This is a genomic window from Thermonema sp. (genome assembly GCF_026003375.1).
In the GTDB taxonomy this organism is placed as follows: domain Bacteria; phylum Bacteroidota; class Bacteroidia; order Cytophagales; family Thermonemataceae; genus Thermonema; species Thermonema rossianum.
Genome location: NZ_BPHD01000003.1, coordinates 75,172 through 132,842, shown reverse-complemented (window position 1 = coordinate 132,842; position 57,671 = coordinate 75,172). Strand labels below are relative to the sequence as shown.

Genomic DNA, 57,671 nt, shown 5'->3' with positions numbered 1-57,671 from the left:
AATCTATTAGAACCTCTACCTGGTGGTCATTAGATGAAGTTTGTGATATTATGCAGTCCATCCGTCCAAGTATATCAAAAAGTTCTGTTTACAGACCTTTGTTAGAGAAGGCATCAATAAAATTCCTGAAAAGGAAAAAGAAAAAGCCAAAAAGTTCAAAGCATACGAACCTGGTTATTTACATATAGATGTTACCTATCTGCCCCAATTGGATGGTAAAAAATGGTATTTGTTTGTGGCTATTGATAGGGCAACACGAGTATTATTTTATGATATTTATCCTGCCAAAACCGCTGATAATGCTGTAGATTTCATCAATAAATGCAAGGCATTTTTCCCCTTCAAAATCACACACATACTTACAGATAATGGATTAGAATTTACCAATGCCCTGTTAATGTCCAAAAAGGGAGAAGTTTGCACAAAACCTTCCAAAGTAGACGAACTCTGTAAAAAAGAAAACATTGAACATCGTCTTACAAAACCCAATACTCCGAAAACCAATGGGATGGTTGAAAGGGTCAATGGAATTATTAAATCCAATACTATTCTCAAAGAAACATATTCATCTAAACAAGAAATGACAATAAATTTGTTCAAATTTCTTGTCTTTTACTTGCTTTATAGAAAACACGGCAGTTTAAGGCGAGAGTTAGGAGTAAGGACACCATTTGGAGCAGTAGAAAAATGGTTTGAATTAAGACCTGAAATTTTTAGAGAAAATCCTTGTCAATTTAAGTATAAAATACTAACTTTGCAGCAGAACTTTAAGCCAAGTTTTCATCAACAACCTGGTGGCTTTTCATGAGGCAGTATCTACATTTGGTGTTCACAAGGGGAAGCCTTGTGCCACAGATATAGAAGTCTTAGACAAAGCTTCTTTTGACCGTTATCAGCGGACAGTAGGGACAGTTACCGAATGGCATCACGACTCCTATGGATACTTGCAAAGTTCACAGCTCGATAAAAGAGTATTTTTATACAAAACGCGCATCATAAAAAGCAAAGCCGACTTCAACTATACCCAAGCATAAACTCAGGTGCGACTACATTTTCTAAATCATATGGCTTTAAAGTAGCTTTTGTAGAAATAAGAAATAAAATGTATGGATATCAGTACTCTAAGGTTATTACGCTTGATTCAATTGCAGACATTTTTCCAGCAGAAATCAAACTTGTAAAAATTGATATAGAAGGTTTTGAGTTTGAAGCATTAAAAGGGGCTCAACGACTTTTGGAAAAAAAACGCATAAATCACTTATTGGTTGAGATTCACCATTCAGTATTACAAAAGATAAACCAGAGCGAAGAATTGATTGATACATTCATGCAGAATTTTGGCTATATTAAGACAAAAGTTTGCTCCAATCTTAATCTTTATTCAAATATTCAAAAATAACAACGAAATATGAAAACCTATGTGATTAGCCTAGAAAGATCAAGAGAAAGACGAAAATACATTATTGACCATTGTAAAAGTTTAAATATTGATTATCAAATCATCGATGCAATTGATGGCAATCTTCTAACACAACAAGATTTAGAAAACATCTGCGATATTGAGACCGTCACTAAATTTAGATATTGGCTAACAAACGGAGCAATCGGCTGCGCCTTATCACATCTAAAAGCGTATCAGAAAACGCAATTGATGACTTACCCGCAGAAGTAGCCTACCGGCTCATCGAAGAACGCTTGCAGCAAGAAGTTAAAATACGAAACAAATCAACAGATATTGCAGAGTCGTACGCTCAAGCAATTGTTAAAGGCATCTCTGCTAACACCTTTGTCGAGGTTGTCAAACTTCAAATGCAAAAGTGGCAGTCTCTTTGGGAAATCGGACAAGAAGATGTTGACTTCGCCAAGTGTTTCCTCAATCTGCTCAACGAAAACCATGAAAAACTTCCACAAAGTCTATATGAGGAAGTAACGCTCTTTGCATTTGACAACATTAAAAATAAAATGCTTAATCATTTTGAACTCATAAATGAAAAATCTCCTATTGACAAGAAATAAATTAATAAAGCATGCAGATTAGTGGGGTAGAAACCCAGACAGCCAACCCCTATACGCAACTTATTATTACCCACAAATATTTGGGAATATTAAAATATAGATAGATTTGTTATAAGTTCATTAAATTTGCGCAAAAAAATATGGAACACATTACTTGTAAAAAATGCGGAAGTGCGAATTATGTCAAAAATGGTATTGTTCGTAATAAACAACGTTATCGTTGCAAAGATTGTAAATGTAATTTTACACAAGGAGATAACCGTGGAAAAATAAGTGTTCAGGCAAAAGCATTAGCGGTATTATTGTATGGAAGTGCTAAGGCAAGTTATGGTATGATTGCTAGAATATTTAATGTAAGTCGTCCTACTGTGTTATATTGGATAAAATCCATAGGTGCCAAACTTCCTGAACCAAATATTGATAATTGTCAAGTTTCACCAGGTTGTTGATGAAAACTTGGCTTAAAGTTCTGCTGCAAAGTTAGTATTTTATACTTAAATTGACAAGGATTTTCTCTAAAAATTTCAGGTCTTAATTCAAACCATTTTTCTACTGCTCCAAATGGTGTCCTTACTCCTAACTCTCGCCTTAAACTGCCGTGTTTTCTATAAAGCAAGTAAAAGACAAGAAATTTGAACAAATTTATTGTCATTTCTTGTTTAGATGAATATGTTTCTTTGAGAATAGTATTGGATTTAATAATTCCATTGACCCTTTCAACCATCCCATTGGTTTTCGGAGTATTGGGTTTTGTAAGACGATGTTCAATGTTTTCTTTTTTACAGAGTTCGTCTACTTTGGAAGGTTTTGTGCAAACTTCTCCCTTTTTGGACATTAACAGGGCATTGGTAAATTCTAATCCATTATCTGTAAGTATGTGTGTGATTTTGAAGGGGAAAAATGCCTTGCATTTATTGATGAAATCTACAGCATTATCAGCGGTTTTGGCAGGATAAATATCATAAAATAATACTCGTGTTGCCCTATCAATAGCCACAAACAAATACCATTTTTTACCATCCAATTGGGGCAGATAGGTAACATCTATATGTAAATAACCAGGTTCGTATGCTTTGAACTTTTTGGCTTTTTCTTTTTCCTTTTCAGGAATTTTATTGATGCCTTCTCTAACAAAGGTTCTGTAAACAGAACTTTTTGATATACTTGGACGGATGGACTGCATAATATCACAAACTTCATCTAATGACCACCAGGTAGAGGTTCTAATAGATTTAATCAGCGTTTGCTCCAAAGAAGTAAGAGCATAATGAATGGTATGGGGTCTTGAACTTTTGTCTTGAAAACAAGTACGATGACGCCATTTACTCACTGTTGTTGTTGAAATGTTGTAAATGTCTGCCAGTTCTCTGTTTGTCTGATGGCTTTGGTGTATTTGAGAACGAATGCGTATATTTGTGGTCGCATTAGTATGATATACTTGCTTCATATTTGTATGAATTTTATGTTTCATCAAAATGCAAATATAAGCAAGTTATGGGGGATTAGTTCTCCTGTATAGAGTTAATTATATTTTCTCTTGTGCAGGAGAACTATCTCTTAATTGAGGTATCCCCCATCAACAACCTGGTGAAACTTGACAGATAAGGATACTTATGAAGCGATAAAAGCATCCATTACGCAGGAAGCGGTATATACCTTCGTGCAAACATATCCTTGGCAAAGCCCCAAGATTTACGACTATCCATTGGATGCAATCGATTTTCTAAGCCTTTTGCAGAAAGAATGCGGCTACACCGGGGTTCAGTTGCGCGAATTAGCTGAATTCATATACAATGTCATTCCTGCATACACAGTGCAGCACGTACGCCTGTGGTTATACGGCTGGGTCGATATCGGCTATTTCAACCGTGCAGGTTTCAGCCTGCCGTACAAATCACTCACTTCAAAAGAACAAACCCGCTTTAAGCAACTCAGCGAAGAATATGAGCTCAAGCAAACAATAGAAAAAATTAAAAAAAGCACCTTGGAGCTAAGCAGACCGGCAGCGCTTTCTACAGGCACTACCTCCATCTATCAAGCTGATATCAGGTATTTGTATTTCGAATACAAGCAAGTGAGCGTAATTTATCAAAACAACAAACTGAGCTTTCCTCACCTGGGTAGCACCGATGCTTACAATCACCTACGGGAAGTAAGTGAGTTACAACAAATACCCTTGCGGGTTCACATATCCGAAGATAAAATAGAGTCGATAGATAACTTAGACCGCTTGTTGAAGCTCATTCATCAACACAAAGAATACGCAGCTTTTGACGACACCTCAAACTCACCTACCTACCGGGTAGCCGCACAAGAAAGTGTAGAACTATTTTACGACCTTGCAAGTGACGATTTCCAAATAGCAGCTTTCTCAACATACCAATACAAATCTGCCACAGCCGCCAACAATAGTGCCTACACTGAAAACTGGGCACTGCGCGCGAAGATTAGCGAATACCTTTCCGGATTGCAAGCCCCCGGCATCATGCCCGTACTGATAAAAAGAACAATAGTTAAAAATGATGAGGATGATAAAGAAGAAACTGCGCTTTTCAGCATTCCTACTTATGATGGTTACGCCATTGTATGGCATAACTTAGACTACACTAAAAATAAAGCCGACTACATATTCAAAACCGACAAAGAGCACTACCCACAAACCCTTCTCAACATCATCAAGGCTATCAAAAGCATAAAAAATATTCGCAGTACCCTAAGCGCTAATCTGGACAGTGACAGCTACATCATATTCGTGAATGACAGAGCTATAGAAGGAATACCTTATGAGTACGAGAAAAAGCTGACTATATTCAGAAGAAGCTTGGGATATGTAGGTAGAATCTTAAAAAACAGAAGAAGCGTTGCTGCCTTTGGAGGTTGGCAAGAGCGTTTTCAAGAGCTCTTGGAGAGAGACATTCCCCCACTGCCCACAGCAGAAGAACTGGACTTTATCAAAGATATTGAAAACTTAGAAATCAAAAGAGCCCCCAGTTCTAACCCAATTGTCAAACACAAACCAAGCATCACTTTCATCAGCAATCGACTGGTATGGACCAAAGAATATAAAGAAACTTGGGAAAGCAAAAAAACAGAAGTCAAAAAGATAGATGACAAGCTCAAAACAGTGAGTGACGATTTGCTGATGGCAGAAAAGCTTTCTTCATCGAGGAAAAGCGAAGACAACCCCCCAACACCTGCACAAAGCAAAAGTCAAAGGCTTAAGAAAGTGTTATCATTATTGAATGAGGTCAACAAACTTCTTGATATTGAATAAACCAACATTGCAATGGAAGAAAACATCCAAATGCTGGAAGCAGAGCTACTCAAGGTAGTTGAAAAGCTCAAAAAGGGCATCGCAAAAATAGAGCAGGCATCGCAAGCCTACGAGGAAGCCAAGACGCTCATTGAAGACACTCCTTTGATAAAAGAAAGGCTGAATGTCTTAGAAAAGCGTCTTGAAACACTACAAAGCATAGAACACACAACAAGCAGAGAGAATGACCAAACGATAGCCTGCGAACAAACAGCCCAACTTGAAAAGCTCAGTCAAGAGCTGGACCAAGCCATTACAGCACAACATCAATTGATTGTCCAATACGAACAGGTGGCAAAGCAGCTCTCGCAAAACATGGGAGCAGAAATAGAAGACCTGAAGCAAAACATCGACTTATTGAGCGAACAACTCACCCAAAGCAACAATTTCGCACAAGCTTTTTACTCCAAAACCGCGCAAGCAAACCAGAACATCCAAGAAAAGATCAAGTACCTCATGGCAAAGGAAGTAGAACTATCAAACCAGATTACCCGCTTGAAGATGTTCTTAGTCATTAGTGTCGTTGCGTCTTCCGTAGCCATGCTTATAGCCATCTTTTTTTAGAAGATGATAAAAACAAAAAGCCCACTCTTTCGAGTGGGCTTTTTTGCGTTGGCCGACCAGGGCTCGAACCTGGACTCTTCTCAGCCAAAGTGAGACGTGTTGCCAATTACACCATCGGCCAATTCCCTTGCGATGACGATGCAAATATAGAAAGGCTTTTTTTATCTACCAAATTTTTCTTGCAATTTTTTTTCACCCGAAACATGCTCAGGCGTCCGTTCGCCCAACATTTTCTTGATTTCCAAGCGTATAGATTCCACATCATATCCGCATTCTTTGTACTGTTCTTGTTGCGTTCCGTGCTCCACTACTTTGTCGGGCACACCCAAGCGGCGTATACGTGCATGATAGCCATGGTCTGCCATGAACTCGAGCACCGCACTGCCAAAGCCCCCCATCAAGCAACCATCTTCTATGGTCAGTATATTGTCGAACTTTTGGAATATCTCATGCAACAGTTCTTCATCCAGCGGCTTCACAAAGCGCATATCATAATGCGCCGGGTTGTAGCCTTCGGCAAGCAAACTGCTGTATGCTTCCACAGCCAAGTTGCCCACGTGCCCTATGGTGAGAATAGCCAAGTCTTCACCCTCACGTATGACACGCCCTTTGCCTATAGGAATGCGTTCAAAAGGCGTACGCCATTCAACCATCACCCCTTGCCCCCGCGGATAACGTATGCTGAATGCCCGCTTGCCATATTCTTCGGCATCCAGCATAGCCGTGTACATCAAATTGCGCAGTTCTTGCTCATTCATAGGCGCAGACACCACCAAGTTCGGAATACAACGGAAGTAAGCAAGGTCGTAAGTCCCTTGGTGTGTGGCACCGTCGGCGCCCACCATGCCGGCGCGATCCAGGCAGAAAATCACGGGCAGCTCTTGTATGCACACGTCGTGAATTACCTGGTCATAAGCCCGCTGCATGAAAGTAGAGTAAATATTGCAAAACGGAATGAAGCCTTGTGTAGCCAAGCCTGCCGAAAAAGTAACGGCGTGTTGTTCGCAAATGCCCACATCAAAAGCACGTTCCGGTATTTCGCGCATCATGATATTGAGCGAAGAGCCGGAAGGCATGGCCGGCGTGATGCCCACCACTTTCGGATTCATGCGCGCCAGTTCCACAATCGTATGCCCAAACACATCCTGATATTTGGGCGGTTGTGGCTTCTCCACAGGCTTCTTGTGTATTTTACCGGTGAGTTTATCGAAGGTGCCGGGCGCATGCCAGATGGTTTGTTCTTTTTCGGCAGGGGCATAGCCTTTGCCTTTCACGGTCACGCAGTGCAGCAGTTTCGGACCCGGTATTTTTTTCAGGTCTTCCAACACATGCACCAAGTGCTCCACGTCGTGCCCATCTACCGGTCCGAAATAGCGCAAGTTCAGCGACTCAAAGAAGTTACTGTGTTTCAACAAGAAGCTCTTAAACGTATGCTCTATTTTCGATGCCAGTTCTTGTGCATGAATGCCCAACTTATTGAGCACGCCCAACATCTTCCATATTTCATCTTTCAGCTTGTTGTAGGTGGTAGAAGTGGTGATATCGGTCAAATATTCTTTCAATGCCCCCACATTGGGATCAATGGACATGCAGTTGTCATTCAACACTATCAACAAGTTGGCATCCGAAGCACCGGCGTTGTTCATGCCTTCGAAAGCCAGGCCGCCGGTGAGTGCCCCATCGCCGATGACGGCTACATGATGACGATGCTCTTCGCCCTTGAGCTTGGAAGCAATGGCCATGCCCAGCGCTGCCGATATGGAAGTGGAAGAGTGCCCCACACCAAAATGGTCATAGGGGCTTTCTTTGATTTTCGGAAAGCCCGAGATACCACCATATCGGCGGTTGGTGTGGAATAAATCGCGCCGCCCGGTGATGATTTTATGCCCATAGGCTTGGTGCCCTACGTCCCATACCAATTTATCGTCCGGTGTATTGAACACATAGTGCAAAGCTACGGTAAGCTCTACCACGCCCAAGCTTGCCCCAAAATGCCCGCCATATACCGACACCACATCTATGATATAGTCGCGCAACTCGAAGCAAAGCTGTTGCAGCTGCTCGATAGGCAATTGACGCAAATCTTCGGGGTAATTCACTTTTTCCAATAGCGGACCGGGCTTGAGTATATTGGGTGCACTCATGTTTCGATATTTTAAATCATCAATACTTTCAGGATAATACAACTACTTTTTCAGCAAATAGTTACCTATGGGTCTAACAAACATACACATTTTTCTAAATTTACCAACGTATTTTGCTAATTTTGAAGAGCGTAGGAAAGTATCTCTTTTTCAAGAGACTAAAAAAAGCTCAACTTCAACCTCTAATAAGTCAAGAAAGTTGTGAGCTTCGAAGTAAAATTGCCTTTGTTTGAAGGTCCGTTTGACCTGCTGCTCTTCTTTATAGAAAGAGATGAGCTGGACATTTATGACATTCCTATAGCCAAGATTACCCACGACTTTCTTGATTATATCCATCAGCTCGAGAAACTGAACATAGAAGTAGCCGGCGAGTTCATGGTAGTGGCGGCTACCCTCATGCGTATTAAATCAAGAATGCTACTGCCCCGCCCCGAGCTGGATGAAGCAGGCAACGAAATAGACCCGCGCGAAGAGCTTATCAAGCATCTGCTTGAATACAAAAAATACAAGTCGGTCATTGATGAGTTTGCCAAGCTCGAAGATGAGCGCCTGAAAAAAGAAGCCCGCGGCAACCTGCACAAAGAGCTGCAAAAGCTGGCAGCCGTCAACAATGTAGAAGCCGAGCTCCAAGGTATTGACCTGTACAAGCTGCTGAAAGTATATGAACAGGTAATGGAACGCTACCGGCTGGAAAACAAGCGCCTTTCCCATACCATCGAGCAGTATCCGTTCACCATCGAAGGGCAAAAACAGATGATTCAACGGCTGGTTGCTCAAAAACGCCGGGTGGCATTTTCCGAAATCATTGAAACCAACCCGCGCCGGGTAGCCGTCATTTTCAACTTTTTAGCCATTTTAGAGATGGCACACTATGGGGAAGTGCGACTGATTATTGGCGAAGGTGCCAATAATTTTTGGTTGGAAGCCATGCCGGCCAAAGCCGAAGAAGCTGCCGTATAACATGCTCCGGTGTATATCCATCCGTCCGTGTTTCGAAATGCCCAATAGGTCCTGCCTTTGAAGAGCCAATATTGAAAAAGGCTGCCTTTCACATTCCAGGAAGGCAACCTTTTTTGTCAAACAACAACTACAGCTTTTTTTACTCCTCAATAATATCGTCAGGAATGGGCAGGGCACGCTTCTGCTTAAATACCGACAGCACCACCATTGATTGCATGTGCTCAATTTCTTCGATTTCGCTCACTTGTTCGAGCATCAATTTTTGATAGGAAGCAATGTCTTCGGCTACGATTTTCAACAGGAAGTCAGCGGCTCCCGTCATATAGTAGCACTCAATAATGTTGTCTATTTTATTGATTTTATCGACAAAGCTTTCTATCACACTTTTCTTATGGCTGATAAGCGACACCTGCACGAAGGTCATCACGCCCAAGCCCACTTTTTCTTTGTCCACCACCGCATGGTAGCTTTGAATGATACCGGCTTGTTCCAACTTTTTCACGCGTTCCAAAGTAGGCGCCGGTGACAATCCAATGTCTTTTGATAACTGCGCATTGGTGATTCGCCCGTCTTCTTGTAAGATTTGTAGTATCTTACGGTCTATTTCATCGAGTTTCAATCTTCTGCGTTGTCCCATAGGTGATTATATTTTTTACACACAAATTTATTTTGGCAAAAATACAATTTATCATAATATATTTTTGAAAACATAAGTTTTTTTCTTGATTTTTAAAAACTTAAGTTGCACGAAGCATGGAAAAAATACAACAATACCTCGAACACACCTTGCTATCCCCAACTGCAGGGTATGGCGATTACGACCGCCTGGTGGCAGAAGCAAGGCAATATGCCTTTCTGGGGGTGTGTGTGCCTCCTTATTGGGTGAAGAAGGTAAAGCGGGACCTACGCGATACAGCCATTCAGGTGGTTACGGTCATAGGGTTTCCGTTGGGTTATCAACGCACCGAAACCAAACTCGATGAAGTAAAGTATGCACTTCGCGACGGTGCCGACGAGCTGGACGTGGTGCTCAATCTTTCTGCCGTTAAAAGTGGGGCTTGGGATTGGGTGAAAATAGAGCTTGTGCGCCTTGCCGAAAGTATTCATCAGGCAGAAAAAATTTTCAAATTGATTTTAGAAACAGCCTATCTAAACGATGACGAGCTTCAAAGGCTGTGCGAAATGTGCGGCGCCTATGGGGTAGATTACGCCAAAACCTCTACAGGCTTTGCTCTCAAAGGGGCAGAAATAGAGTGCGTGCGCAAAATGCGAAGCTGGTTGCCTGCCCATGTAGGCATCAAAGCATCGGGGGGGATACGCACCTTTACACAAGCCAAGGCTTTTATTGAAGCCGGGGCTGAGCGCATTGGCACCTCTTCGGGGGTTGCCATCGTAGAAGAAAGTCTTAAACAAACCAACACATAATCGAATAAACAACTTAAACTTTACGCTGACTTATGATTAACTACGCAGCATTGGTGCATCAAGTAGCCGGTTTATGCCGGGAAACGGGCGAATGGATTGCCGACCAAGCGATGCTCTTCAACCGTGAGCAAGTCGAATACAAAGGACGCAACGACCTGGTGTCTTATGTGGACAAGGAAGCCGAAAGGCGCCTGTTGCATGGGCTAAGCCGCCTGTTGCCACAAGCCCGCTTTCTAAGCGAGGAAAGCAATGCGCAAACCCAAGTGGCACAAGGTGCTTACTGGATAGTGGACCCACTCGACGGCACCACCAACTTTGTGCATGCCGTGCCCGTGTATGCCATCAGTGTGGCATTGATGGTAGATGGCGAACTAAAGCTTGGCGTAGTCTATGAAATCAACAGAAAAGAGTGCTTTTGTGCATACGAAGGTGGTGGCGCCTACCTCAACGATACCCCTTTGCGCTGTCATACGCATACCCCGCTGAGTGCTTCTTTGATAGCCACCGGGTTTCCTTATTACGACTTTGGTCTTACCGCCTATTATTTGCGTATCCTCGAGCGCTTCATGAAGAATACACATGGGGTGCGCCGTTTGGGGGCTGCGGCCGTCGATTTGGCCTATGTAGCCGCCGGGCGCTTCGAAGGCTTTTTTGAGTACAACCTGCAAGCATGGGACGTGGCCGCCGGCTCTTTGATTGTAAAAGAAGCGGGCGGATGCCTCTGCGAGTTTACGGGCGGCAACAATTATATCTTCGGACGCTCCATCATTGCAGCAGCCCACCCCTCTTTGCTTAATGAAATGCTTGAGCAAATACAACCTGTTTGGGAAGAAGCGCTGGCAAGTCAAAATAAGGCTTAGTCCCGGGCATTCACTATCTTCAACAAGCACTCTTGTAGAGTAGAAAAAGCAGCCGGGGGCGGCTCCGCCAAAGGGCTACTCCGATAAACCACCTTTTTGGTACGGAAACGAACGCCGCCCTTATCTTTTCCTCTTTCTTCCCATTGTACCTGTATGGTATAAGGGTAAAAACGCTGAGATGCCTCTACTCCATAAGCATCTTCCGACAACTCCAAGAATCCGGACGTAAGCAAGCAATCCTGTAGGCTCTGTTTGTCCTCCTCTGTGAGCCATTTTGTGCTTCGTTGCAATCTCACGCCGGCAGGGGTAGCTGTGGGCTCTGCCCCATGCTCATAAACATACTTGGTTATATACAAGCTGTCGCCTTGGAAGTGAGCCTCCAACCAAGCCGACTTATAAAAGAAATCATAATCTTGGGCTTGCACGCTCCATGCCAAAAGCATAAGCGCCAAACAACCAACTGTTTTTTTCAATTGAAGGATAACGCACCTCATAAGGTTGATTTTTTTAGCCGCCATATTACATCAAACGCTCAAATTTAATACCATCCCCTCATGTCCTTTAAAAAGAGTTATTTCCTTTTCTTTTATTATCTTTTACATTGAGCTTTTCAAGAGTCCCACATCTTATGCGCTTTCATTGTATTGTATACATCACTATCACTTTCCTGTTTGCCTTTCAGACGGCTGCCATTGCACAGAATCTGGTGCCTGACGGCTCTTTTGAGCAACATTTAGACTGCCCGCATGACTACGGCACACTGCGTTTGGGTATTTTGCGCTACTGGAAAGCAAGCCCGAATGATTGCACTCCCGACTATTTCCACTACTGTGGAAAAAACGACTTTTCTGCTGAAAAAAATACATGCGGCGGCCTCCCACCGCAACATGGCAAAGGCTACGCGGGATTAATCATACGTACCGGTGAAGGCAAAAATCAAGCCGACCTTTACTACCGGGAAGCCATACAAACGGAGTTGTCCGAGACTCTTCGCCCCAATGCTCGCTACATTGTCCGCTTTTATGTGGCGCGCTCAGAATACTCCGCCTATGCAGCGGGCAATATAAGCGCCTTATTGACCCCTCACCCGGTTGAAGTATCTGCTTTAAAAGATTACCCCGCCCAAGTAAAACACCCGGAGCTCATCACTTCCACTGATTGGGTAAAGATAGAAGACACCATTATAGCACGTGGGGGCGAGCGTTATTTAACCATTGGTGAGTTTGAACGGTATGAACATCGTAAAGTATTGGCAATACCCACTCCTTCAAAATATAAAAAACGCTTCAGCTACACGCGTGCTTACTATTTTATAGACAATGTATCAGTGGAGTTTCTCGATGAAGTAAGCGCCTCCCGCGAAGTACTACTTACCCGCGAAGCTCCCAGCAGCTATATTGTCAGTCACGATTTTGGCGACATTCAAGTAGGCAAACCGGTGGTACTTGAGGGGGTGAAATTTGAATATAACCGGGCTGATTTACTACCTCAGTCGGAAGTTACCCTTAAAAAACTATATCGCCTGCTGCTGCTACATCCTCAAATCAAAATACTTATCATAGGGCATACCGACGAGAAAGGTACTGCCGAGTACAATCAACTTCTTTCGGAAGAAAGAGCCCGGCGGGTAGCTATGTACCTCATGAACAAAGGCATCAGTCCTGAGCGCATCCGGTTCAAAGGAAAAGGAGCAAGCGAACCGCTCAATACCGCAGACACCCCCGAAGCACACGAAGAAAACCGGCGTGTGGAGTTTATCATTGAACCCTGAAAGAATTCTTCCTTTTGCTTTGGTGTGACAACACCGGCAATGTGCATCATTGCATATAAAGTAAAGCGTAAGTTGTTATTCCAAACGAAACACAAGAAAAACTTGCCACTTCTCACCTCACGTAGTCTATCATTCGAACGGTACGTAAGCGTAGCTTGTCATCTCGAACAAGCGAAGCGAGTGAGAGATCTCATCAAGCCAAACAACAAAAAACCAAAACGATTTCTCGCTATCGCTCGAAATGACAAAGGAGGGAGAACGAAATGACAAAAGAGAGGATATTCGAAAGAAAAAAGGGTAAAAGTCCGGAACGGTAAAAGGGGCGAGAAATAACAAACTAAAAAAACAAAAGAGGCAACTATTACGCTCTACCTCTTTTGCTTATACCTAAAAGCATAAGGCTTTCATTACAAACGAAGCGTAAGCAAAGATAAAGCCTCAGTTATACCAAACATCAAAAGGTGCCCCTACTCAAAGAAGAAATAAAGTGACACTCTTTGGTTATAAAGGGCTTTCAACTGTCCCGAATAGGCATTGCCATCCTGCTCAAGCACATTCATGATGCCCTGCGAGAAACGCAGCTCGGGGGCAAATTTGAACATGGGAAAGAATTTTTCCATACCAAAACCAAACTCTATTGCCACATCGAACGGCTTGACCCGCACCAAGTCTTGCTCCTCTACTTTCTTTGCCAAAGCAAAAGAAGCACCGGCACCAATCAGCATAAACATACGGGCATTGCCCCGGCGCGAAGACTTGAAACGAAACAGCAAAGGCACATCTATGTAGGTGGCTTCCACCAGCTTATCCACGGTGTTGCCGTCGCTCAGGCTGGTGTATTCCAAGGTGCGCTCGTTAAAACTTGCCATAGGCGCCAAGCGCATCTCCCACCAAGGGTTTAAATGAAGCACGCCCAACAAACCCAATGAAAAACCGGGCGATATTTTGGCTTGCACCACTGTATCGGAAGCGGCATAGCGGTCTTGAGTCTGGAAATGAAAGCGTGAAAAATTCAGTCCCAAAACAAAGCCATAGTGCAGCTTCTGTTCATCATAGTTGCGCAGGTTGATGTCGTTGCCCCGCAAATGCTGCGCATGTGCCGGTGCATAAGCCAACAAAACAATCAAAGCGGCTTGACACCCCAGTAAATAGAGCTGATTCCGAATGTTAAAGGATACCATTTTGTTTCTTTAAATCCTGTTTGGTTCAATATATCCACAAATTGCATACCATCGGGGAAAGCATCTACCGACTCGGGCAGGTAGCTATAAGCCGCCCGGTCTTTAGAAATTAATCTTCCCACCCATGGTACCCAACGCGTAAAGTAAAAACGGTAGAGTTGTTTTATTGGAAAACGCTTGGGCTTGGAAAATTCCAGCACCAACAGTACTCCGCCCGGTTTCAATACCCGGAAAATCTCTTTTAAACCTTGTTCCAGGTGGGCAAAGTTGCGCACGCCGAAAGCCACGGTAACCGCATCGAAGGTATTGTCTTCGTACTTCAAGTTTTCGGAATCGCCATATTCCAAAATTACTTTTTCACTTAATCCTTTTTGATGCACCTTCTCTCTGCCATATTCCAACATTTTTTCGGAAATATCGACCCCTATCACTTTCTGTATGGAAGGTATTTTACTTAGCTGAATGGCAAAATCAGCCGTGCCGGTGGCCACATCCAACAAGTATTGCGGCCGGCGGCGCGCCAGCATCTTGGTAGCTTTTTTACGCCAAAGCACATCAATGCCCAGGCTTAGCACATGATTCAGCAAATCATAAGTAGCCGCTATGTTATTGAACATGCGCGCTACCTGCGATTTTTTGTCTGACGGCTCTTCTTTGTAAGGTAATACAGTCATAATTGCTTCTTTCGAAATGATAATTCACGCTCCAACAACCAAGCTACACTTCTTTTGGTTTGGTCTGCCGGCTTTGTTCATACAAATAGGTTAATACTTGCTTCTCTGCTTCACTCAGCTGCTTGCCACGTCTTTGCATCATACGCCCGGCTGTGCGAAAAAGTTCTTCGAGGCGGTACAACTGCCAGCCATAGTGCGCCCCACCCCAGCTGAAAGATGGAATGTGTTTGGGCGGAAAATCACCACCAAAAATATTGGCAGCAACCCCCACCACCGTGCCGGTGTTAAACATCGTGTTGATGCCGGCTTTTGCGTGATCGCCCATGGTCAATCCACAAAACTGCAAGCCGGTGTCTATGTAGTCGTTGAGAAGATAGCTCCACACACGTACCGTACTGTAGTTGTTTTTCAAGTTGGATGTGTTGGTATCGGCACCTAAATTACACCAAGCCCCAATGACACTATTGCCTACAAAGCCATCGTGCGCTTTATTGCTGTATCCCCAGAAAACACTGTTACTTACTTCCCCGCCCACCTTGCAATAAGGTCCAATGGTAGTATCGCCGCGCATCTTGCCGCCTATGTTTACTACCGCCCCTTCGCAAAGGGCAAAAGCGCCGTGAATGACACTCATTTCTTGTACTTGTGCCCCCCTGCCGATATACACCGGTCCGTCTTCGGCATTGATCACACAGGCACGCAAGCGTGCCCCCTCTTCCACCAGCACATTGTCTTTGCCGTAAATGACGGTATGGGGGTCGGTCACGGCTATGGGCTTTGCCGTGCGAGCCAGCAAATCGAAATCAAAGCGGATTTGTTCGCCATTGAAGCGGAACACGTCGGCAGGCATTTGCAAAAACATACAAGTGCCGGTCCATTCCGTAGCGTGGCTTGGCTCGAGAGGCTGGTCGTGTAAAAAAGTAGTTGCCCGCATGGCCAGCAGCTTATTGTTCTGCACCAGCCCCTCGCCGGGTGCCAATGCTTCGATGGCTTGTATTAAAGCGGCATCCGGCAACAGGTTTCCCGCAATATACAGCGTTTCTTCTGCCGTTCCGGGTACTTCGTAAAGCGGCTGCATATAAGCCGGCGTACGGCGGTAAACCTTTTGCACGCGCAAGAGGCGCTGCCATTTTTCGGCAATGGTGAGTGCCCCAACCCGCAAATCAGCCGTGGCACGGGTAAAGGTTAAGGGCAAAAGGGCGCGATGCGCTTCCGGGGTATCAAATAAAACAATATGCACAATTCAGCATGTTTTGAGAGCGTTCGCACAAATCTAATAAAAAAACGGTGTGCATGCCCCGGGGTATGCACACCGCGCACGGTGTATCCTGCTCACATGCCCTTCTTATTTCTGGTTGCGCATTTCTTTGCTCTTGGCTACGCGGCGGTTGAATTTCTCCACACGGCCGGTGGTGTCTAACACCAGCTTCTTACCGGTAAAGAAAGGATGCGACTTGGCACTTACGTCCAACTTAATAACAGGATAAGTGTTGCCGTCTTCCCACTCTATAGTTTCGTTCGAAGTCATGGTTGACTTGCTCAGAAACTTATAGTCGCTGGTAATGTCCCAGAATACAACCGGTTGATAGTTCGGATGAATATCTTTTTTCATGAGTTTAAATATTTAAGTTCCCTGCTATCCAAATCAAAGGACTGCAAATTTAAGAACATTTATTTATTCGTACAAACTACAGCACACTGATTTTCAAAAAGCTTTTTCGTGGTATCAAGCATTTTTTTAGAAATGACCGCTTCAAGTGCTAACTATAGCCCCCGGGCAGATACTAAGTAAAAAAAGGAACACTTTTTGCCGTTCATTCTTTTGAAAAAAAAGAACTTCTTTTTAAGTTAGAAAAAAACAAAAAACACAACTATGGGTATTTTCAAACGTATCGCCGACATTTTCAAAGCCAATGTAAATGATGCCTTGGACAAGGCAGAGGACCCGGCCAAAATGATTAAGCTGATGGTCATCGAGATGCAGGAATCGCTGACCAAAGCCACCGCCAGCTTGGCTAAAGCCATGGCACAAGAGCGCAAATTGAAAAACGAATATGAAAAGTATTTGAACCTGTCCGAGCAATGGAAGCAAAAAGCAGCGGCTGCCTTGCAACAAGGACGCGAAGACTTGGCGCGCCAAGCGCTGCAAAAAAAGGCGCTCTGCGACCAAAACGTAGCTCAATATAAGCAAATGTACGAAGCAGCCGCCCAACAGACCGCCCAGCTCAAAGAAACCGTTGACAAACTGAAAGCCAAGCTGGATGAAGCACGCGCCAAAGAGTCCATGCTTCTTGCCCGCAGCGAAACGGCTAAAGCACAAAAAGAAATTGTCAAACAAATTGGCGGCGTAGATACCTCCAGCATCTTTGCCAAGTTCGATAAGTTCGAAGAAAAAATACTTGAGCAGGAAGCCGAAGCGCAAGCCTATTCCGAGCTTGCCAGCGATAACATGAATTCACTTGAAGATGAATTCAAACAGTTGAATGCCGGCAGCCAAGTAGATGACGAACTGGCTAAACTAAAGGCAGAGCTCAACGCCGGCAATGACAACAACCCGACCCCCTAAGCTACTTCACTTCTATTTTTTCAAACCCTAAAACACTTAAACAACAAAGCCATGCCGAAATTTAAAGTTTTAAAAGAAGGAGTCAACGAAGCTCTCATAGAAAAAACACACCAAAAGATACAGTCTTTCATACAAAAGTTGTTTCACGAAGATGAGGTGATTACACTCGACGGCACCTACTCTTTCACCTTTGGCACGGTCAGTGTCAATGTGCGGGTGTTGCCCTGGCACACCGAAGACGTCCTGGTAGAAGTATTTTCATATGTAGCCGAAGAAATAGAGCTCACGCCTTCGGTGATGGAAGAACTCCTTCGCCTGAATGCCACCACTCATTTTGGTGCTTTCGGCCTGACCTTCGACAACTCAGTCATATTCAGCTACTCACTGGCAGGTGCCAACTTGGACCTCAATGAGTTTACCGCCGCTGTTCAAACCGTGGCTACCGTAGCAGACAGCTACGACGAGCTGCTCAAAGAGTTTAACGTATGATATATATCATCATTGGGGTGATACTGCTTGCTGTCGGTGGCTTTCTGGAATACAACCGCCGCCGGCAGCTGCGGCGTGTGCTCAATATTAAGTATCACCAAACAAGCAGCATTGCCGATATCATAGCTACCTACAAGGACATTAGTCAGTCGTTGGGTGCCGGCAATTACTCGCAAATTGTGGAAGTCAAGGGCAAAGCAAAAGCCAAATCACCTTTGCAAAGTGAGTTCAGCAAGAAAGCCGTGGTTTACTGCGCCACCACGGTTACGCGCGAATATGAGACCAAGGTGCAAAAACAAGACCAGGAAGGTAAGACCTACTGGGCAACCGAACGCCGCTCGGAAGTGGTAAGCCGGCAAGAAACCAAACTCCCCTTTCTGATAGAAGATGGCAGCGGTGAAATAGAAGTAAACCCTGAGGGGGCAGAATTGCATTCGATTCAGAGCGTCGATCGTTTTGAGCGCGAAGGGGAAGGTGAGTTTTTCAGCTATATCGCTCAAAACATAGGTGGCAGTGGCAACAACAAGACTTTGGGTTTTCGCTACCGGGAATGGATTATTCCGGTAGGTGCTCCTTTGTATGTGCTTGGTGAAGCGCATGACCGCGACGGCTACCTGCGCATAGGAAAACCGAAGGAGGAAAACGAAAGCTTCATCATTTCTACCAAAACGGAAGAGCAATTGGTGAAGGAGTCGGAAGGCAGTGCAAAAATGTCGTTGGCAGGTGCTTTTGTCTTAGGCATCATCGGTATAGGGCTTATTATCTACGGCATAGTAAGCTAACATAAGAAGCTGCCTTACGGGCCTTTTTGCTTTCATGCAAAGCATATCATTTCGAATAAAACAAAAGTAAGACGGCTTGCCGCATGACAAGGTGATGCATAAAAAAGGCTTTGCCTGTTGCCGGGCGACTTGCCTTCCTTCCACCTGTTTTGTTATTGAAAAAAAAAGCAAAAGAGAGCCCGCAAAGGACTCTCTTTTTCCTCTTATAGTACTCTACCTCTTAGCGAATTTCACGGTTTTTCAACCATGCTTCACGCAAACGAAGCTGCGCCTCAGTGGGCTGTTCCATCGGAACGAAGGTAGGCACCGGTGAAGCACTGTCGCCTGTTTTGTAGTCGATACCTATTTTATTGAAATATTCTTTCAAAGGCAGCGGTTCGGCATTCTTCACATAGCGTTCGAAGAAATCGGCAATCTCCGGGTAAGTCATTTCCACAAAGATGTCAAAAAACTTATCTTCGGGGAAAGGCTTCGATGCGCCGTATTTATCAATCAACTCAAGAATCACCTCTCTCAAACCGCGCTCGCCATTTGATAGCTCCAGCAAGCGGATATCGAGCAAGGAAGCTACCAAAGCCCCACGATAGTAAATGTTGCTGTACTGCTTCTGTCCTTCTTCTGTGTAGGAATTCAAGCTGAGCTGCACCAGGCTATAATTAGGGTCAAAATAGCGGCTATCTACATACACTTTTCTGCCCCATCGTTGCAAGAACTCATCGAGTGTAATCAATCCACCGCGCAACTGCATCATGTGGGCAGCCCACTCGGTAGTGCCCTCGTACAACCATAAGTGTTGCGAGGGGGTGGGCTTCACGAAGTTAAAATGCTCAATGATTTCACTATGGATATTCAGCGGGGTTACAATATGGAAAAATTCATGTGCGGCAATGCTTACCACAGAGTTTTTCATTTGGTCGCTCCACTCGCCCTCTTTTAAGATGTATTCCGAGCTATAGGAATGCTCCCATGCGCCGGCGCTTTTGTCCGAAAAGTGGAAAAGGAAAGTATAGCGCTCTACGGGCAAGCCGTTCAGGAAATTGCTGGCTGCCGTCAGCATATCTTTCATAGCAGTAAGCAAGGTGGTAGAGTTGATTTTACCGGTGGCCGAATAGGTGTACACGTCGATTTGGGCGCCCCCTACCTCATCTTTGGCATAGGTAAGGTTGCCCAGCAAAATAGGTGAGTCCACTGCATGGTCATAATTTTTGGCAAGCCAGTATCCCTGCTCGTTGCGGTTCAAAGCGGTGCCTACTTTCCAATCCTCGGGGTAAATCAGCTGAATGGTAAAAGGCTCTTGTTGCCAACCATGAAAATACCCAAAGACCGTTTGCCCGTTGATAAGCACATGATCATCTTCAATAGAAGAACCGCACATCAAATAAATAGGATGTTCTTTCACCGGCGTATCCCATGTTTCCGCTATTTCATAGCGGATGGTTCGCACCTTGGCAGGTTTCTTTATTTCCCACTGGTTTATGGATATTTGCTTCACTTCTACCGGGCGTCCTTTTTTATCGAAGGCTTCGAATTTGCGCACAAAGCGGCCCATGTCCATCACTTGATAGGTGCCGGGCGCGGTAGAAGCAAATTGATAAATAACCGGCTGCTTGCCTAATTTACCATTTACTTGCAGGGTTACTTTAAAAGTGTCGCCGGAGCGATCGTTCAGATTGACCACATAATGCAGTTGTTGAGCCCATGCCGCCACGCTCAGACTTACAGTCAACCAAAGAGTTAAAATAATTTTTGTGTTTTTCATACGGCTATTTTTTTAACTACGTTTTTGATGTGTAAATAAAACGCCCCACAGGGGGCGCATATTTTGATGCGTTAATATAAAGTTTTTCTGTGGGCTTCGCTTTATTCCTGCACTACCACGTCAAAAACCACCTCTCTGCCGGCATTGCCCTGCCCGTCCAAATCACCAATTTGACGCACCCGGATAAATCCTTTTTTGCCTTGCGCATTCACAAAGGCGTAAGTGGTATTGGTGCGCAGCACAATGACTTTCACCGCATCGTTGCCATTGATGGCTGCTACCTCTGCTGCCGATACTTTACTCAGGTCAGCCGGTCCGCCGGGCACTTCTTTAAAAACGGTACGCGTAGCATATGCGCCCATCGGGTTGTTCAGGGCACTGCCATCGTAGCCGCTTGTTTGCTCGCGGGCATCCGGTGAAACAAAAGCGGGTTCACGCTCGGTGTAAATGCTGGCGAAGGTAATGTCTATCCGGTTCTTTTCGGTAGGTGTCAAAGCCGCAATCTCCACAGCGGGCAAGGCTTCATCGGCAGATGAGCTATAAAAGCTGCCTACGGCTGACCCTTGGTCGCCCAGCATGATATTGCGGGCTACCGGCTTGAGCTTGGGCACTGCCGGGGCGGGCGCCTCACTATTGAGCTGGCAGGCATACAATCCTGCAAGCAGAAAAACGGCTACGACTAAACGCTTCAATGATGTGTAAAGTAGTTTCATGATTTGGTGTTTTTCTTCAAAAGAACGAAAAAAAACACCAAAGGTTTATGAAGCAGGCGCGTGTTGTTGCAGTAATTGCAAAAGTTGTGCTGCCGAAAGCATGCCCGAATGACGCCACAACAGCTCCCCGTTTTTGAACAACATAAAAGTAGGCACGCCACGAATTTGATATTTCGCAGCCAAATGGGGGTTCTTGTCCACGTCTATTTTGATAATTTTAGCCTGACCGCCTACTTTTTCCGCCACTTCTTTCAATATGGGCTTCATGGCCTGGCAGGGTCCACACCACTCCGCCGAAAAGTCTATCAGTACCGGTATGTCTTGGTTAATCAACTCTTCAAATTTTCCTTTCATGATAATTCCTCCTTTTTGTTTTTTCATATAAACAAAAGTTCATATAAAAAATGTTCAAAAAACAAGGCTGATTGCCTATCTTTGTCATACTTCCCGGATGCGGCTAAGCCGTTGAATTGTGTTACCTTCACTTAGTAAAAAAACAAGCCATGCAATCGCTTTTATTACCTACCTACTTTATAGACAGCGACCACCCCGCTGTAATTGCCTACACACGTGAAGTGTGTGACGGTGAACAGGACCTTCGACGCTGCGCCATCAAGTTATTTTATGCCATTCGTGACGGCTGGCGCTATGATCCCGGTGTAGTCAGTCTAAAAAAAGAAGAGCTCAAAGCCAGTCATTTGCTTAGCAAAGACAGCGGCTATTGTGTAGAGAAAGCTGTGCTTTTAGCTGCTTGTGCCCGGGCAGCGGGCATTCCCTCGCGCCTGCACTTCGCAAATGTAACCAACCACATTGGCACCGAGCGCATAGAAAAAATACTGGGGACACGTGTGCTTGTTTTTCATGGCTACACAGAGCTGTATTTGCAAGGGCAATGGGTAGCTGCCACACCGGCTTTCAACCGCTCTCTTTGCGAAAAACTGGGGGTGAGTGTCCTGGAATTCGACGGGGTGCATGATGCTGTCTTTCAGGAATACGACCCGGATGCAGGCAAGTTCATGGAATATCTGCACGACTATGGCAGCTTTGATGACCTGCCCTATGAGTTGATGATTGCCGAATGGCGGCGCCATTATGCTCATTTGTTCCGCAGGCTGGGCAACAAAGAAGTGATGGTGCTTACAGACAAGCCACACACGGCAGAATAGTTTTTGCTTGCTTTAACGGTTGAGCAGCAGAAACTTGTCTATATCGGGTTTTCTGCCCATTAAAATCAAAATATCGCCTTCATAAATCATGGTGGTGGGCGTAGGCACGCCAATGATATGCTCTACCCGGCGGGGTTGTTCTTCACCCTCCACGGTTTCTTCATAATAACGTTTGATGGTAATAAGGTTCAAATCGTATTTTTCGCGCAAGCCAATATCCGCCAACTTACGGTTGACAATCTTGGGGGGCGGGGGCACCTCTGCAATTTCATAGCCGTCGGGTAAAGGCAGGCGCACCAGTACATCGGGGTTGAGCAGCCCCTCCGACACGGTTTTGGCTACCTCGCGCTCGGGTGACAGTATTTTGGATACTCCCAGTTGCCGTAAAATCTTCTCTTGCTGGTCGCTGGCCGAGCGTACAATGATTTCTTTTACCTGTAGCTCAAGCAAGTTGACCGTGCACAGCAAAAGGGCCTCGAAGTCTTCGCCTATGGCTACCACCACGGCATCCATTTCAGAAATATTTTGCGCTTGCAAGGCACGCTTATCGGTGGCGTCGATTTGCACGGCATAGGCCACTTCGTCTTTGATGGCTTCGATGTGCCCCATGTCATTATCCAAGGCAAGGACTTCTGCGCCACGGGCTGCCAAGGTGCGGGCAATCTCCATGCCGAACTGCCCCAAACCTATTACGGCAATTTTTCTCTTAGGCATTTTCTTTAATCTTTTGCTTCAAAAAAGCCTGTACCATTTCCAGGGCTGTGTCTATATGCTTGTTGTTGGGCACTATAATATCGGCATCTTCACGGAAAGGTGCAATATAACGCTCATAAGTGGGTGCCACGTGGCGTTCATAACGATAAAGCACGTCCTCTAAATCGTAGCCGCGCTCTATTTTGTCGCGTATGATGCGTCGTTTCAGTTTGATATGCTCTTTGGCCTCAATAAATATTTTCAAATCGAGCAGGGAAGCCACATCAGGGTAGTAAAACACAAAGATGCCTTCTACCACAATAATAGGGGTTGGTTTGAAAACCAATTCTTTCGGGATAAGATTGGGGTTATTGAAGGTATATTCTTTACGGCGTACCGTTTCGCCCTGCAGCAGGCGCTGCAAATCGCGAGCGAAGGCTTCGTGGTCCAACGATTGGGGGGTATCAAAGTTGGCAACGTTGTTCTCGTCGCGTGGCTGCTCTTCCAGCGGGCGGTAGTAGTTGTCTTGTGATACCAAACAAATTTCGTCTTCGGTGAAATGATTTAAAAGACTGCGAAGGAAATAAGTCTTACCGGATGCGCTACCGCCTGTAATTCCAACGATATAAGGCTTTTTCATTTGTATGAAAGAATTGGTCGAAAAGCAGTGCGAAGATACAACGCTTTATACAAAGCTGCTAAATAAGCCGGGAATTACTTGTATTTTTGGGGCAAAATAGAAGCAAATGGGAAAATTATGGCTTGTCGCTGTGGGTGTGTTTACAACCGCCATGCTTAAGTTTGCCTTTGCCCCGCCGGCGGCTTTCATAGGGGGCTTGCCTTTGTGGAGTGCCATATTGCTGACCATTGCCGGCATGATGACGACCGTAACGCTGGTGGTGCTCGGGGGCATTCCACTGCGCAACTGGATTGTGGCCCGGCAGCGCAAGCGCAATCAACGCCGGTTCACACGCCGCAACCGCATGATAGTCAAGATATGGCAGCGCTCCGGTATTTGGGGTATTGCCCTTCTTACACCTATTTTTTTGAGCCCCCCGATTGGGGCTATTCTGGCAGTGAGTCTGGGGGCACCCCGCCGTGCCATCCTGTTCAGTATGTTTGTGAGTGCCTGCTTTTGGGCAGTGGTCATGTGTTTGGCTATTTACTGGCTCAATATAGATTTTCGCAAGCTCAATCCATTTTCATAGAAGTTTGAACTTTTTTAGATTTGCTACCGTTTTGATATGACGAACAAACAGGGGGCCGACCGGTTTCGACAGCATGGACCGGAGGCATGCCTGCACGCCGGGCGATGGGAGTATCCCGTAAATCTACCTCCCGAACAATAAATGGCGAATCTAACTACGCCCTTGCTGCCTAATCAAGGATTACGGTAGCAAGTACCCGGGGCTTGAGGCGCCTGGCTCCCGGCGCTTCGCCCACTTATAAGGGTATCAAACCGAAACGGAGCTATGCCCAAAGGAGTGCCGCGCTCCGGCGGGCGAGACAAACCCGCGGCTTGGGGGTGTTTCAGGTGGTTGCCTACCATGGCACCCCGACATAAGAAGTGGCAACTAAGCGTGTAGACGGCATGCAGCCGGCATGCCTGGACGAGGGTTCGAGTCCCTCCGGCTCCACAAAGTAAACACCCACCCTGCCCCATGAAAAGGCGAGGGTGGGTGTTTTTTTATGAGTGGGTTGGTGATGCGATGCCCTCATTTCAGAAAACGACACGGGCACTTGAAGAGAGCACACACCTTAAGCGGTCGTCAATTCGCCGGCAATCAATTCGGCTTGTTTCAAAACGGTCTCTGTTGCCAGTTTTGCCATATCCGGCGGGTATCCATATTGGCGAAGTGTGCGCTTGATGATTACTTTTAGTTTTGCACGGACGCTTTCTTTGATGGTCCAATCAATTGTTGCATTGTTCTTCACTTTTTCAGTTAAGACAACGGCAAGCTCTCTAAGCTTTTCTTTTCCCATGAGCTCTCTTGCGCTCTTGTTTTCAGCCACAGCCGTGTAAAAAGCATATTCAAAATCGGACAAGCCCAGCTCTTCGGCTTGTTTGTCCAAGGCAACAATTTCCTTACTGATTTTTATAAGTTCTTCGATGACTTCGGCAGCCGTTAAAATTTTGTTGTGGTATTTTTTTATGGCGCTCTCCAGCATTTCTTTCAGCGACTTGCTTTTTACCAAGTTTGTTCTGGAGCGGGCTTTTATTTCGTCATTCAATAATTTTTTGAGCACCTCCATTGCTACGTTTTTGTGCTCCATGCCCTTTAGTTCAAGCAAAAACTCTTCTGAAAGAATGGAGATGTCGGGTTTTTTGATTCCTGCCGCATCGAAAATATCAATCACCTGCTCGGATACCAATGCTTTATCGATTACTTGCCGGATGGTGGTTTCAATTTCTTCATTCGTTTTTCCCGAGCCGGTAGCGTCAAATTTTGCCAAACGTGCTTTTACTGCCTGAAAAAATGCCACTTCGTCCTTTACGTCCATTGCCTTGTCGTGGGGCACAGCCAAGGCAAATGCTTTTGACAATGCCGTAACCTCATTGATGAAGCGTTTTTTACCGTCTTCCAAGGACAGAATATGTTCTTGTGCCTCTAATATGATAGAAAGTTTTTTTGAAGTAGCGGCACGGAAATAGGCTTTATAGTCAAAGCCATAAAGCATTTGTTGCACTACCTCCAATTTTTCGAGCATCAAATTCACTGCCTGCTCTTGCGCAATGGCAGGCTCTCCTCTTCCGCCCGAGTCAGAATAAAAAGACAGGGCTTTTTTCAAGTCGGAAGCGATGCCCAGGTAATCAACCACCAAGCCACCCGGTTTGTCTTTGTACACCCTGTTTACGCGCGCTATCGCCTGCATAAGGTTATGCCCTTTCATGGGCTTGTCGATATAGAGCGTATGCATGCAGGGGGCATCAAAGCCGGTAAGCCACATGTCTCTTACGATGACCAACTTCAGTTCATCGTTGGGGTCTTTCATGCGCTCTGCCAGTATTTTCCGTTGTTGTTTGGAGGTGTGGTGCTTGGCAATTTTTGGACCGTCGGAAGAAGCGGAAGTCATCACTACTTTTATGGCGCCCTTATCCAATTCATCGGAATGCCACTCGGGACGCAGCTTGATGATTTCTTCATATAGCTCGGCAGCGATGCGGCGTGACATGGTAACAATCATGCCTTTTCCTTCGAAAATTTCTTGGCGCTTTTCGAAGTGCTCCACAATATCTTTTGCTACGTTTTTTAAGCGGCTTTCACTTCCTATCAGCGCTTCCAGCTGTGTCCATTTGGCTTTTACTTTTTGGGTTTCGGTGAGGTCTTCTTGCTCGAGTTCTTCATCGAGTTGCTCCAGTAGTTTTCGCCCTTCTTCCGAAAGGTTTACTTTGGCTAACCTGCTTTCGTAATAGATGGGCACGGTGGCGCCGTCTTCCACGGCTTGCGCGATGTCGTAGATGTCGATGTAGTTGCCAAATACCGCGGGGGTGTTTTTATCGTCTTTTTCCACGGGTGTACCCGTAAAACCTATATATGTGGCATTGGGCAGGGCGTCGCGCAAATACTTGGCAAAACCATATTTCAGTTCGCCGGTAGATTTGTCTATTTTGCCTTTGAAGCCATATTGGGTGCGATGGGCTTCATCAACGATGACAATGATGTTTTCTCGTTCGGAAAGGGTTTCAAAGACATCTCCCTCTTCGGGTTGAAATTTTTGAATGGTGGTAAAGATAATACCTCCGGAAGCGACTTTCAATTTTTCTTTCAGGTCTTGACGGCTCTCGGCTTGCTTGGGCTCTTGACGCAACAGCTGGGTGGAAGCGGCGAAGGTATCGAACAATTGGTCGTCGAGGTCGTTGCGGTCTGTAATGACTACAACGGTGGGGTTATCCATTGCCAAGACAATCTTTCCGGTAAAGAAAACCATTGACAGGGATTTGCCACTGCCTTGGGTATGCCAGACAACCCCTCCTTTCCTGTCTCCTTTGGGCTGTTGTTTCACGCCGGGCAAGCTGTACTGCTCGGGTGATTCTTCTACGAAGTTTTGCTGCGAAGGAGGAGTTGATGGTTCTTTTCCTTGAAAGGCAGGATGGTCGTAAAGCCACTGCATTACTGCATCTATGCTTTGCAAAATTTCTTTTGCCGATATATGAATGACGGTTAATCCCAGCGATTGGAGATAATGGTCTCTTTCGGCATCATATTCCATTTTATCATCATGGCTGCTCCCGTCTATTTCAATCACTACCTGATAATTGGGGCAATAAAAATCAACAATATAGTTTCCGATAATTTTTTGCCTGTCAAAATCCAAGCCTTTAAATTTTCCCTTATGGACTCGTTGCCAGAATAATACCTCAGCAAGGTTGCCTGCTTTGCGCAATTCTCTTGCCCGTTCTTTAAGTTTTGGATTGTAAGGCAGGCTGAAATAGTTTTTGCTGGCTCTTTTTACCACCCCGTCAGACTTCGTCTGCCACCCCTCCAAAGGAGGGGAACTAACCACCCCGGTCTTCGACCACCCCTCCAAAGGAGGGGAATAGTTGGCGGCTCTCAGGACCGACTCTACCGCCTTGTTTACGGCATAGTATTGATGGTAAGCTGCCAGTTTCTTTATGGTAGCGATGGTTATCTGTCCGGTTTTCGGGTCTTCGCGCTTTGATTTTTCATATACGATAAAGTGCCTGATTAAATCAAGCAAGGTGGTTTTGTTGAGCATGCCTTTGATGAGGGTTTCCAGCTGGCTGACCAGCTGCGAAGCCTCGCGTTTCCCGTCGGCTGATTTCCAAGCCATGAAACGGCTCATGTCCGCCGATAAGGTGCCTGCTCTGGCTTCGAAGCCATCCGAAATCACGGAAAAGGCGTTGTAGGTAAACAAGGAAGGAATGCTTTGCTTGTAGGTTTGTATTTGACGGAAAGCCGATTGTATGGTGGCATTTTCATTGGCGGCATTCTTGAGCTCCATCACGACCAAAGGAATGCCGTTGACAAAAAGGACAATATCGGGGCGTTTGTTTACGCCGTTTTCAATGACCGTAAATTGATTGACTACGACAAATTCGTTGTTTCCGGGGTTTTGAAAATCGATGAGACACACCGAGTCGCCGCGCGTTTGTCCGTCTTTTTGATAGGTAACTTTGATGCCTTCGGTAAGCATGCGGTGAAAGGTTTCATTGGCGGCTATCAGCTCGGACGAGTGGACGCGCCGTACTTCTTTCAGGGCTTCTTCTTGTACCTCTGCCGGAACCGAAGGGTTTATTTTTTGAATCGCATTTTTCAGGCGGTTGGTGAGCAAGACGTCTTCATAGGCGGCTCTTTCGGGGTTCTCGCCGTCGGGGGCAATGTGCGGACCATACAGATATTGAAAGCCCTGTTGTTGTAGCAGCTCTATGGCATATTGTTCTATGGTGTTTTCATTGAGTTTCATATTGTATCATTCAGCTTCTGTTTCTGTCATCCGTCTTTGGTTTCTAATGGGTGGTTGGGAGTCCGGTTAATTTTTGGCATTTTTATATCATCCAAATTTCTGAATTGTATTCTGCTTGTGATTCCCTTATGGTGTTGCTGTTGTTGCTGTTTAATTTATCATTTTCCCATTTTTTGGGATTATTTATAATGTATTGTGTAATGCGATAATATTCATTTTCATTTCGTATGACGTGTTCCCAATACCGGGGCTGCCATGCAAAAGATTGATTTATTTGGCGGGCATTTTTTGTTACGCCGATTTTAAATCCGCGAACGATTGATGCCAAATTTTTGGATTGTGGACCGAATTTGTTTTTTGTTGATGGGGGTTCCGGTTGGGGTTGTAGAGACGCAATATTTTGCAGAGACGCAATATTTTGTAGAGACGCAATATTTTGCGTCTCTACAATGTTTTTGTTCGCGTTGCGTTTATTGATAATGATAATGCCATGCACATGATTGGGCATAATGATATGCGCCCCCAATTCAACAAACGGAAAATGATTGGGTATTTCGTACCAACACGAATTGGCAATATGACCGATGGGAGACAATTGCATTGCACCGGATGAAATCTCTCCAAACCAACAATGTCTGTTTTTTGTGCAAATGGTGATAAAATACGCGCCATTCCAACCGTAATCCCAATGTTGCAATCGTGTTGACTCAATACGATATTTATTTTTGAATTTTCCCATTGTATTAAAATTTTACCCGCACCTCCCCGCTCATCAATTTCGGTAACAAGGTATCCCGCAGTTTTTCAAGCGTGCGGATTTGCTTTGAATTAACTATTTGCTTGTCAATCAATGGTTGAATTTTATTTGTCATGTTTTTCAATTCATCATCTGTAGGCACTAAAACCATAGCATTATCCAAATCCTTTCTTTTTATGTGTCCCATTGTAGTTGCTTGCGCCGTTGCAATAGCAATAAACTGCTCGAGATGGTATCTGCTCCATAGATAATAATACCATTTTGGAAATTCATCTGATGTAACCTTGAAAAGGTGCTGATTCAAAATGCAGGATTCGCCATCCCATATTTTGACCATCAAAGATGCTGACCATGAAAAAATCACATCACCATTTTCTACAACGTATTTTTCATCAACATCAGTAGTACACCAGTCACAATCTTTCGAAATACCATTCCTCAGTTCTTTTATCTTCAAAACTGGCAGTTTATCTATATCATTTTTTGGCGGGTATTTTTGGCAAGCCAATCCATTTAAAAATGTAGCTATAGAGCTCAAAGGCTTTTCTTCCCATTCAGGATTAGGATTCTCCACAAACCACTGCCGAAACAGGGTTTCCGCCATTTGTTCGAGGGTTTTGTTTTGGCGGTGGAGCAGGTCTATTTTGTCGTCTAAGCTGCTTAATACTTCAGCTATGGCTTTTTGCTCAGGGAGTGGGGGGAGGAGGATTTCGATTTCTTTGAAAGTATCGCGAGTAATCGTATCGAAAACACCTCCGTGAGAATATTGTAAAAAGTTTGACACTCTATCTTTTAGGAGATAGTAAACATATTCATTTGTCGAATACTCATTTGCCCTTATTCCATAGCAAGATTGATTAAATGCCATTTGTTTTCCCAACATTGCAACAATACCTACTGTTCCTCTAGCAGAAATAATTATATCGCCTTTTTCTAGCAATTTTGTACTACTGTTTTTTAGGCCTTCTTCAGTAATTTTTTTTTCTGTATCGTAAACATATTTCTTCCCATTGTTAAAATCAACAACTGAAAGCCATGGGATATCACCATTCCAATATTCAGCAACAGAAGTTTTGGGTGTCCCGCCTCCCACAATCTCTGCTATTTCTCCTAATTTATATTTCTTCCACTCACATTTCGAGCGGTTCAATGTATCACTCATCGCTTTTCTGTTTTTTTGTTGTTGTCTTTGGCAGGGGTGCTGTTATTGGTTTTGGGGATGTTGCCTTCGACAGACTCAGGCAACATTTGTTTTGGCTCGGGCAATGGGTCTTCTTTTCCGGTGGTTTCGACAGGCTCAACCACCGGAGGATATTGGGTGTAGTTCCTCGATAATCGCGGCAATTGGTCATCATTGCCTTTTATTAATGCTTCTTTTTTCTTCCGGCTCCGGCCCTGCACTTGTTTTTCCCGGCAATACGCCTCGTCTATTCTGTCGTATTCTTCATAATATACCAATTTTACGGGCAACCGTTTTTTGGTGTGATTGGCGCCCTCGCCTGCCCGGTGTTGAGCCAATCGCCTTTCCAAATCGGTTGTGCTTCCTGTATAATAGCTACCGTCTGAGCATTCTAATATGTACATCCAACCCTTCGGCATGTTCGGATATCAACTTTCATTTTGACCCGTTCAATGTGGCGCTTTCCGGCAATTGTATTTTACTTAGGTTTTCCAATATCCTTTTATTGAGCTCCGCTTCTTCTTTCAATTGTTCTTCGAACTCGGCTTTGAGTTTGGCAAAGCGCTCGGCAAAGTCAAAATCATCGTCTTCTTCGGGCAAGCCCACATAGCGCCCGGGAGTGAGCACATAATCCAATTCAGCTACCCGCTCTATAGGCACAGAGGCGCAAAACCCTTTTATGTCTTCGTATTGGCGGGCTTCGACAGGCTCAGCCCGCCAGTTATGGTAGGTATCGGCTATTTTGCGTATATCTTCTTTTGAGAGTTCGCGCGTTCTTCGGTTTACCAAGTGCCCCATGTTGCGTGCATCAATAAAGAGGATTTCCCCTTTTCTGTGGGTTTTGTTTTTGCGAATAAACCAAAGTGAAGCCGGTATTTGTGTATTTAAAAACAGTTTGGCAGGCAGGTTGACGATGCAGTCTATCAAATCGTTTTCGATAAGGTTTTTACGAATGGCATACTCTTCTTTTTGTTTGGTTGTCAGCGAGCCTTTTGCCAATACAAAACCGGCAACGCCGTTGGGTGCCAGGTGATAGATAAAATGCTGTATCCATGCGTAGTTGGCATTGCCTACAGGCGGCACCCCGTATTGCCAGCGGGGGTCGTTGCGCAAGAGTTCCCCGCTCCAGTCGCTCACGTTAAAAGGTGGATTGGCGATGATGAAATCGGCTTTGAGGTCAGGGTGGGCATCGTTCAAAAATGAGCCTTCATTGTTCCATTTTACTTGCGAACTATCAATGCCCCTAATGGCAAGGTTCATTTTACACAGCCGCCAGGTGGTCTGGTTGCTCTCTTGCCCGTAAATGGAAATATCGTTGACCCTGCCTTGGTGCTCAATCACGAACTTTTCGGACTGTACAAACATACCGCCTGAGCCACAGCAAGGGTCAAACACCCGCCCTTTGTATGGCTCAAGCATTTCTACCAACAGCTCTACCACACTGCGCGGTGTATAGAACTGACCGCCTTTTTTGCCTTCGGCAAGGGCAAATTCACCGAGAAAATATTCAAATACATGCCCGAGGATATCGGCACTCCGGGCTTTGGCTTCTCCAAGCGCTATGTTTCCTATAAGGTCCACCAACTCGCCCAAGGCGGTAGGGTCAAGATTGGGACGTGCATACACTTTTGGCAATACGCCTTTCAAGGAAGGGTTTTCCTTTTCTATGGCGTCCATGGCATCGTCAATCATTTTGCCAATGGCAGGTTGCTTGGCGTTTGCCTGCAGGTAACTCCACCGTGCTTTCCCGGGTACAAAAAACACATTCTCGGCTTTGTATTCGTCTATATCTTCGGGGTCGGCACCGGCATATTCCCCTTCGCCTTCTTTCAGTTTTGCATATAGTTCTTCGAAAGCGTCGGAGATGTACTTCAAAAATATCAACCCCAGTACCACATGTTTGTATTCTGCTGCATCAATGTTTTTTCTGAGCTTGTCGGCAGCTTTCCATAGTTGCTTTTCCAGTGGTTCTTGCGTTTTTTTTTTGTCTTCTTTGCCATGAAGCTATAAGTGATTTGGTTTATTTGAAGAGAAATTTAAGGCTTTTTAACCAAGGTTCAAAGGGAAATTCCGGCGCAAAGGGAGGAAAGGAAAGCGTCATCTTTCGTAAGACATACCTTCTCTTCGCCGGCCGGTCTGCCTACCACTCCACTGCCTTCCTTACCGTCTCCCATCGGTCTGCGCCCGGCACCTTGCCGTAGTTGTTTTGTTTGCCTTTTTTCTTGGCTATTTCCTTGGTGACATACTCCACCCTTTCTTTTGAAAGGGGGTGTGTGCTCAGCCAGCCCAAGGCTTCGGGGTAGTCGCCCTCCATGTCGGCAAAGCGCTGCAATACAGTAGCCAAGCCTTGGGGGTCGATGTGTGCTGTTTGCAAAAAAACAATGGCTTGCATGTCGGCTTCTTTTTCTGCTTCCCGGCTGAAAGCATTGGACAAGAGCGCTGCTGCCACCTGCCCTACTTCGCTGCCCCCACCGGCCGCTATCACCAAAACATTGATGCCTACTTCTCTGATCACCTTTTCGGATACATGATTGAGGCGGATATGCGCCAGCTCGTGTGCCAATATGCCGGCGAGCTCTTCGGGGGTTTCGACAAGACGAAGCAAGCCGGTAAAAACCACAATATGCCCGCCCGGCAGGGTGACGGCATTGGGCTCGTAAGCACGCAGGATGTGTACTTGAATGCTTTCGGCTTCCATATGGTTGGCTTGGGCTATGTATTGGGTCATATCGTTTAGTGTGGCTGTAAGTGTCGAATCTTCTACTTCTGTGTACAGCTTGCTTAATTCTTCCCACAAAAGGTTACCCAATGGTTCCTGCCACGCCCGGTCGTGTACGTTCGAAGAGAGCTGCCCTACCGACAGGACCAATAAAGCATACAGGGAAGCAAGCCCTGCCAATCCCAAAAAGACTTTGGTCAACTTATTCATCTGCGTATGCTTTGCACTTTTAATATTTCATCGCACCAATCGCCGTATAACCACCATTTCACGTGTCTTTGTTTTGAAAGGTGATGCACTGTTACCAATGTAGCAATAAACTCACCCACATTCAGCAGCAGCACCAGCAGCAAATAAGCGACATAGTATTTGTCAGGCGAGGCACTACCGAATAGGACGGCCACCGTCCACCAAAAAGCCGGTGCATTCAGTGCAAAAAGGGTCAGCTGTGAAAGCATGGCTTGCATGGCATGCCAGCGCACAAACAAATGCGCACGCCGGAAAGAAAAAAAGAAAATAAGCGTTGCCAGCAGGTTTACTATGGGCAAAGGCAGCCCTATCACTAATGCCGCCAATGACATCATATAGGACTTGGCGGCAAGGCTTGCCTCGTCTCTGTGAAAAGCAACGGGGAAAGAGGCTGTTTTAATCACGGTTTCTGTGTTTTTGATACGTTCCAATGAAGTACTTGCTCGAATAAGTTACATTTTTTCAAACAATTCTTGGCGCACTTCACCAATTCCAAACAAAATATGAACACAAAAAGGAATAAGCCGGGGCTTATTCCTTTCCATCCATTCTTTTTTGAAAAAGAAAATTTACTCTTTGTCCATTACTTCCAAAAACAGCTCAAAATTCTTCTTGGCAGTCAATTCAGCACTAATGAACCAATCTACCACGGTCCATATGCCCAGGCCCCCACAAGTTATCAGCTTCAATACACCGTTGGTTACGTCATCACGCATGAAGCGGTCCAAACCAAAATAGCCACCTACCAAAGAGAAAATGGTGATAACCGACGGGTCGTAAAATTTAGTTTCTATCAGGCGCTTCCAATCGGCTTGTGTGCTTGATTCCAGCATGGAACGTATGGTTTCCAGGTCGCGGCTCAGGAAATACCTGCCGTAAGTAACCATAAAAAGGTCAATCTGTTCCGGGGTGATAGGGTCTAAAAGGTCTCTCATAGCAGCTTTTTTTTATGTTAAATGTTAAATAAAAGCATTTTAAAAATCCCAGGCAACAGCCTCATGCGCTTCTTGACAGGCAGATAGCCTGCAAGGCATGGGCTTCAGCAAAGCATGCTTCCAGTAGTCCAATGCAGGTGAAATCCACGGTGCTGCCTCGCTTTGCTCCTGCATCAGCAGGCTGACGGCATACAGCTGTGTCAAGCGTTCAAACAAATACTTTGCCATAATTTCGCCGGCTTCACCACCGGGCAATTCCTTCATTTCTTTCAGCAAGCTGTCGAGCTGCTGCAAGAACGGCAAAGCTTGCTCGCCTTCTTGCCTGAAGGTGGCAGTCATTTCTTTCACCATCACCTCCAAACCATTGGACTTGGCCGTTGCCCGCAGCATGTCTAATATCATGATGTTGCCGGCCCCTTCCCAAATGGGCAACACCAGCACGTCGCGCATGAGCTTAGGCATCACGCCATCCTCTATGTAGCCGATGCCCCCCATCATCTCCATCGATTCCCGTATGATATAGACCGCTTCGAGGGCAGTGTATCGTTTTACCATAGGAATCAACAAGCGTGCCAAATGGGCTTCGCTTTCGTTGCCGTTGTCGGCGGCGTCCAATGCCCTGATTGCCCGCCATGTCATATAAAAGATGGCTTGATAACGCCCGGCCAGCTCCAGCAGTTTATCGTAAGCCAAGGGGTGTTCGATGAGTGTTTTTCCAAAAGTGGAACGATAACAGGCAAATTGATAAGCTTCGATAAGCGCACGGCGGGCAAAAGAGACGGCCGCCACTGCATTGTAGAGCCGCGACAAGTTCACCATTTCTGCCATCAGCTTAAAGCCTTCGCCTTCCTGTCCAATGCGCTTGGCAAGGGTGTCGCGCATGATGATTTCGGCACTTGCCATGGAACGCACGCCCAGCTTGTCTTTCAAACGCACGATTTCCATAGGATTGCGCGCGCCGCCGGGCAAGGTGGGTTCTATCAAGAACAAAGACAGGCCACGCGTACCGGGCTTGTCTTCATCGGTACGAGCCAAAGCAAATATGATTTGCGCATTGGCGTTGCTGCAAAACCATTTTTCGCCATTCAGACGATAGTAATCGCCTTTTTCCGGGGTTGCTTTCACCAAGTTGGCGCCTACATCAGAACCGCCCGACTTCTCGGTAAGAAACATGGCACCGGTATAGAGCTCTTCCGGCTTGTCGGTGTAAATGTGGGGCAACAAACGTTGCTTGTCTTCTTCGGTGCAAAAACGGTCAATCAAACGGGCAGCGCCATCGGTCATACACAAAGGGCAAGGGAGGCCGCCTTCTGCCATGGCATACAAGAAATAAGGAGCAAAACCTGCCAGGTGGCGCTCTTTTTGAAAGGCAGCCCGCAGCTTAGGATGCCACTTCACACGAAACATCTCCGAGCGAACGGCGATGCCTGTCAGTTGCCAATAAGCAGGATGAAATTCGATTTCGAAAATGTCTTCTCCATAAAAATTGCGGCGCTTCAATACAGGTGGGTACTTATCGGCAGCAAGCGAGAGCGCATCCATCACTTGCGCTGCCTGCTCTCCTATCCATTTCAGCTTGGGGGTCAGGTACTCGTTCAGCTGTGAAGAAAAGTATTTTTTCCAATAATGGGCAGCCATGCGGTCGCTTTCATAAAAATTTTGGCTGGGGCAAAAAGCCGCGAAGGCAGCACCCGGTTTTCTATACGTTTTTTTGTGGAAGTACTCATGGGTTTGGTTCTTGGTATGCATACCGAATTTACACAATTTTTTCAAAAGAAAATACCAAAAAACAGTTGTTTGCCCGGTGGTGCGTGCGCAATAAAAAAAGCCGCCCAGGAAGGACGGCTTTTCATATTTATTTATAGAAGTGCAGACTTTCAGCGCTTATGCATTGCCTGCTGCTTCTTTGCCGGCTTTTTTCTTGGTAAAGTCATACACAATGGGGGTGGCTATGAACACCGAAGAGTAAGTACCGAAAACAACCCCCATCACCAAGGCAAAGGCAAAGCCACGCAGCACTTCGCCACCAAACAGCAACAGCACAAACACTACCAAGAAGGTGGTGAGTGCCGTAATGATTGTACGGCTCAATGTTTGGTTGATGGCTTTGTTCAGCAGCTCGCGCAGGGGCAGGCTACCAAACTCGGTGCGGTATTCGCGGATGCGGTCAAACACCACCACGGTATCGTTGATAGAGTAACCAATGATGGTGAGCATGGCTGCAATGAATACCTGATCGATTTCCAGAGAGAAGCCCAGCAAGTTGGCCAACTGATAGGTGGAAAGTACCACCAGGGCATCATGGAAGAGTGCTATCACGGCACCCAAGCTGTATTGCCACTCGCGGAAACGTATCAAGATATAAAAGAAGATAACCACCAAAGATAACAAGACCGCTAATTGCGAAGTATTGCGTATGTCGTCGGCAATGGTGGCACCTACTTTGTTTGAGCTAAGCACCTTTGGATTCAGCTCGCCGAACTGCGCCAAACCTTTTTCCAAGGCTTCCCGAACGGTTTGATCGGCTGTTTCGCTTTCATCGTCAATCAAGTAGCTGGTGGTGATTTTAAGGCGGTTGTTGGCACCGAAGGCTTTTACTTCGGGCGCCTTGTTTTCGAACACGGGGGTTAAGGCAGCACGTATATCCTGTGCCGATACGGCCTTGTCGAATTCTACCACATAAGAGCGGCCGCCTTTGAAGTCAACCCCCAAGTTGAAGCCGCCCATGATAAGGGTAGCTACAATACCCAAAACAACCACTACAGAAGAGAAGGCATATGCCTTTTTGCGATTGGCAAGGAAGTCGAAGTTTTGAGCGTCGAGTTTTTCCGACACTTTACGGGTAAGGGCGGTGATGAAGTTGATGCGCGGTTTTTTACCATCGCCGGCAAGGTATTCTACCACCAAACGGGATACAAAGACAGAAGAGAATACCGAGCAAACAATGCCTATTAACAGGATGATAGCAAAGCCTTGCACCGGGCCGGAACCAAAGATATAGAGAATCAAGCCGGTAAGGAAGGTAGTCACGTTGGCATCGATGATAGAGCTCAGCGCCTTGGCATAGCCTTTTTCAATGGCTCCAACCAAAGGCAAGCCATGTTTCAACTCTTCGCGAATACGTTCATAGATCAGCACGTTGGCGTCCACTGCCATACCGATGGTAAGCACGATACCGGCAATACCGGGCAAGGTAAGCACAGCGCCCAAAGGTGCCAACACACCGAAAATAAACAAGAGGTTGATAAGCAAGGCGAAGTTGGCCACCCAACCGCTGCTGCCATAGTACACCGCCATGAAGGCAAGCACCAGCACAAAACCTAATACGATAGACAGGATACCCTGCTGAATAGACTCTTTACCCAAAGAAGGACCCACTACGGCTTCTTCTACGATGCGTACCGGTGCGGGCAGTTTGCCGGCTTTCAATACGTTTGCCAGGTCGGCCGCCTCTTCTACCGTAAAGTTGCCGGTAATGGACGAGTTGCCGCCGGTGATTTCGGCTTGCACCGTAGGGGCCGTATATACGTAGTTGTCGAGCACGATGGCAATACGCTGTCCGATGTTTTCGCCTGTAATTTTCGCCCATTTACGAGCCCCTTCGGCATTCATAGACATAGAGACAGCCGGGCGTCCGTTCTCATCATAATCGGGGCGTGCATCGGCAATCACATCGCCCTCGAGCAAGGGCTTGCCATCGCGTTGCGTTTCAATGAAGTAGAGTTCCAGCTTGCCGGCCAATGGGTTGTTTGCACCGGTTTCGGGCTTGGCAGCCCACAAAATACGCACGTTGGACGGGAAGAAAGCACGCACGGTTTCATCTTGCAAGATGCGATTCACCTCGGCGGTGTCTTCTACCGATACATATACGCCATAGCCTGTAAGCACAAACAGCTCATCGAAACGCGAGCGCTCTATTTTCAAAGAGTCGGTGGCAGCGCTATCGGCTTGTGCCCGGCTTTCTTCTGTTTTCACCGAGTCGCCCGTACTCAGGGAATCGGCTTGAGCCAGGCTTGCCGAGTCGCCGGCTTCTTCGAACGGATTGCTTGCTTGTTCGTCTGTTTTTGTTTCCGCTTCAAACGGATTGGTGGCGTCTGTCTTGCTTTCGCTGTCTTCTATTTTCAGGTAGTCTCTTAGTTGCAAGAGCGAGAACTGCAATTCATTGAGCGGATATACCCGGTAGAACTCCAGCTTGGCTACGCCGGAAAGCAGTTTTTTGGCACGCTCGGGGTTATCCACACCGGGCAATTCCACCTGAATACGCCCGCTGGCAGGCAGTTTTTGAATGGTGGGGTTGGCCACACCGAACTTGTCAATACGGCGGCGCAATACTTCAAAGGCGCGATCTACCGCATTGTTGATTTCCTTGTTCAGATAAGCCACCACTTCTTCATCGCTCGAGTTGAAAGTGAGCTCTTTATTGCCGGGATTGGCAAACAAACGCGCCAGGTTGCCGTCGGGCTTTACTTCTTTGTAAGCCTCGGCAAAAAGGGTTCCGAAGGGGGCTTGACTGCTTTGCTGCTTCTGTTGCGCTAATTTCAGCGCTTTTTCAAAGTCTTCGGTTTTGGCTCTTGCCCCTGCCAAAGCCTTTACGATATCGGCGGGCGATATCTCAAGCACCAGGTGCATGCCCCCTTGCAGGTCAAGCCCCAGCGACAAAGCGCGCTTTTGCACGTCCTCGTAGGTAAACGAGCGGAATCCCAAATTATAAACCGTCACGTTAGAGACGGAGTCAAGGTAACGTTGCTTTAAAGAGAAATCGATATTTCCGTTGCTGTCGGTGGCATAAGCCTCTGCGTCACGCTGCACTTTATAGTGCACCAAAGTGAACGACAGATAATAGACCGACAGGATGCCCAGTATAATGGCTAACCACTTGATAGCTCCTTTTGCTGACATAGTCTATTTTTATTTTTTGGTTTTGATTGAATACAATACGGTGGGTGGAAAAGACAGACGCACCACAGGTGCATCCGGCGGCTCGCCAATGCATGCAGCCGGCTTCGTTCGAATGGAAAAAAGTGGCTTAGGGGGCGTTGACCACCACAAAATACCGGAAGAGATACTCGTAGTATATCAGCCGGGGCGGAAAGTCGGGGAAAGCAATGCGCGTGCTCTCCGGTGAAGGAAGGCTGATGTTGAAAAGAAAAAGAAAAGGGTGTTTAAAATCGAAGCGCAAAACCGATAACACAGCCTTGTGGACGATGCCTTGCTCCCAACAGGCTTGGGAAGTATCCTCCCGGTCTGCCGGAGTGTCTTGACAAGCGCTACCGGTACCTACGGCTTGTTGCTGCTGCTCTGCCTGAGCGGGCAGGCTCCATGCATGGACCTGACCGGCAGCCTGCCACAAGAAAAAGACAAGCAAGCCCCAGATATAGGCATAACGCGCAGCAGCAATATGTTTACGGACCGATTTCACGCTGTATTTGTCATCAAACAGCGCGCAATTTATAGAATATCATTCAATCATTCAAATATTAGGAAGCGTTGATGATTTCAAGGATTAAATCATCGACCGAAATATTTTCTGCTTGTGCTTCGAAGTTTAAAACAAAACGATGCCGCAATACAGGCAATGCCACAAACAGCAAATCTTCCTGCGCCAGCGAATAGCGCCCCGAAAGGAAGGCATGGGCTTTGGCTACACGCAACCAGGCTTGCCCGGCACGGGTACCTGCCCCCCATTGCACCCATCGTTTGATGCTCTTGTGGGTGGTACTTTGTGGGCGGCTCTCCAGCATGCAGCGATGAATCCACGCAATGAGGCTTTCATCCACGGCAATTTTTTGTACACAAGCCTGCGCCGCCAAAAAATCGTCGCGATTCATGACAGGCGCCGGCTCGTAAAAACTTTCGGTAGCCGTTTGGCGCAACACTTCCAGTTCGGCCTCTTGAGCCGGATATTCCATTTTTAAATACAGCAGAAAACGGTCAAGTTGCGCCTCGGGTAAAGGGTAGGTACCGGATTGCTCTATGGGGTTCTGAGTAGCCAGCAAGAAAAAAGGCGAAGGCAAAGGGTAGGTATTACCGGCATAGGTAATGGCCCGCTCTTGCATGGCTTCCAACAGAGCCGCTTGTGTTTTTGGGGGTGTCCGGTTGATTTCGTCTGCCAGCAACAGGTTCGTGAACACAGGCCCCGGACGAAACTCCACTTCCAGATTACCGCCGGGCAGTTGCCGTATCACTTCGGTACCTATGATGTCGGAAGGCATCAGGTCGGGCGTAAACTGAATGCGGTTGAAGTCCATCTGCATGGCCTGCGCCAGTGTTTTGACCAGCAGTGTCTTGGCTAAGCCGGGCACGCCTTCCAGAAGAGCATGCCCGCCTGCCAGCATGGCCGAAAGCACCAATTTGATGGTATCGTGTTGCCCAAGCACCACCTGATCGACTTCTGCCAGCAGCTTCCACAAACGCTCCTGCAGATACTTGACTTGTTGTTCAGTGGTCACGCTCATGATATTTTTTCAATTAAACGCCGGGCAGGGGCAATTGTTGTGCGGTGTCCTTAGCCGGCAGAAGGTATGTTGATGCCATAGTTGACCAAGACAAGCGTAAAACACACTTTGGTGCCTCGTTCCGGGGTGCTTTCCACCGAAAAAGTGCCGCCGCTCTTGGTGATAAAGTCATGACACATCAGCAGGTTGAGCACTGCTGTGTTGAATTTGCTTTTCTCTTGATAGCTGATTTTTTGCACTCCTTCTTGATAAGCCTTTATTTCGGCTTCACTAAAGCCAATGCCGTTGTCTTCTACACACACCTTCAAGCTGCTGTCTTCCGGGCATTCGATGCTTATGTGCACGCTGCCCTGCGGGGCAGTCATACGGATGGCATTGGACAAAAGATTGCGAATCACAAAAGACAAGGCATCTTTTTCTATCTTGGCGGCTACTATTTTATTGCAAGCATTCCGGAAATTAACACTTAGCTGCTTGGCTTCAATAAACGGGCGCGATTGGTCCACGCTCTCACGTATATGACGCACCACATCGAAACAAACGGAACTGTCGAGCGCAGCCGTTGACTGCTGCTGCATCCATTGCAGAATGTCTTGCAAATGCAGAAGGGCTTTTTCAAGCTCGCCCAGCATACGCTGCCCAAGGTCTTTCTTTTCTTCGGCACTCAACACATTTTCGTGTGAAGTGAGTAGAATCAAAAAACCTTTCAGTGTGCTGAGTGGCGCCCGTATTTCCTGCGAAATAACCGCATACATTTTTTCTTTTATACGCAGCTCATGTTCAATCAATTTTCGCTGCAAGGCATTTTCTTCTGCCTTTTGTGATACTTCCAACGATATTTGATGCAGTTGTTTGTTCCGGTCTTCAAGGGCTTTGTTCGATGCTTCCAACTGCCGGTTGATGTCTGCCAGTGTCACATTGGCCTCTTCCAACTCTTCCTGCTTGGCTTCCAAATTATTGAGTGCATCCTGCAATGAAAAAAGCAAGCGGTTAAAGCTCTCCGTCAGTTCGCCCAATTCGTCTTCCGTGAATTTCTGCACAGCATAAAACGAACGGATGCGTTCATATTGCCCCTGTGCAATGTAAGAAGTGTAGCGTCGCATGACTTTCGTCAGGTGCTGCAGCGGAATGGTCATCAGGTAAGACAAGAAATAACCAAAGGTAAGACTCAGAATAAGCATAATCAGAAACGAAACAATCATGATATTCTGAAACTGCCCTTGTAAAAGACTGTCCTGCTTGGCTACTTCTTCCAGGGCTCTTTCAAGAGCATTGGTAGCGCGGTCGGCACTGCGGCGCAGCTCAAAGCGCAGGCCTTCGCCTTCCTGCTCCTCGCCTATCTGACGATAATAGACAAAATACCAGCGCAGATGGTTCTCGTATTCTGTCAACAGCTGTTCAAACTCCCGGAAAGTTGAAGCGGGCATAAGGCGGCGCGCCCGCTGCCGTAAGCGTGCAATTGCTTTTTTCAAATTTTCCCGGTTCGAAGGGTCAAGGCTCTTGATTGACTTTTGTTCCCACAAGCGTACCTCCATCCATTCAGCCCGTGGCAAGTAGGGAATATGATCTATGGCTTTTGCCAAACGCATGACCTCGCCATATTCACCATAATTTCCATAGCCCATCCGCTGCACAATCACCACCGTCTGATTCAGCTTGTCATGGTAAATGCTCAGTTGCTCCCTTGCGTCTTTCAGGTGCATGCGTATGTCGCTGTTCTGCACCACAGGCATCTGCATGAGGGTGTCTAAGTTCTTTTGAATATGGGCATACAACTGCTTGTGCCTATCTATCAGTTCGCTGCGCCCATAGCGGTAGAAGTAAGGCTTCTTCAGGTCTGTCAGGAAAAAACTTTGCTCTATTTTCACCAGCTGAAGGGTCTGTATCATCACGCCGGTCATTTGCTGTGAAAGCAGGCTGATGTTCCGGCGCTTGTTGTAAAATGAAAGACTAATAGCCATAAGCCCTGCCAACAAAGCAATAAAGAAGGCATAGCTTGCAAATAGTTTATAGCGTACAGACCAACGTTTAATAACAGACCACATGCTTGCCAAGTAAATAATTTTAATGTGTAAGATAAAAATTTATGGTCTGTGAAAAAACTATCAGAGAATCCAAAAAAGAGTATATTTGCAACATTGTTGCAAAAAGAAAATAAAATGCCTCATTACAAAGCAGTTCTGTATGCCTGTTTATGGCAGTTGTTTTTTTCCGGGAGTGGCATGGCGCAGCACTGCCGGCTACAGTTAGACGGGCGTATTGTTGATGAAAAGGGTGTGCCCCTTCCTGCTGCTACCATTTACATAGTAAATAGCGGACAAGGAACGGTCAGCAGCTCCGACGGCTACTACAGGCTGGAAAAGCTGTGTCCGGGACTTTATATCATTGAAGTTTCGTTTACAGGCTATCAATCGCTTTATGATACCTTGCAATTGAGTACTTCCCTGCATCGCAATTACCGTTTATCGGAAGCCCCCCTGACTGTAGGTGAGGTAATGATAGAAAGCAAGCCTTTTCTTTATGAAAGTGTGGTGGTAGAGACCATCAACGAAGAAGCACAATGGCGCCAAGCCGGCAAGCCGCTAAGCCGCATGCTGGAAGAGGTAGAAGGTGTAAGCAGCTTGCGCACCGGTGCCGAAATAGCTCAACCGATGCTTCACGGTTTTTGGGGCAACCGTCTGGCGCTAAATGTAGAAGGCAGCCCTTTGGGGAGCCAACGCTGGGGTGCCGAGCATGCCCCTGAAGTGGACCCGCTGGCTTATGACCAAATAGAGGTTATCAAAGGGGCGCAAGCCGTGCTGCTGGGAAGCGATGCCATAGGGGGCGCTGTGGTTCTTAAGCAGCAAGCCCTAAGCGACGTGGACAGCCTGCGGAGCCGGTGGGTATTGAACGCACACAGCAATGGGCGGGGCTTTTTGTTGCATCAAAAAACCAGCGGACGCCTCTCCAAACAATTGGCTTTCAGACTACACAGCACAGCAGCGCGCAGTGGCGACCGTCAGGCAGCCCACTATATGCTTTCCAACACCGGCCATCGTCGCCTAAGTGCCGGTATGGGCTTGGGCTACCGCTTCCACCGGTGGGATGCCGACCTGCAATATGACTACTTCGGCGCAGAGAACGGTATCCTGCGGGCAGCTCATACGGGCAATCTCGATGACCTTGCCCGCGCCATGGAACGCCAAGAACCATGGTACATTGCCCCTTTCAGTTATGAAATTGAGCACCCCAAACAAGAGGTCGCGCATCATAGTTGGCGCCTGCAATCGCACCGCCATGGCCCGAAGGCCGATTGGCGTTTTGTGTATAGCTTGCAGATAAATACCCGCAAGGAGTATGACGTGCGGCGGGGCGGCCGCAGCAAGCTGCCTGCTGTATGGATGCGCCTCCTGCAACAGCACCTGCGTGTGCAAAGCGATTTTCATTTTTTGAAACAGATAGAGAGCAGTTTGGCGGCAGAATGGCTTTGGCAGGACAACCTGAATCGCACCGAAGAAACCAATACCCGTCCTATACTGCCGGATTATCGCCGTCAACAGGTGAGTCTTGCCTGGGCAAACACCATTCCTCTTGCCCACATGGAATGGAACTGGGGCGTTCGCTTTGACTATAACAGTGCGCAGGTGTGGATTTTCGACTACCAAAACCGGCTATTCACCCCTGATTTTAAGAAGCTGAATGTTCAGTTCAATGCAGGCTTTCACACGCACCTGTCAGAGGCATGGTCATGGACTTCTTCCTGGGCATGGAACCGCCGTCTGCCGGCCATCAATGAGCTTTACAGCCAAGGGCTGCACCACGGCAGTGGGTGGATAGAAGAAGGACTGCTGGTAGATACCAACGGATATTATGCGCCCGGGACCGAACTACGATTTGAGGAAACTTACCGCTGGGTAAACCAGTGGGTATTTCACAAGGGGGCACACCGGCTAAGCCTCACGCCTCACCTGAGTTATATTCAAAATTATGTAAATCTGGAAGCTGCCGACTTGCGTCTTACCATCCGGGGCGCCTTTCCTGTGTTTCGCTATCATCAAACCGACGTACTGTGGGCGGGCAGCGATTGGTTGTGGGAATGGCAGATAGCTCCCTTTCTGAAAACCACACATAAAGGCAGTGTGCTGTGGGCTCACGATATAACAAGGAATGCCGGTTTGAACCGGGTACCGCCTCCGGCATATCGCGGGGCTTTCGTTTGGCAAAAAGAAAGATGGGGAAAATTCTCGGGCATACAAGTAGAACTGGCGGCCGAATATGCGGGTATTGCCTGGTCATTGCCGGCGGTAGTCGCTCCTGCCGAGGTAGGCAGCCGCCCGGAACAGCAAACACAAGCCTGGGATTTCATGCCGCCCCCCAATGATTACTGGTTGTTTCATTGGCGTATAGAAGGCAGCTATACGTCGCACTGGCGTTTTGCCTTGGAAGTAGAAAACCTGTTCAACCGGGCTTACCGCTCTTATCTGAACCGTTGGCGGTACTTTGCCGATGACTTGGGACGCAATGTTTCCGTTTCTGTTCAATATATGTTTCATTAAAACTCAAAAAAAGTATGAGAAAGCAAATTTTCTTTTTCGCAGTTGTGCTGGCAGGCGTATTTATGAGCGCTTGCAAAAAAGACGACCCCAAGCCGGTCAATGAGTCGGAGCTCATTACTACTGTGGAGGTTACCTTCACCAATCAAAACGATGCCTCGGATGTGGTTACGCTTCGCTGGTACGATGAAGATGGCGACGGTCCTGCTGCACCGGTCATCACCAACGGAAGTTTGAAAGCCGGCGCCACGTATCAAGCGCAAGTAAAGTTGCTGGATGAGAGCAAATCGCCTGCCGAAGATATCTCTTTGGAAGTGGCTGAAGAAGCCGAAGAGCATCAGTTGTATTATGGCTTCGGAAGCAGTTTGTTTGCCGGTTTTGAGTATCTGGACCAAGACAGCAACGGGCAACCGCTGGGCTTGCGCTTCCGGGTTACGACGGCGTCCGGTGTGGCTGCAGCCCAAAATTTCACTGTGTTGCTCATTCATGAAGGCGACAAATCGAAAAACAATGCTTCAACACCTTGGGCTTACGATGCACTCATAGGCGGCGAAACCGATGTGCAGGCGACGTTTAGTGTAAGTTTACAATAAGTTCAATAGACCAAATGTGCAAGAAAAGCAGCCCTGCCGGGTTGCTTTTCGTTTTTAAACATAAGCAACTATCTTTGCCGCAATAAACGGCTGTTTTAGATGCGCTCTTTACTAAAAAAATTATTTGCTTCTTCGCTATTTCAGAACTCCATTGCCAGCGGTTTTTGGCAGTTAAGCAATCTTTTAACTCCCCTCATTTTGGTTCCCTATTTGCTTAACACCTTGGGAGAAGCACAATATGGCGCTTTTGCCTTTTTACAAACACTTATGGAGTATGGTTTTTTGTTAACCGACTATGGTTTTCTACTTTCAGCAACCAAACGTGTAGCCCAAGAAACCTCTCTTTCTCGCAAGGCGCAACTACTGCTTCATGTTACCTTTATCAAGGTTGTCATTACTCTTCTTCTTGGTCTTTTCATTTTTATAGCGTTCACCTATTTGCATGTCAAGGAATATGAGCCGGCAGCTTTTATTTCTTTATTTCTAGTCATTTTAAGTTACTCAATCTTTCCCATGTGGTATTTTCAAGGGATTGAAAAATTCAAATTCATAAGTATGCTCAACGCACTTAGCAAGGCTGTACTTGTAGTGTTTGTACTAACAACCGTAAAGACAGCCAACGATCTAAGTTATGCTGTGCATGCTTACGCCGTATCGTATGCTTTTATGGGAATATTCGGAATGAGTTATGCTATTTATACACTCCGCCCAGCCCTGCACTCCCTGCTAAACGTAAAAGATTGGCTCGATTCAAAAGAAGTACAAGGCTTATTGAAAGAGGGGCTGCCTTTTTTTACAAGTGCGCTTGTGCCTACCCTTTACACCCACTTACCTACCATTGTTCTTAAGCTTTTCACCAACAACCTATTGGTAGGATTGTTTAGTCTATCTTTCAAAGTCATCATCATTGCAAAATATGCATTATCTGCATTTGTAAATGTAATTTACCCAAGAGTTTGTCACAAAGCCACCCAACTGGCAATTAAAGCACTTAATAGTTATATAAGAAAAGTTTATACTCCATTATGGATAAGTTGCTTATTTGGTTGTATTTTCATAGCCTTACTTGCTCCTTGGATCGGCTCTTTAATAGGAGTTGACAGTCAAAATGTAGAGATGTTTACCAAGTTGCTGAGAATTTTGTCGCCCATTCCTTTAATCGTTGCCACGCATGTCTGGTTTAGCCTTCCCTTAATAGCCTACGGACACAATCAAGTGTTTAGCCGGGCTATTCTTTCAGGGGGGGGGTTGGCTTTAGTATGGCAAGGTATTTGTTGCCTATTCTGGCAGCAAAATCCGCCAATGCTCACCTATGCTGTATCGCTGGGGATTGTATTCACAGAAATAGTCATTGGTGTTCTGTTTTACATAGGTTACAAGCGGAAGTATGCGCTCATGCATGCAATAAAAACAAGCTAAAAACGGAATAGAAAACACTGATAAATATGAAAATTTTTGCAAGCGTTGTTACTTACAACCGCCTCCCTCTTTTAAAAGAATGTATTGACCGGCTGCGCAAACAAACACGCAAGCCCGATAAGATTATTGTTATAAATAATGGCAGCACAGACAACACGCTCGATTGGCTACAAGCACAAAATGACTTAATGATTGTGAATCAAGAAAACAGCGGGAGCTCCGGGGGACAATACACCGCCGTAAAAACTGCTTATGAGCAAGGGGCAGATTATGTATGGCTGATGGATGATGATTGCATGCCTGAACCGGATGCCTTAGAGCAGCTGCTAACATTCTTAGAAAAGCACCAACTTCATGGAAAAGCAGTAGTGACCTGTGTTCCCCACAGCAATCAAGAAGATGACAAAGTATGCTTTCCAATAAGTGAATATCCTTCTAAAAGAACATATTTTAGACCATCGGAAATAAACAATCAAGAAGCCATTCGCTCTCTTTTTTTCGGTTTCCTGGGAGTACTATTGCCCAAAGAAGCCATTCAAAAAACAGGGTATCCCAACCCTCATTATTTTATCCGCTGCGATGACGCAGAATATGCACTTCGTCTTAAAAAAATCAATTTCCCTATATACATTGTTACGAAAGCAATAGTAAGGCACCCCAGTCCCAAGCATCTTCAGAAAAAGATTTTATGGATTGATTTGACATTCCCTATTGATGACTACCACAAAATGTTTTATGAATTGCGAAACTCTATCCATACCTTAAAAAAACATGCACACCCTCTTGCTTTTGTAGGAAAGTACCTCCCTAAATATTTGCTCATTGCTACTTACAAAGCGATGAAAATCGACAAGTCGCCTAAAAATTTATGGATATACCTTAAGGCAATTTTCCATGGGCTTACCAATCGCTTAGGAAAAGTTGATATAAAATAAATTCAAAATCAAAAAACACAGGATATGTACGATTACCTGATTGTAGGAGCCGGTTTATTTGGCAGCGTCTTTGCAAGAGAAATGACGGATGCAGGTTACCGATGCCTAATCATAGACAAGCGTCCGCATACGGGGGGAAATGTATACACAGAAAAGCGGGAAGGTATTGATGTTCATATGTATGGACCTCATATATTTCACACCAGTGACGACAGGATATGGGCATACGTCAACCGCTTTACCAAGTTCAATCATTATGTCAACCGCCCCAAGGTGTATTATAAGGGAAAGATCTATTCTTTTCCGATTAACTTATTTACCTTATACCAGTTATATGGAGTAAAAACTCCGGCAGAAGCGCAGAAAAAGCTGGAAGAAGTAAAGGTGCCTATTGCCAATCCTCAGAATTTAGAAGAGTGGGTATTATCGCAGGTAGGACGAGAAATCTATGAAATATTCATTAAAGGGTATACCATGAAGCAATGGATGTGCGATCCGAAGGAGTTACCCACATTCATCATTCGGCGCCTCCCCATCCGGCTTACCTTTGACGACAACTATTTTAACGACTGTTACCAAGGAATTCCGGTGGATGGTTATACCGGCATGGTGGAGCGTATGCAAGAAGGAATAGAAGTGCGACTCAATACCGACTATTTTGCCAATAAAGAATACTTTGACAGCATTGCTCAAAAAGTAGTTTTTACAGGCAAGATAGATGAATTTTTCGGTTATCGATTCGGAGAACTGGAATACCGTACTTTGCGCTTCGAGCATGAAGTACATGAAGGAGACTACCAAGGCAATGCCATTATCAATTATACAGAGTATGAGATTCCCTATACGCGTATTTGCGAGCATAAGCACTTCACTTTTGGGAAGCAAGCCAACACAGTAATTACTAAGGAGTATCCCGAAGCATGGAGCAAAGGCAAAGAACCTTACTACCCCATCAATAACGAGCGCAATAATAAAGTCTACAAGCAGTATGCAACGCTTGCCGAAGAGTTAAAAGACAAATACATTTTTGGGGGGCGCCTTGCTGAGTACAAATATTACGATATGCATCAAGTTATTGGCTCCGCTTTGGCTAAGGCTAAAAAAGAAATCGAGTTACAAAAAACTGCACATTCATAAACCTTTGTATTTCAATGAAGAAGAATAAAAAGGTAATAGCGGTTGTAGTTACTTACAACCGCTTGGAGCTATTGAAACAATGTATAGAAGCCCTTCGCAAACAAAGCCATCCTTTAGAGGGTATTCTTGTTGTTAATAATGGCAGCACTGACGGAACCTCTGAATGGCTCGCCGAGCAGAAAGACATATATGCCGTACATCAAGAAAACTTAGGTGGTGCCGGTGGGTTTTATACCGGATTTGCAGAGGCTTTGAAACAAAATGTTGATTGGGTTTGGGCTATGGATGACGACTGCATTGCGCATCCCGAGGCTTTACAAGCACTTGTGCAGCAGGCCGATGATCCCAACAACATTTACTGCAGTGTAGCGGTAGATGCCCAAAAGCCGGAGCAGCTTTGTTGGATTACCAAAGACATCGATGGACGTAAAATAAAAGATGTAAAACAGCTGGGCGAACAACCTATAGAAGTATCGGGAGTGCCTTTTTTGGCTATATTCTTATCTACCGTATTGATTAAAAGAATTGGGTTTCCTATCAAAGAATTTTTCATTTGGGGCGATGACACAGAATATTGTTGGCGGTCACGAAAGAAAGCCAATAGTAGAGTTTTTTACATTCCCCAAAGCAGGGTATATCATCCGCCAACAGAGTATGTACCTATACATTTGCTTCCATTTATTCCCCCTATCCTTCTTGTAAAGGCAGCTCCATGGAAGCTATATTATAGCTTTAGGAACAATACTTTTACCAATAGACTTTATAGTCCTCCATTTAAGTATTACTTTTTTTACCTTCCCAAAACCATTGCCAAGCTATGGTTGTCCAGAAAACATATATTTAAAGATGCAAGCAAGCAGCATTTAAAGAAGATGTTTAAAGCCATTTATGCAGGGCACCGGGGGAAACTGGGCAAGGTTGATTACGAGCGTTTGTAAAAATAATAATAACAATCAAGCATCTGAGGAAGCTTTTGCCTCGGCGAAAGTAGCTTTGCCTGTACTTTCCCGGGGCAAGCAATACCACAGGCTGCCTATCCACATATACCACACAATTCCCTTCTGATTGCTCAGATAGCAATCTATCATAAGTGCCGCAAAGAATGCCACGGATTGAAACACATACCAATAATTGCCCCGCCGGATGCTCCGGATTACCGGATAGAGAAATACGGCAAGCAAAAGCAGCAACCCTATTAGCCCGTGCCGCACAGCCTCTTCCAAAAATTCATTGTGTGTGCTATATCCCTGAAGCCAGTCCCACCCATTGGCAGTATAACAAGCATTCAGGGCTTGTGTAGCATCGCCGGTGCCCACCCCAAAAAGAAAGGTTTTCCAGTCTTGCGTCCATACTTCCACGCCGCAATGCCATTGCCCCAAGCGGTGGTAGAAGCTGTATTGCAAAAAGCCTATAATATCAAATACTGACCGAGAATTAATCTTATAGTCGATTGCCATTTGATATTTCTCATGCTCCCATGAATGTATAGAAACCAAGAAGGACAATAACAGTAATGTTAAACCTATCGGTACTGCATAAAGAGTCAGTTTCCATAGCGGTGCTGATATCTTTTTGATAATCATGCAAAAAACAATTCCGGCAAGAGCAACCATTGCTGCTTTTGCTCCTATCAACAAAACTCCTCCAATTAGAATACTTGCAACTGTTCCCCAGGATATTCTGTGCAAAAGGGCGTGTGATTCTGTTATTTTAAGAAAAGCGATTAAAAATGATGATAATAAATACATACCAAAGTGGCCATGATGAAAGGGGGTGCTTCTTCCTATGATCCACATACTAACAACCCCATGTTTTTTGAAAAAAGGGAATACACCGCCCAAAGTATAAGACAAAGCAAATAGTACCGAGACTACAAATATAGTCAATAAGAAGTCTATGTATTTCTTACTAAGGACAGGCGCCGTTGCCCACATCCAAGGCACCAATACAAGCAGCATGTGCACTTCCAAGTTGAAAATGCCTTCGCTATAATCGGCAGTCCACAGCAGCCCTATGGCAAACAACGCATACCATGCCCAATGCAAAAGCATCCAAGAACGCTCTCTCCACTCATGCCATGCCGGCCGGTGGTAAAGATTGTATAAAAAGGTCCATAACATCAGCAGAAGCGTGCACGCTCCATTGAGGTGCTCATGCCAGGGCAGTGAAGCTATCACCAAAATGAGCAGTACGAAATATACTTTCTTATTCAAAATTGCCTTCATATGCCTTACGATAAAGCTCTGCCATTTGCCGGGCATTGAAATGTTGTTCACATAGACGCCGCGATTCTTTTCCCATGTGAGCTATTTTTTCTTCCGGTGCCTTCAGCAAGTCATGCAAAGCGGCAACAGCTTCGTCGACTTTATCGAACAAGAAACCATTTTGGTTTTCTATTACTAAATCCTCATTTCCGACACACCGGTGCAAAAGTAAAGGTTTCTCGCACATCATGGCTTCCAAAACTGCAAACGGCAGCCCTTCCCATAAAGCAGTAGATAAATACACATCAGCCTGCTTGAGCAGGGCTATCACCTCAGCCTTGGACAGCCAACCGGTAAGCTCTATGTTGGATGCGGTAAGTTCGTGGCTAAGCTCACCTTCACCCACCCAAATAAAACGCAGGTGAGGCTCTTGCTCAAACCGTTGTGCAATTTGGTTGAACATAACCGGGTTTTTCTGTATGGAAACCCTTCCCACAGTAAGTACTACCTTTTCTTCCGGTTTGTTCTTTAGCTTTCTCGTTACCGGATACTCTTCCGGGCAAAAAGCCGTACCATTATTGATATAAGTAGCACGAATGCCTGCTTTTTTCATCAAGGCAGCCTCGGAAGCCCCACAGGCAATAACCCTGCCGGCGTAAGCCGCAGCCACCCACTCAAGCAACACATAAAACAGTCGCATTGTCTTGCTAACGTCTTGGCGTGCAAAAGCAAGCCCATTAGGCGTATAAATAAGCCGCTGCCCGGGCACTACGCCTCTTAGTGCGAAGCGGCCCAAGAAGCCGGCTTTGGATGAGTGCAAGTGAATTGCCTGCACGGAATGCTCTCGTTGTATTTTCTTTACAATACGGCGAAGGCTACGGAATGCTTTCCAGTCCATTATTGGGTGTACTTCCCGCTGAGCAAAAGGCCACTCCACAAAACCGGCATTCTCCGGGAATTGTTTTCGCACAGCGTCTATATCAACCCCTCTTTTACCATAAATGATGATGTGTCGATATCCGGGTTGATTTTTTACTATCTGTAGAATAAATTCAATAATTCCTCCACCAAATGCTTCTGCTACATGGATAATTGTCTTCATGCGTTATTTACTGAATATTCAATCTGCGTTTTAAAAAAAGAATCCAAGAATATGGCAGTAGCAACAAGGTACAAGCTCTTAATAAACCCAACCAAAAATAAAGGTTGCCGAAATTCCGGTTTGCCCAAATCACTTTTATCTCGGGATTTCAATTGCTGTTCGTTTGGTGCATGAAATTCCTTCGGGTTCCATCACATAAGTAAGAGATTGGGGAATAACTGCTGTTGAATTGCTTTACAAATTTAAAAAAATAAGCATAATCCTCTGCTGCCGGGTAGTTCATACGGATATAAACCTATATCCTAATGGCTGACGCGCATTATTACAGAGGGATGAATAAATAGACACTTTTAAATACATTTTTTTTTTAATTCTTTGATGCTCGTAGGAGTCTTATAAGGTAAATAGTTTCCCCTTCGTAGTCATAAAAATCGACCCAGATCCCAGAAGCGCCACTTCCGGATGTTCATCCATATATCGCTCCTGAATAGCAAAACGCTCCGGATGACAAATGTCCCCACAATCTAAGCGGGCAATATAGGGGCAGTCAGGGAAATGGCGGAGAATATATTCTAATCCTTGATTCAATACATGTTCAATGCCACGATTTTGCTCGTTCAATAGCAAGACCAGCTCCATTTTTTGCCCAAATCGTTTTTGAAGCTCAGCCTCGCCGGGACGTTGTTCGGCTCTGCTACCGTCATCTACTATTAAAACACGCACTTTAGGATGCGACGAGATGCTCTCCAATGACTTGTACAATCCTTCAAGATTATTGTAATGTGGGATGAGCACTGTAGTTTTGATTGTTTGATTGTCCATACTTCGTACCTATGTAAAGTCCCAATACTAAATAAAAATAAGGCTCCCCGCCTCTGAATTGCACAAGTCCGGCTACAAGATAAAGTATTAAGGATAGTAGAAACAAATTGTTACGGTTCTTAAATAAATAGTCTTTCACTAAATTTGCAGCCAGAATAAGAAACAACATACCACCAATAGCACCAAAATCACTAAGAATTGGATATAGATATTATGAACATTGTCTTCGGGAAAGGCTTTCTCCTTCATCTTTTCCATCACCGGCACGGTATTACCTGCCCCCACGCCACTCCACCAACCTAAGCGAAGAGCTTCCGGGTAAGCCTCCCATAGCTCAAAGCGCCCTTGCATGCCTTTATCTTCTGTTTTACCAATATACAGCAGTCGTTGCAAGCCCACGAACTTTTCACCCACGGCTTCCCAGTCCACAGATGCTGCCGCATACATTACCCCCACAACCCCTAAAACTATTAAAAGCTGCCGCTCCCATCTACGAACATAGGATGAAAAATAAAATAAAAAAGCTGTTACGACATTCAACACAATGGCTACCCGGGACGCGTAAATGAAAGCTACAGACATGCAAGCCCCCCAAACAAGATAAAAAAGCCACTTTTTATTTTTGGACATAAAAAAAACCGAAAAGAAAGCAATCCAAGTGGCTTCCAAGTTAGGTCCTCCACCGTAAAACATGGGGAAATAGGGGTGCCCACGCCAGGGCTCATTAAAGAATAAAAGAATGGCATCGAAAAAAACAACCATTTTAACATAAACAGCTGCCAGCATGGCAAGCAGCGTGTACCGTATAGCTTTTATGATGGCTTCTTTAGGCAAAGACAGACCCCAAAGCACACCCAAAAACATGGCTATAAACGACAATAAATAATTGATTAAAAGTTTATTAAAACCATGAATCCAATATCCAACAATCGAGCTAAAAACAACCCACACCACCCAGTGCCAGATGTAGTTAGGAATGTACTTAGTAAGTGCTCTGAATGAATAAATCACAACAGGTACAGAAAGAAGTAAAATTAACTGATACACCTTTACTACCACTCCGCTTTCTTCTTGCTCAAAAACCCATCCTGTAATGGATAGTGTTTGTAAGTTCATAAATAAGAGCAGACAAACAACAGCCATGTGGCTGCTTGTTTATTTAAACGGCCATAAACAGGGGCTTCACCCAGGGAGTATATCGAAAGATCGTTCGACATGATTTTAATAGTTTAGTCGTGCAAATCTTTTTGATTGTCAAGATAATAAGCGATCGTTTTCGTAATACCTTCTTTTAAACTTGTTTGATGCTTCCACCCCAACGCATGCAAGCGTTGCACATCCAGCAGTTTGCGCGGTGTGCCGTCGGGTTTGGAAGTATCCCAGTCAATGGTGCCGGTGTAGGCGGTCATCTCCTTGATAAGCCCGGCCAGCTCTTTGATGGAAATATCTTCACCCGTCCCCACATTGATGATCTCTCTCTCATCATAATGTTTCATCAAAAAAAGACAGGCATCGGCAAGGTCATCGACATACAAAAACTCGCGGCGTGGGCTGCCGGTCCCCCAAACAGATACCGAAGATTGCCCTTTTGCTTTGGCTTCCAAAAACTTGCGAATCAGTGCAGGCATGACATGGGAAGTCTGCAAGTCAAAATTATCGCCCGGACCATAGAGGTTGGTAGGCATGGCACAAATAAAGTTGCAGCCATACTGATCGCGGTATGCCTGACACAGCTTAATGCCGGCAATTTTAGCCACGGCATAGGGTTCGTTGGTAGGTTCCAGGGCACCGGTCAGCAAATACTCTTCTTTGATAGGCTGCGGGGCAAACTTCGGATAAATACAAGAGGAACCTAAGAACAAAAGCTTTTTTACGCCCTGTCTGTATGCCTCATGAATCACATTGGACTGAATCATGAGGTTATCGTAAATAAACTCGCCCCGGTATGTATTGTTGGCCAAGATACCGCCTACTTTTGCTGCCGCCAAGAAGACGTACTCCGGTTTTTCCTCTTCAAAGAAACGGCGTACGGCTGCCTGTTCACGCAAATCCAACTCTTTTGAAGTGCGTAAAACAAGGTTTGTATATCCTTCTGCTTGCAGGCGCCGCACGATGGCACTCCCTACCATGCCACGGTGGCCGGCTACATATATCTTGGCTTGCTTCTCCATGTCTTCTATTCGTGATAGTTTTTGGTTTTATGCCCGCCCTCTTTCAGATATTTGTCACGCTCAAAGAGTTGCAGGTCTTCCCGCACCATCTCTTTAACGAGCGCATCCAAATCATAGGAAGGGTTCCATCCCAATTGGCGGCGTGCTTTCGATGCATCGCCTATCAACAAATCGACTTCTGCCGGGCGAAAATAACGTGGGTCCACCTGAATGACCACTTTACCTTCGGGTAACTGAAAATCGCCATGACATGCAGCTACTACTCCCCGCTCTTCGACGCCTTCACCTTCAAAACGCAGCTCTATGCCCAACTCTTGAAATGTTTTACGGGCAAACTCACGTACAGAAGTGGTTACGCCCGTAGCTATTACAAAATCCTCGGGTTTTTCCTGCTGCAGCATCAGCCACATGGCTTCCACATAATCTTTGGCATGCCCCCAGTCCCGGCGGGCGTCCAGGTTGCCCAAGTACAAAGTGTCTTGCAAGCCCAAAGCGATGCGTGCCGCTGCACGGGTTATTTTACGCGTAACGAAAGTTTCGCCTCGTAATGGGCTTTCATGATTAAACAAGATGCCATTACAGGCGTACATACCATAAGCCTCGCGATAGTTCACGGTAATCCAATAAGCATACAGCTTGGCTACGGCATAGGGCGAACGGGGATAGAACGGCGTGCTTTCTTTTTGCGGGATTTCCTGCACCATACCATACAACTCCGAAGTGGAGGCTTGATAAATACGGGTTTTGTGCGTGAGCCCCAGAAGGCGCACAGCCTCTAATATGCGCAAGGTACCCAGGCCATCCACATTGGCAGTGTATTCCGGCATTGCAAAGCTTACCTGCACATGCGACATTGCCCCCAAATTGTAAATTTCATCGGGTTGTACTTCCTGTATAATGCGGGTAATGTTCAGAGAGTCGGTCAGGTCACCATAGTGTAAATGAAAGCGCACTCCTTCATCATGGGGGTCCTGATAAATATCATCTATCCGGTCAGTATTAAACAGGGAAGTGCGTCGCTTAATACCATGCACCTCATAACCTTTCGATAGTAAAAAACGGGCCAGATAAGCACCGTCTTGCCCGGTGATGCCTGTAATGAGTGCGCGCTTGGTCATAAATATGGTTATCGTTTTGTGCAAAAATAAAAATATTCTTTATTTGCAACGGTTTCAAAAGTTATACACAACGATGAATCAAGCCTCACCCAAAGAAGATTTCGACTTAATCGATGTTGCTGTCAGTGCATATCGCTTGTTCAAGCGTTATTACCGCATTTTTATTTTTTTCCCCGTAGCCTGTGCACTCTTAGCACTCCTTTTGTCGTTTGTTCTCATTAAACCGGTGTATCAAAACAGCTTCATCGTTTACTTTCGCGTGCTTAACCCGGATGAAGCCCTTCAGCTCATCAAAGACTTAGAAACACTCAAAGAAGACAACTATCCCGAGGACCTGGCTCAAGTGCTGGGGATTAGTGAAGAACAAGCCCGCAACTTAAAAAGCATCACGGCACGACGTGTTGAAGGTAAAAATAACCAGCTGAGCCCCACGGTTATTGTTGAGTTTGAAACTACCAAGCCGGAAGACTACGAGTCCATCCAAAATGCTTTGGTAAGCTACCTATCCGAAATTCCTTATGTAGAAAAAGAAAACAACCTTTTTCTCAAGCGTCAGAAGACTTTGCTTGCGGAAATACAAAGCCAAATCCAGCGCCTCGACAGCATGCACATGGCTTTGGTGGGTACCATCAATAACTTAAAAGACAACCAACAACTGCTCATCAATAGCATTTACACAGAAATAATACAACTAAAAGAAAAGCAGCTGGCAATTGAGAGAGAACTCCAATATCCCGAAGCTGTGCGTATTGTAGAGCCTGTGCGCCCCCTAAGTAAACCGACCAAAGCGTCCCCTAAGACCAATGTGCTTATTGGCTTTTTCGTGGGCTTCTTTTTGGC

At 45.7% G+C, this 57,671-nt stretch carries 55 protein-coding genes, 1 tRNA gene and 1 other RNA gene (1 of these 57 running past the window's edge); 24 read left to right on the top strand and 33 right to left on the bottom strand.

What is annotated here, in order from left to right; genetic code table 11:
• The first annotated feature begins 73 nt into the window (after positions 1-73).
• From QVE43_RS10150 to QVE43_RS10135, 5 genes are all read left to right on the top strand, one after another.
• Positions 74-808 (top strand): DDE-type integrase/transposase/recombinase, encoded by a 735-nt coding sequence (locus tag QVE43_RS10150; RefSeq protein ID WP_308445321.1) that lies wholly within the window; start codon positions 74-76, stop codon positions 806-808.
• A gap of 165 nt (positions 809-973) precedes the next feature.
• Positions 974-1,399: an FkbM family methyltransferase gene (locus QVE43_RS10145; RefSeq protein ID WP_308445320.1), complete on the top strand. Its 426-nt coding sequence runs from the start codon at positions 974-976 to the stop codon at positions 1,397-1,399.
• A gap of 9 nt (positions 1,400-1,408) precedes the next feature.
• A complete protein-coding gene (locus QVE43_RS12605) occupies positions 1,409-1,672 on the top strand; it encodes a glycosyltransferase family 25 protein (RefSeq protein WP_374758350.1) in 264 nt (87 codons plus the stop codon).
• Positions 1,585-2,016, top strand: coding sequence for a hypothetical protein (locus QVE43_RS10140; RefSeq protein ID WP_288006816.1), 432 nt, complete (start codon positions 1,585-1,587; stop codon positions 2,014-2,016). The genes QVE43_RS12605 and QVE43_RS10140 overlap by 88 nt, the downstream gene beginning before the upstream one ends.
• 140 nt (positions 2,017-2,156) lie before the next feature.
• Positions 2,157-2,465, top strand: coding sequence for a helix-turn-helix domain-containing protein (locus QVE43_RS10135; protein ID WP_288006813.1), 309 nt, complete (start codon positions 2,157-2,159; stop codon positions 2,463-2,465).
• On the opposite strand, the gene QVE43_RS10130 is transcribed toward QVE43_RS10135, so the two are convergent.
• On the bottom strand, positions 2,444-3,463 hold the full coding sequence (locus QVE43_RS10130) for a DDE-type integrase/transposase/recombinase (protein WP_288004004.1): 1,020 nt from the start codon (positions 3,461-3,463) through the stop codon (positions 2,444-2,446). The genes QVE43_RS10135 and QVE43_RS10130 overlap by 22 nt on opposite strands.
• Before the next feature lie 147 nt (positions 3,464-3,610).
• Here QVE43_RS10130 and QVE43_RS10125 point away from each other — a divergent pair, with 147 nt between their 5' ends.
• Both QVE43_RS10125 and QVE43_RS10120 read left to right on the top strand, forming a co-directional pair.
• Positions 3,611-5,290, top strand: a complete 1,680-nt coding sequence (locus QVE43_RS10125) for a hypothetical protein (protein ID WP_288006810.1) — start codon at positions 3,611-3,613, stop codon at positions 5,288-5,290.
• A gap of 12 nt (positions 5,291-5,302) precedes the next feature.
• Complete coding sequence (locus tag QVE43_RS10120; protein ID WP_288006807.1) at positions 5,303-5,893, top strand: hypothetical protein; 591 nt, start codon at positions 5,303-5,305, stop codon at positions 5,891-5,893.
• Positions 5,894-5,941: 48 nt separating this feature from the next.
• Here QVE43_RS10120 and QVE43_RS10115 read toward each other — a convergent pair.
• Positions 5,942-6,014 (bottom strand) — tRNA-Gln (locus tag QVE43_RS10115).
• Between the two features lie 40 nt (positions 6,015-6,054).
• Positions 6,055-8,037 (bottom strand): 1-deoxy-D-xylulose-5-phosphate synthase, encoded by a 1,983-nt coding sequence (dxs, locus tag QVE43_RS10110; protein ID WP_288006804.1) that lies wholly within the window; start codon positions 8,035-8,037, stop codon positions 6,055-6,057.
• Positions 8,038-8,238: 201 nt separating this feature from the next.
• On the opposite strand from dxs, the gene QVE43_RS10105 reads away from it, so the two are divergent.
• Complete coding sequence (locus tag QVE43_RS10105; protein ID WP_288006801.1) at positions 8,239-8,997, top strand: ScpA family protein; 759 nt, start codon at positions 8,239-8,241, stop codon at positions 8,995-8,997.
• Positions 8,998-9,136: 139 nt separating this feature from the next.
• Here QVE43_RS10105 and QVE43_RS10100 read toward each other — a convergent pair whose 3' ends face one another.
• On the bottom strand, positions 9,137-9,634 hold the full coding sequence (locus QVE43_RS10100; protein WP_038030967.1) for an Lrp/AsnC family transcriptional regulator: 498 nt from the start codon (positions 9,632-9,634) through the stop codon (positions 9,137-9,139).
• Positions 9,635-9,750: 116 nt separating this feature from the next.
• Between QVE43_RS10100 and deoC the strand changes: the two genes are divergently transcribed.
• Positions 9,751-10,422 (top strand): deoxyribose-phosphate aldolase, encoded by a 672-nt coding sequence (gene deoC, locus QVE43_RS10095; RefSeq protein ID WP_288006797.1) that lies wholly within the window; start codon positions 9,751-9,753, stop codon positions 10,420-10,422.
• Between the two features lie 32 nt (positions 10,423-10,454).
• Positions 10,455-11,282 carry an inositol monophosphatase family protein gene (locus QVE43_RS10090; protein ID WP_288006794.1) on the top strand — a complete coding sequence of 276 codons (828 nt, stop codon included), beginning with the start codon at positions 10,455-10,457 and terminating at the stop codon, positions 11,280-11,282.
• Here QVE43_RS10090 and QVE43_RS10085 read toward each other — a convergent pair.
• A complete protein-coding gene (locus QVE43_RS10085) occupies positions 11,279-11,776 on the bottom strand; it encodes a hypothetical protein (RefSeq protein WP_288006791.1) in 498 nt (165 codons plus the stop codon). The genes QVE43_RS10090 and QVE43_RS10085 overlap by 4 nt on opposite strands.
• A 134-nt stretch (positions 11,777-11,910) precedes the next feature.
• Here QVE43_RS10085 and QVE43_RS10080 point away from each other — a divergent pair, with 134 nt between their 5' ends.
• Complete coding sequence (locus tag QVE43_RS10080) at positions 11,911-13,053, top strand: OmpA family protein (protein WP_288006788.1); 1,143 nt, start codon at positions 11,911-11,913, stop codon at positions 13,051-13,053.
• A 467-nt stretch (positions 13,054-13,520) separates the two neighbouring features.
• On the opposite strand, the gene QVE43_RS10075 is transcribed toward QVE43_RS10080, so the two are convergent.
• The 4 genes from QVE43_RS10075 to QVE43_RS10060 form a co-directional block, all read right to left on the bottom strand.
• Positions 13,521-14,234 carry a porin family protein gene (locus tag QVE43_RS10075; RefSeq protein ID WP_288006785.1) on the bottom strand — a complete coding sequence of 238 codons (714 nt, stop codon included), beginning with the start codon at positions 14,232-14,234 and terminating at the stop codon, positions 13,521-13,523.
• Positions 14,177-14,908, bottom strand: coding sequence for a bifunctional demethylmenaquinone methyltransferase/2-methoxy-6-polyprenyl-1,4-benzoquinol methylase UbiE (ubiE, locus tag QVE43_RS10070; RefSeq protein WP_288006782.1), 732 nt, complete (start codon positions 14,906-14,908; stop codon positions 14,177-14,179). The genes QVE43_RS10075 and ubiE overlap by 58 nt, the downstream gene beginning before the upstream one ends.
• 43 nt (positions 14,909-14,951) lie before the next feature.
• A complete protein-coding gene (locus QVE43_RS10065) occupies positions 14,952-16,148 on the bottom strand; it encodes a GlmU family protein (RefSeq protein ID WP_288006779.1) in 1,197 nt (398 codons plus the stop codon).
• Between the two features lie 105 nt (positions 16,149-16,253).
• Entirely contained in the window at positions 16,254-16,520 is a 267-nt protein-coding gene (locus tag QVE43_RS10060) for a type B 50S ribosomal protein L31 (protein ID WP_288006776.1), read from the bottom strand.
• Positions 16,521-16,781: 261 nt separating this feature from the next.
• On the opposite strand from QVE43_RS10060, the gene QVE43_RS10055 reads away from it, so the two are divergent.
• From QVE43_RS10055 to QVE43_RS10045, 3 genes are read left to right on the top strand one after another with little or no spacing between them, the layout of a single operon-like run.
• The gene (locus QVE43_RS10055) at positions 16,782-17,474 is read left to right on the top strand and encodes a PspA/IM30 family protein (protein WP_288006773.1); all 693 of its coding nucleotides are present in this window, start codon (positions 16,782-16,784) and stop codon (positions 17,472-17,474) included.
• A 51-nt stretch (positions 17,475-17,525) separates the two neighbouring features.
• Positions 17,526-17,963, top strand: coding sequence for a YbjN domain-containing protein (locus QVE43_RS10050; protein WP_288006770.1), 438 nt, complete (start codon positions 17,526-17,528; stop codon positions 17,961-17,963).
• Positions 17,960-18,745, top strand: a complete 786-nt coding sequence (locus QVE43_RS10045) for an E3 ubiquitin ligase family protein (RefSeq protein WP_288006767.1) — start codon at positions 17,960-17,962, stop codon at positions 18,743-18,745. Before QVE43_RS10050 ends, QVE43_RS10045 begins: the two co-directional genes overlap by 4 nt.
• 220 nt (positions 18,746-18,965) lie before the next feature.
• Here QVE43_RS10045 and QVE43_RS10040 read toward each other — a convergent pair whose 3' ends face one another.
• The 3 genes from QVE43_RS10040 to trxA all read right to left on the bottom strand — a co-directional run bounded on the left by QVE43_RS10040 (position 18,966) and on the right by trxA (position 21,571).
• Positions 18,966-20,504, bottom strand: coding sequence for a peptidase (locus QVE43_RS10040; RefSeq protein ID WP_051633227.1), 1,539 nt, complete (start codon positions 20,502-20,504; stop codon positions 18,966-18,968).
• A 101-nt stretch (positions 20,505-20,605) separates the two neighbouring features.
• Positions 20,606-21,217 carry a hypothetical protein gene (locus tag QVE43_RS10035; RefSeq protein ID WP_288006763.1) on the bottom strand — a complete coding sequence of 204 codons (612 nt, stop codon included), beginning with the start codon at positions 21,215-21,217 and terminating at the stop codon, positions 20,606-20,608.
• A gap of 45 nt (positions 21,218-21,262) precedes the next feature.
• Complete coding sequence (gene trxA / locus QVE43_RS10030) at positions 21,263-21,571, bottom strand: thioredoxin (protein WP_288006760.1); 309 nt, start codon at positions 21,569-21,571, stop codon at positions 21,263-21,265.
• A gap of 149 nt (positions 21,572-21,720) precedes the next feature.
• Here trxA and QVE43_RS10025 point away from each other — a divergent pair, with 149 nt between their 5' ends.
• A complete protein-coding gene (locus tag QVE43_RS10025; RefSeq protein WP_038030989.1) occupies positions 21,721-22,383 on the top strand; it encodes a transglutaminase family protein in 663 nt (220 codons plus the stop codon).
• Between the two features lie 12 nt (positions 22,384-22,395).
• Here QVE43_RS10025 and QVE43_RS10020 read toward each other — a convergent pair whose 3' ends face one another.
• On the bottom strand, positions 22,396-23,097 hold the full coding sequence (locus tag QVE43_RS10020; RefSeq protein ID WP_038030991.1) for a TrkA family potassium uptake protein: 702 nt from the start codon (positions 23,095-23,097) through the stop codon (positions 22,396-22,398).
• Positions 23,090-23,716: a uridine kinase gene (gene udk, locus QVE43_RS10015; protein WP_288006755.1), complete on the bottom strand. Its 627-nt coding sequence runs from the start codon at positions 23,714-23,716 to the stop codon at positions 23,090-23,092. Before udk ends, QVE43_RS10020 begins: the two co-directional genes overlap by 8 nt.
• A 106-nt stretch (positions 23,717-23,822) precedes the next feature.
• Here udk and QVE43_RS10010 point away from each other — a divergent pair, with 106 nt between their 5' ends.
• A complete protein-coding gene (locus tag QVE43_RS10010; protein ID WP_288006752.1) occupies positions 23,823-24,284 on the top strand; it encodes a hypothetical protein in 462 nt (153 codons plus the stop codon).
• A gap of 51 nt (positions 24,285-24,335) precedes the next feature.
• Positions 24,336-24,716, top strand: a transfer-messenger RNA (tmRNA) gene (gene ssrA / locus QVE43_RS10005).
• Positions 24,717-24,834: 118 nt separating this feature from the next.
• Here ssrA and QVE43_RS10000 read toward each other — a convergent pair.
• The 13 genes from QVE43_RS10000 to QVE43_RS09940 all read right to left on the bottom strand — a co-directional run bounded on the left by QVE43_RS10000 (position 24,835) and on the right by QVE43_RS09940 (position 42,843).
• Complete coding sequence (locus tag QVE43_RS10000) at positions 24,835-28,503, bottom strand: HsdR family type I site-specific deoxyribonuclease (RefSeq protein WP_288006749.1); 3,669 nt, start codon at positions 28,501-28,503, stop codon at positions 24,835-24,837.
• A gap of 82 nt (positions 28,504-28,585) precedes the next feature.
• Positions 28,586-29,242: a transposase gene (locus QVE43_RS09995; protein WP_288006746.1), complete on the bottom strand. Its 657-nt coding sequence runs from the start codon at positions 29,240-29,242 to the stop codon at positions 28,586-28,588.
• 4 nt (positions 29,243-29,246) lie between these two features.
• Positions 29,247-30,422, bottom strand: coding sequence for a restriction endonuclease subunit S (locus tag QVE43_RS09990; protein WP_038030996.1), 1,176 nt, complete (start codon positions 30,420-30,422; stop codon positions 29,247-29,249).
• Positions 30,419-30,844, bottom strand: coding sequence for a GIY-YIG nuclease family protein (locus tag QVE43_RS09985; protein ID WP_288006742.1), 426 nt, complete (start codon positions 30,842-30,844; stop codon positions 30,419-30,421). The genes QVE43_RS09990 and QVE43_RS09985 overlap by 4 nt, the downstream gene beginning before the upstream one ends.
• A 31-nt stretch (positions 30,845-30,875) precedes the next feature.
• Complete coding sequence (locus tag QVE43_RS09980) at positions 30,876-32,405, bottom strand: class I SAM-dependent DNA methyltransferase (RefSeq protein WP_288007646.1); 1,530 nt, start codon at positions 32,403-32,405, stop codon at positions 30,876-30,878.
• A 175-nt stretch (positions 32,406-32,580) separates the two neighbouring features.
• Positions 32,581-33,369, bottom strand: coding sequence for a M48 family metallopeptidase (locus QVE43_RS09975; protein ID WP_288006739.1), 789 nt, complete (start codon positions 33,367-33,369; stop codon positions 32,581-32,583).
• Complete coding sequence (locus tag QVE43_RS09970; protein ID WP_288006736.1) at positions 33,366-33,812, bottom strand: hypothetical protein; 447 nt, start codon at positions 33,810-33,812, stop codon at positions 33,366-33,368. Before QVE43_RS09970 ends, QVE43_RS09975 begins: the two co-directional genes overlap by 4 nt.
• Positions 33,813-33,977: 165 nt before the next feature.
• Positions 33,978-34,343: a TM2 domain-containing protein gene (locus tag QVE43_RS09965; protein ID WP_288006733.1), complete on the bottom strand. Its 366-nt coding sequence runs from the start codon at positions 34,341-34,343 to the stop codon at positions 33,978-33,980.
• A gap of 39 nt (positions 34,344-34,382) precedes the next feature.
• Positions 34,383-36,092, bottom strand: coding sequence for an acyl-CoA dehydrogenase family protein (locus QVE43_RS09960; protein ID WP_288006730.1), 1,710 nt, complete (start codon positions 36,090-36,092; stop codon positions 34,383-34,385).
• Positions 36,093-36,227: 135 nt separating this feature from the next.
• Positions 36,228-39,242: a protein translocase subunit SecDF gene (gene secDF / locus QVE43_RS09955; protein WP_288006727.1), complete on the bottom strand. Its 3,015-nt coding sequence runs from the start codon at positions 39,240-39,242 to the stop codon at positions 36,228-36,230.
• Positions 39,243-39,369: 127 nt separating this feature from the next.
• Positions 39,370-39,762, bottom strand: a complete 393-nt coding sequence (locus tag QVE43_RS09950; protein WP_288006724.1) for a hypothetical protein — start codon at positions 39,760-39,762, stop codon at positions 39,370-39,372.
• A gap of 58 nt (positions 39,763-39,820) precedes the next feature.
• Complete coding sequence (locus QVE43_RS09945; RefSeq protein WP_038031010.1) at positions 39,821-40,798, bottom strand: MoxR family ATPase; 978 nt, start codon at positions 40,796-40,798, stop codon at positions 39,821-39,823.
• 50 nt (positions 40,799-40,848) lie between these two features.
• Positions 40,849-42,843, bottom strand: a complete 1,995-nt coding sequence (locus tag QVE43_RS09940; protein WP_288006720.1) for a HAMP domain-containing sensor histidine kinase — start codon at positions 42,841-42,843, stop codon at positions 40,849-40,851.
• A gap of 114 nt (positions 42,844-42,957) precedes the next feature.
• On the opposite strand from QVE43_RS09940, the gene QVE43_RS09935 reads away from it, so the two are divergent.
• The 6 genes from QVE43_RS09935 (at position 42,958) to QVE43_RS09910 (ending at position 50,352) form a co-directional block, all read left to right on the top strand.
• Positions 42,958-45,333 carry a TonB-dependent receptor gene (locus tag QVE43_RS09935; RefSeq protein WP_288006717.1) on the top strand — a complete coding sequence of 792 codons (2,376 nt, stop codon included), beginning with the start codon at positions 42,958-42,960 and terminating at the stop codon, positions 45,331-45,333.
• A gap of 14 nt (positions 45,334-45,347) precedes the next feature.
• Positions 45,348-45,923: a hypothetical protein gene (locus QVE43_RS09930; RefSeq protein ID WP_288006714.1), complete on the top strand. Its 576-nt coding sequence runs from the start codon at positions 45,348-45,350 to the stop codon at positions 45,921-45,923.
• A 99-nt stretch (positions 45,924-46,022) separates the two neighbouring features.
• A complete protein-coding gene (locus QVE43_RS09925; RefSeq protein ID WP_288006711.1) occupies positions 46,023-47,342 on the top strand; it encodes an oligosaccharide flippase family protein in 1,320 nt (439 codons plus the stop codon).
• A gap of 26 nt (positions 47,343-47,368) precedes the next feature.
• Complete coding sequence (locus QVE43_RS09920; protein ID WP_288006708.1) at positions 47,369-48,277, top strand: glycosyltransferase family 2 protein; 909 nt, start codon at positions 47,369-47,371, stop codon at positions 48,275-48,277.
• 24 nt (positions 48,278-48,301) lie between these two features.
• Complete coding sequence (glf, locus tag QVE43_RS09915) at positions 48,302-49,414, top strand: UDP-galactopyranose mutase (RefSeq protein ID WP_288006705.1); 1,113 nt, start codon at positions 48,302-48,304, stop codon at positions 49,412-49,414.
• Positions 49,415-49,428: 14 nt separating this feature from the next.
• The gene (locus QVE43_RS09910) at positions 49,429-50,352 is read left to right on the top strand and encodes a glycosyltransferase family 2 protein (protein WP_288006702.1); all 924 of its coding nucleotides are present in this window, start codon (positions 49,429-49,431) and stop codon (positions 50,350-50,352) included.
• Between the two features lie 15 nt (positions 50,353-50,367).
• Here the strand turns inward: QVE43_RS09910 and QVE43_RS09905 are convergent, their stop codons facing one another.
• The 6 genes from QVE43_RS09905 to gmd form a co-directional block, all read right to left on the bottom strand.
• Positions 50,368-51,639, bottom strand: a complete 1,272-nt coding sequence (locus QVE43_RS09905) for an O-antigen ligase family protein (protein ID WP_288006699.1) — start codon at positions 51,637-51,639, stop codon at positions 50,368-50,370.
• Positions 51,620-52,720, bottom strand: coding sequence for a glycosyltransferase (locus tag QVE43_RS09900; RefSeq protein WP_288006696.1), 1,101 nt, complete (start codon positions 52,718-52,720; stop codon positions 51,620-51,622). The genes QVE43_RS09905 and QVE43_RS09900 overlap by 20 nt, the downstream gene beginning before the upstream one ends.
• A 393-nt stretch (positions 52,721-53,113) precedes the next feature.
• Positions 53,114-53,542 (bottom strand): glycosyltransferase family A protein, encoded by a 429-nt coding sequence (locus tag QVE43_RS09895; protein WP_288006693.1) that lies wholly within the window; start codon positions 53,540-53,542, stop codon positions 53,114-53,116.
• A 138-nt stretch (positions 53,543-53,680) separates the two neighbouring features.
• Complete coding sequence (locus QVE43_RS09890) at positions 53,681-54,685, bottom strand: O-antigen ligase family protein (RefSeq protein WP_288006690.1); 1,005 nt, start codon at positions 54,683-54,685, stop codon at positions 53,681-53,683.
• An 86-nt stretch (positions 54,686-54,771) separates the two neighbouring features.
• A complete protein-coding gene (locus QVE43_RS09885; RefSeq protein WP_038031033.1) occupies positions 54,772-55,713 on the bottom strand; it encodes a GDP-L-fucose synthase in 942 nt (313 codons plus the stop codon).
• 5 nt (positions 55,714-55,718) lie between these two features.
• Positions 55,719-56,831 carry a GDP-mannose 4,6-dehydratase gene (gene gmd / locus QVE43_RS09880; protein WP_288006686.1) on the bottom strand — a complete coding sequence of 371 codons (1,113 nt, stop codon included), beginning with the start codon at positions 56,829-56,831 and terminating at the stop codon, positions 55,719-55,721.
• 73 nt (positions 56,832-56,904) lie between these two features.
• On the opposite strand from gmd, the gene QVE43_RS09875 reads away from it, so the two are divergent.
• Positions 56,905-57,671, top strand: the 5' portion of a protein-coding gene (locus tag QVE43_RS09875; protein ID WP_288006683.1) for a hypothetical protein. The gene runs 55 nt beyond the window's last position; the window shows 767 of its 822 coding nt (coding positions 1-767); the start codon lies at positions 56,905-56,907; the stop codon falls past the right edge of the window.

Coding starts and splice junctions, on each gene's coding strand:
- QVE43_RS12605 (WP_374758350.1), top strand. CDS start 1,409: ATGAAAACCTATGTGATTAGCCTAGAAAGATCAAGAGAAAGACGAAAA.
- QVE43_RS10135 (WP_288006813.1), top strand. CDS start 2,157: ATGGAACACATTACTTGTAAAAAATGCGGAAGTGCGAATTATGTCAAA.
- QVE43_RS10130 (WP_288004004.1), bottom strand. CDS start 3,463: ATGAAGCAAGTATATCATACTAATGCGACCACAAATATACGCATTCGT.
- QVE43_RS10120 (WP_288006807.1), top strand. CDS start 5,303: ATGGAAGAAAACATCCAAATGCTGGAAGCAGAGCTACTCAAGGTAGTT.
- dxs (WP_288006804.1), bottom strand. CDS start 8,037: ATGAGTGCACCCAATATACTCAAGCCCGGTCCGCTATTGGAAAAAGTG.
- QVE43_RS10100 (WP_038030967.1), bottom strand. CDS start 9,634: ATGGGACAACGCAGAAGATTGAAACTCGATGAAATAGACCGTAAGATA.
- deoC (WP_288006797.1), top strand. CDS start 9,751: ATGGAAAAAATACAACAATACCTCGAACACACCTTGCTATCCCCAACT.
- QVE43_RS10090 (WP_288006794.1), top strand. CDS start 10,455: ATGATTAACTACGCAGCATTGGTGCATCAAGTAGCCGGTTTATGCCGG.
- QVE43_RS10085 (WP_288006791.1), bottom strand. CDS start 11,776: ATGAGGTGCGTTATCCTTCAATTGAAAAAAACAGTTGGTTGTTTGGCG.
- QVE43_RS10080 (WP_288006788.1), top strand. CDS start 11,911: ATGCGCTTTCATTGTATTGTATACATCACTATCACTTTCCTGTTTGCC.
- QVE43_RS10075 (WP_288006785.1), bottom strand. CDS start 14,234: ATGGTATCCTTTAACATTCGGAATCAGCTCTATTTACTGGGGTGTCAA.
- ubiE (WP_288006782.1), bottom strand. CDS start 14,908: ATGACTGTATTACCTTACAAAGAAGAGCCGTCAGACAAAAAATCGCAG.
- QVE43_RS10060 (WP_288006776.1), bottom strand. CDS start 16,520: ATGAAAAAAGATATTCATCCGAACTATCAACCGGTTGTATTCTGGGAC.
- QVE43_RS10055 (WP_288006773.1), top strand. CDS start 16,782: ATGGGTATTTTCAAACGTATCGCCGACATTTTCAAAGCCAATGTAAAT.
- QVE43_RS10050 (WP_288006770.1), top strand. CDS start 17,526: ATGCCGAAATTTAAAGTTTTAAAAGAAGGAGTCAACGAAGCTCTCATA.
- QVE43_RS10045 (WP_288006767.1), top strand. CDS start 17,960: ATGATATATATCATCATTGGGGTGATACTGCTTGCTGTCGGTGGCTTT.
- QVE43_RS10040 (WP_051633227.1), bottom strand. CDS start 20,504: ATGAAAAACACAAAAATTATTTTAACTCTTTGGTTGACTGTAAGTCTG.
- QVE43_RS10035 (WP_288006763.1), bottom strand. CDS start 21,217: ATGAAACTACTTTACACATCATTGAAGCGTTTAGTCGTAGCCGTTTTT.
- trxA (WP_288006760.1), bottom strand. CDS start 21,571: ATGAAAGGAAAATTTGAAGAGTTGATTAACCAAGACATACCGGTACTG.
- QVE43_RS10025 (WP_038030989.1), top strand. CDS start 21,721: ATGCAATCGCTTTTATTACCTACCTACTTTATAGACAGCGACCACCCC.
- QVE43_RS10020 (WP_038030991.1), bottom strand. CDS start 23,097: ATGCCTAAGAGAAAAATTGCCGTAATAGGTTTGGGGCAGTTCGGCATG.
- udk (WP_288006755.1), bottom strand. CDS start 23,716: ATGAAAAAGCCTTATATCGTTGGAATTACAGGCGGTAGCGCATCCGGT.
- QVE43_RS10010 (WP_288006752.1), top strand. CDS start 23,823: ATGGGAAAATTATGGCTTGTCGCTGTGGGTGTGTTTACAACCGCCATG.
- QVE43_RS10000 (WP_288006749.1), bottom strand. CDS start 28,503: ATGAAACTCAATGAAAACACCATAGAACAATATGCCATAGAGCTGCTA.
- QVE43_RS09995 (WP_288006746.1), bottom strand. CDS start 29,242: ATGGGAAAATTCAAAAATAAATATCGTATTGAGTCAACACGATTGCAA.
- QVE43_RS09990 (WP_038030996.1), bottom strand. CDS start 30,422: ATGAGTGATACATTGAACCGCTCGAAATGTGAGTGGAAGAAATATAAA.
- QVE43_RS09985 (WP_288006742.1), bottom strand. CDS start 30,844: ATGTACATATTAGAATGCTCAGACGGTAGCTATTATACAGGAAGCACA.
- QVE43_RS09975 (WP_288006739.1), bottom strand. CDS start 33,369: ATGAATAAGTTGACCAAAGTCTTTTTGGGATTGGCAGGGCTTGCTTCC.
- QVE43_RS09965 (WP_288006733.1), bottom strand. CDS start 34,343: ATGAGAGACCTTTTAGACCCTATCACCCCGGAACAGATTGACCTTTTT.
- QVE43_RS09960 (WP_288006730.1), bottom strand. CDS start 36,092: ATGCATACCAAGAACCAAACCCATGAGTACTTCCACAAAAAAACGTAT.
- secDF (WP_288006727.1), bottom strand. CDS start 39,242: ATGTCAGCAAAAGGAGCTATCAAGTGGTTAGCCATTATACTGGGCATC.
- QVE43_RS09945 (WP_038031010.1), bottom strand. CDS start 40,798: ATGAGCGTGACCACTGAACAACAAGTCAAGTATCTGCAGGAGCGTTTG.
- QVE43_RS09940 (WP_288006720.1), bottom strand. CDS start 42,843: ATGTGGTCTGTTATTAAACGTTGGTCTGTACGCTATAAACTATTTGCA.
- QVE43_RS09935 (WP_288006717.1), top strand. CDS start 42,958: ATGCCTCATTACAAAGCAGTTCTGTATGCCTGTTTATGGCAGTTGTTT.
- QVE43_RS09930 (WP_288006714.1), top strand. CDS start 45,348: ATGAGAAAGCAAATTTTCTTTTTCGCAGTTGTGCTGGCAGGCGTATTT.
- QVE43_RS09925 (WP_288006711.1), top strand. CDS start 46,023: ATGCGCTCTTTACTAAAAAAATTATTTGCTTCTTCGCTATTTCAGAAC.
- QVE43_RS09920 (WP_288006708.1), top strand. CDS start 47,369: ATGAAAATTTTTGCAAGCGTTGTTACTTACAACCGCCTCCCTCTTTTA.
- glf (WP_288006705.1), top strand. CDS start 48,302: ATGTACGATTACCTGATTGTAGGAGCCGGTTTATTTGGCAGCGTCTTT.
- QVE43_RS09910 (WP_288006702.1), top strand. CDS start 49,429: ATGAAGAAGAATAAAAAGGTAATAGCGGTTGTAGTTACTTACAACCGC.
- QVE43_RS09905 (WP_288006699.1), bottom strand. CDS start 51,639: ATGAAGGCAATTTTGAATAAGAAAGTATATTTCGTACTGCTCATTTTG.
- QVE43_RS09900 (WP_288006696.1), bottom strand. CDS start 52,720: ATGAAGACAATTATCCATGTAGCAGAAGCATTTGGTGGAGGAATTATT.
- QVE43_RS09895 (WP_288006693.1), bottom strand. CDS start 53,542: ATGGACAATCAAACAATCAAAACTACAGTGCTCATCCCACATTACAAT.
- QVE43_RS09890 (WP_288006690.1), bottom strand. CDS start 54,685: ATGGCTGTTGTTTGTCTGCTCTTATTTATGAACTTACAAACACTATCC.
- QVE43_RS09885 (WP_038031033.1), bottom strand. CDS start 55,713: ATGGAGAAGCAAGCCAAGATATATGTAGCCGGCCACCGTGGCATGGTA.
- gmd (WP_288006686.1), bottom strand. CDS start 56,831: ATGACCAAGCGCGCACTCATTACAGGCATCACCGGGCAAGACGGTGCT.